53 protein-coding genes (1 of these 53 running past the window's edge) are annotated in these 57309 nt (G+C 65.5%); 34 read left to right on the top strand and 19 right to left on the bottom strand.

All coding sequences use genetic code 11. The features are described 5' to 3' along the window. Positions 1-18 carry the 5' end (the start) of a hypothetical protein gene (locus GT613_RS09880; RefSeq protein ID WP_035576727.1) on the bottom strand. 474 nt of this gene lie to the left of the window's left edge, so the window shows 18 of its 492 coding nt (coding positions 1-18); the start codon lies at positions 16-18; the stop codon falls past the left edge of the window. Between the two features lie 83 nt (positions 19-101). On the opposite strand from GT613_RS09880, the gene GT613_RS09875 reads away from it, so the two are divergent. Further along, positions 102-1421: an MFS transporter gene (locus tag GT613_RS09875; protein ID WP_226844242.1), complete on the top strand. Its 1320-nt coding sequence runs from the start codon at positions 102-104 to the stop codon at positions 1419-1421. On the opposite strand, the gene GT613_RS09870 is transcribed toward GT613_RS09875, so the two are convergent. After that, positions 1418-2587 carry an Mbeg1-like protein gene (locus GT613_RS09870; RefSeq protein ID WP_009608095.1) on the bottom strand — a complete coding sequence of 390 codons (1170 nt, stop codon included), beginning with the start codon at positions 2585-2587 and terminating at the stop codon, positions 1418-1420. The two genes, GT613_RS09875 and GT613_RS09870, sit on opposite strands and share 4 nt — an antisense overlap. An 88-nt stretch (positions 2588-2675) precedes the next feature. Next, positions 2676-4175 (bottom strand): helix-turn-helix transcriptional regulator, encoded by a 1500-nt coding sequence (locus GT613_RS09865; protein WP_009305849.1) that lies wholly within the window; start codon positions 4173-4175, stop codon positions 2676-2678. Positions 4176-4402: 227 nt separating this feature from the next. Here GT613_RS09865 and GT613_RS09860 point away from each other — a divergent pair, with 227 nt between their 5' ends. Continuing rightward, positions 4403-6346 carry an FAD-binding protein gene (locus tag GT613_RS09860; RefSeq protein WP_009305851.1) on the top strand — a complete coding sequence of 648 codons (1944 nt, stop codon included), beginning with the start codon at positions 4403-4405 and terminating at the stop codon, positions 6344-6346. A 133-nt stretch (positions 6347-6479) separates the two neighbouring features. Next, a complete protein-coding gene (locus GT613_RS09855; protein ID WP_009305853.1) occupies positions 6480-7373 on the top strand; it encodes a hypothetical protein in 894 nt (297 codons plus the stop codon). A gap of 1271 nt (positions 7374-8644) precedes the next feature. Here GT613_RS09855 and GT613_RS09845 read toward each other — a convergent pair. From GT613_RS09845 to GT613_RS09820, 6 genes are all read right to left on the bottom strand, one after another. Beyond that, positions 8645-9157: an Asp23/Gls24 family envelope stress response protein gene (locus tag GT613_RS09845; RefSeq protein ID WP_009608111.1), complete on the bottom strand. Its 513-nt coding sequence runs from the start codon at positions 9155-9157 to the stop codon at positions 8645-8647. Positions 9158-9253: 96 nt separating this feature from the next. Next, positions 9254-9700, bottom strand: coding sequence for a DUF2273 domain-containing protein (locus GT613_RS09840; protein WP_009305857.1), 447 nt, complete (start codon positions 9698-9700; stop codon positions 9254-9256). A gap of 11 nt (positions 9701-9711) precedes the next feature. Next, entirely contained in the window at positions 9712-10332 is a 621-nt protein-coding gene (gene amaP / locus GT613_RS09835) for an alkaline shock response membrane anchor protein AmaP (RefSeq protein WP_009305858.1), read from the bottom strand. Between the two features lie 185 nt (positions 10333-10517). Continuing rightward, positions 10518-11504, bottom strand: a complete 987-nt coding sequence (locus GT613_RS09830; RefSeq protein WP_009305859.1) for a hypothetical protein — start codon at positions 11502-11504, stop codon at positions 10518-10520. Next, positions 11501-12019, bottom strand: a complete 519-nt coding sequence (locus GT613_RS09825; protein WP_009305860.1) for an RNA polymerase sigma factor — start codon at positions 12017-12019, stop codon at positions 11501-11503. Before GT613_RS09825 ends, GT613_RS09830 begins: the two co-directional genes overlap by 4 nt. A gap of 210 nt (positions 12020-12229) precedes the next feature. Further along, entirely contained in the window at positions 12230-12625 is a 396-nt protein-coding gene (locus GT613_RS09820) for a molybdenum cofactor biosynthesis protein MoaE (protein WP_009305861.1), read from the bottom strand. Between the two features lie 665 nt (positions 12626-13290). Here GT613_RS09820 and lysA point away from each other — a divergent pair. The 9 genes from lysA to pyrE all read left to right on the top strand — a co-directional run bounded on the left by lysA (position 13291) and on the right by pyrE (position 23930). After that, positions 13291-14646, top strand: a complete 1356-nt coding sequence (gene lysA / locus GT613_RS09815) for a diaminopimelate decarboxylase (RefSeq protein ID WP_009305862.1) — start codon at positions 13291-13293, stop codon at positions 14644-14646. Between the two features lie 16 nt (positions 14647-14662). Next, positions 14663-15946, top strand: coding sequence for a homoserine dehydrogenase (locus GT613_RS09810; protein WP_009305863.1), 1284 nt, complete (start codon positions 14663-14665; stop codon positions 15944-15946). A 150-nt stretch (positions 15947-16096) separates the two neighbouring features. Then, a complete protein-coding gene (locus GT613_RS09805; RefSeq protein ID WP_009305864.1) occupies positions 16097-18199 on the top strand; it encodes a sensor domain-containing phosphodiesterase in 2103 nt (700 codons plus the stop codon). Positions 18200-18420: 221 nt separating this feature from the next. Continuing rightward, a complete protein-coding gene (locus GT613_RS09800; RefSeq protein ID WP_009305865.1) occupies positions 18421-18837 on the top strand; it encodes a hypothetical protein in 417 nt (138 codons plus the stop codon). A gap of 9 nt (positions 18838-18846) precedes the next feature. Then, positions 18847-19287 carry a MarR family winged helix-turn-helix transcriptional regulator gene (locus GT613_RS09795; protein ID WP_009305866.1) on the top strand — a complete coding sequence of 147 codons (441 nt, stop codon included), beginning with the start codon at positions 18847-18849 and terminating at the stop codon, positions 19285-19287. A 14-nt stretch (positions 19288-19301) separates the two neighbouring features. Next, positions 19302-20147, top strand: a complete 846-nt coding sequence (locus GT613_RS09790) for a DUF5685 family protein (RefSeq protein WP_231566061.1) — start codon at positions 19302-19304, stop codon at positions 20145-20147. After that, positions 20140-20928: a DnaJ domain-containing protein gene (locus GT613_RS09785; protein WP_114518276.1), complete on the top strand. Its 789-nt coding sequence runs from the start codon at positions 20140-20142 to the stop codon at positions 20926-20928. The genes GT613_RS09790 and GT613_RS09785 overlap by 8 nt, the downstream gene beginning before the upstream one ends. A gap of 220 nt (positions 20929-21148) precedes the next feature. Continuing rightward, positions 21149-22951, top strand: coding sequence for a molecular chaperone DnaK (gene dnaK, locus GT613_RS09775; RefSeq protein WP_009608198.1), 1803 nt, complete (start codon positions 21149-21151; stop codon positions 22949-22951). 298 nt (positions 22952-23249) lie between these two features. Next, positions 23250-23930 carry an orotate phosphoribosyltransferase gene (pyrE, locus tag GT613_RS09770; protein ID WP_009305870.1) on the top strand — a complete coding sequence of 227 codons (681 nt, stop codon included), beginning with the start codon at positions 23250-23252 and terminating at the stop codon, positions 23928-23930. Positions 23931-24050: 120 nt separating this feature from the next. Here pyrE and GT613_RS09765 read toward each other — a convergent pair whose 3' ends face one another. Further along, positions 24051-25724: an FAD-binding protein gene (locus GT613_RS09765; RefSeq protein WP_009305871.1), complete on the bottom strand. Its 1674-nt coding sequence runs from the start codon at positions 25722-25724 to the stop codon at positions 24051-24053. Positions 25725-25905: 181 nt separating this feature from the next. Here GT613_RS09765 and GT613_RS09760 point away from each other — a divergent pair, with 181 nt between their 5' ends. Both GT613_RS09760 and GT613_RS09755 read left to right on the top strand, forming a co-directional pair. Then, the gene (locus GT613_RS09760) at positions 25906-27375 is read left to right on the top strand and encodes a helix-turn-helix transcriptional regulator (RefSeq protein WP_226844248.1); all 1470 of its coding nucleotides are present in this window, start codon (positions 25906-25908) and stop codon (positions 27373-27375) included. Positions 27376-27525: 150 nt separating this feature from the next. Beyond that, positions 27526-28194 carry an HAD family phosphatase gene (locus tag GT613_RS09755; protein WP_009305873.1) on the top strand — a complete coding sequence of 223 codons (669 nt, stop codon included), beginning with the start codon at positions 27526-27528 and terminating at the stop codon, positions 28192-28194. A 48-nt stretch (positions 28195-28242) separates the two neighbouring features. On the opposite strand, the gene GT613_RS09750 is transcribed toward GT613_RS09755, so the two are convergent. The 4 genes from GT613_RS09750 to metA all read right to left on the bottom strand — a co-directional run bounded on the left by GT613_RS09750 (position 28243) and on the right by metA (position 30116). Further along, on the bottom strand, positions 28243-28632 hold the full coding sequence (locus GT613_RS09750) for a type II toxin-antitoxin system death-on-curing family toxin (RefSeq protein WP_015759906.1): 390 nt from the start codon (positions 28630-28632) through the stop codon (positions 28243-28245). Then, the gene (locus GT613_RS09745) at positions 28629-28859 is read right to left on the bottom strand and encodes a prevent-host-death protein (protein ID WP_009305875.1); all 231 of its coding nucleotides are present in this window, start codon (positions 28857-28859) and stop codon (positions 28629-28631) included. Before GT613_RS09745 ends, GT613_RS09750 begins: the two co-directional genes overlap by 4 nt. A 110-nt stretch (positions 28860-28969) precedes the next feature. Next, positions 28970-29182: a hypothetical protein gene (locus tag GT613_RS09740; RefSeq protein WP_009305876.1), complete on the bottom strand. Its 213-nt coding sequence runs from the start codon at positions 29180-29182 to the stop codon at positions 28970-28972. Beyond that, positions 29175-30116, bottom strand: coding sequence for a homoserine O-succinyltransferase (metA, locus tag GT613_RS09735; RefSeq protein ID WP_015759907.1), 942 nt, complete (start codon positions 30114-30116; stop codon positions 29175-29177). Before metA ends, GT613_RS09740 begins: the two co-directional genes overlap by 8 nt. Before the next feature lie 218 nt (positions 30117-30334). Between metA and GT613_RS09730 the strand changes: the two genes are divergently transcribed. From GT613_RS09730 to GT613_RS09705, 6 genes are all read left to right on the top strand, one after another. Next, positions 30335-31615, top strand: coding sequence for an O-acetylhomoserine aminocarboxypropyltransferase/cysteine synthase family protein (locus tag GT613_RS09730; RefSeq protein ID WP_009305878.1), 1281 nt, complete (start codon positions 30335-30337; stop codon positions 31613-31615). A 75-nt stretch (positions 31616-31690) separates the two neighbouring features. After that, positions 31691-32149 carry a hypothetical protein gene (locus GT613_RS09725; RefSeq protein ID WP_114518280.1) on the top strand — a complete coding sequence of 153 codons (459 nt, stop codon included), beginning with the start codon at positions 31691-31693 and terminating at the stop codon, positions 32147-32149. 191 nt (positions 32150-32340) lie between these two features. After that, positions 32341-33843, top strand: a complete 1503-nt coding sequence (locus tag GT613_RS09720; protein ID WP_114518281.1) for a Fic family protein — start codon at positions 32341-32343, stop codon at positions 33841-33843. A gap of 65 nt (positions 33844-33908) precedes the next feature. Beyond that, on the top strand, positions 33909-35567 hold the full coding sequence (locus GT613_RS09715; RefSeq protein WP_009608157.1) for a molybdopterin-dependent oxidoreductase: 1659 nt from the start codon (positions 33909-33911) through the stop codon (positions 35565-35567). Positions 35568-35578: 11 nt separating this feature from the next. Beyond that, the gene (locus GT613_RS09710) at positions 35579-36391 is read left to right on the top strand and encodes a molybdopterin-dependent oxidoreductase (protein WP_009305882.1); all 813 of its coding nucleotides are present in this window, start codon (positions 35579-35581) and stop codon (positions 36389-36391) included. Between the two features lie 10 nt (positions 36392-36401). Then, entirely contained in the window at positions 36402-36680 is a 279-nt protein-coding gene (locus tag GT613_RS09705) for a molybdopterin-binding oxidoreductase (protein ID WP_009305883.1), read from the top strand. Positions 36681-36720: 40 nt separating this feature from the next. On the opposite strand, the gene GT613_RS09700 is transcribed toward GT613_RS09705, so the two are convergent. Then, positions 36721-37635 (bottom strand): AraC family transcriptional regulator, encoded by a 915-nt coding sequence (locus tag GT613_RS09700; protein ID WP_015759910.1) that lies wholly within the window; start codon positions 37633-37635, stop codon positions 36721-36723. A gap of 210 nt (positions 37636-37845) precedes the next feature. Between GT613_RS09700 and GT613_RS09695 the strand changes: the two genes are divergently transcribed. Both GT613_RS09695 and feoB read left to right on the top strand, forming a co-directional pair. Beyond that, a complete protein-coding gene (locus tag GT613_RS09695) occupies positions 37846-38073 on the top strand; it encodes a FeoA family protein (protein WP_009305885.1) in 228 nt (75 codons plus the stop codon). Beyond that, positions 38070-40172, top strand: coding sequence for a ferrous iron transport protein B (gene feoB, locus GT613_RS09690; protein WP_009608168.1), 2103 nt, complete (start codon positions 38070-38072; stop codon positions 40170-40172). Before GT613_RS09695 ends, feoB begins: the two co-directional genes overlap by 4 nt. Positions 40173-40198: 26 nt before the next feature. Here feoB and GT613_RS09685 read toward each other — a convergent pair whose 3' ends face one another. Then, positions 40199-41209 carry a helix-turn-helix domain-containing protein gene (locus GT613_RS09685; RefSeq protein ID WP_009305887.1) on the bottom strand — a complete coding sequence of 337 codons (1011 nt, stop codon included), beginning with the start codon at positions 41207-41209 and terminating at the stop codon, positions 40199-40201. A gap of 105 nt (positions 41210-41314) precedes the next feature. Here GT613_RS09685 and GT613_RS09680 point away from each other — a divergent pair, with 105 nt between their 5' ends. Continuing rightward, entirely contained in the window at positions 41315-42718 is a 1404-nt protein-coding gene (locus GT613_RS09680; protein ID WP_114516574.1) for an MATE family efflux transporter, read from the top strand. A gap of 57 nt (positions 42719-42775) precedes the next feature. Here GT613_RS09680 and GT613_RS09675 read toward each other — a convergent pair whose 3' ends face one another. The 3 genes from GT613_RS09675 to GT613_RS09665 all read right to left on the bottom strand — a co-directional run bounded on the left by GT613_RS09675 (position 42776) and on the right by GT613_RS09665 (position 45294). Further along, positions 42776-43198, bottom strand: coding sequence for a flavodoxin (locus GT613_RS09675; RefSeq protein WP_009305889.1), 423 nt, complete (start codon positions 43196-43198; stop codon positions 42776-42778). Positions 43199-43326: 128 nt separating this feature from the next. Continuing rightward, entirely contained in the window at positions 43327-44031 is a 705-nt protein-coding gene (locus GT613_RS09670; RefSeq protein WP_009305890.1) for a DUF3793 family protein, read from the bottom strand. A gap of 288 nt (positions 44032-44319) precedes the next feature. After that, the gene (locus GT613_RS09665) at positions 44320-45294 is read right to left on the bottom strand and encodes a helix-turn-helix domain-containing protein (protein WP_009305891.1); all 975 of its coding nucleotides are present in this window, start codon (positions 45292-45294) and stop codon (positions 44320-44322) included. 203 nt (positions 45295-45497) lie between these two features. Here GT613_RS09665 and GT613_RS09660 point away from each other — a divergent pair, with 203 nt between their 5' ends. The 11 genes from GT613_RS09660 (at position 45498) to GT613_RS09610 (ending at position 57255) form a co-directional block, all read left to right on the top strand. Further along, positions 45498-46145, top strand: a complete 648-nt coding sequence (locus GT613_RS09660) for an MptD family putative ECF transporter S component (RefSeq protein ID WP_009305892.1) — start codon at positions 45498-45500, stop codon at positions 46143-46145. Positions 46146-46152: 7 nt separating this feature from the next. Continuing rightward, positions 46153-46878, top strand: a complete 726-nt coding sequence (locus GT613_RS09655) for an energy-coupling factor transporter transmembrane protein EcfT (protein WP_009305893.1) — start codon at positions 46153-46155, stop codon at positions 46876-46878. Further along, on the top strand, positions 46878-48350 hold the full coding sequence (locus GT613_RS09650; RefSeq protein WP_009305894.1) for an ABC transporter ATP-binding protein: 1473 nt from the start codon (positions 46878-46880) through the stop codon (positions 48348-48350). The genes GT613_RS09655 and GT613_RS09650 overlap by 1 nt, the downstream gene beginning before the upstream one ends. A gap of 157 nt (positions 48351-48507) precedes the next feature. Next, positions 48508-49119: a TetR/AcrR family transcriptional regulator gene (locus GT613_RS09645; protein ID WP_009305895.1), complete on the top strand. Its 612-nt coding sequence runs from the start codon at positions 48508-48510 to the stop codon at positions 49117-49119. Between the two features lie 91 nt (positions 49120-49210). Beyond that, positions 49211-49861: an MptD family putative ECF transporter S component gene (locus GT613_RS09640; RefSeq protein ID WP_009305896.1), complete on the top strand. Its 651-nt coding sequence runs from the start codon at positions 49211-49213 to the stop codon at positions 49859-49861. Between the two features lie 16 nt (positions 49862-49877). Next, positions 49878-50630, top strand: coding sequence for an energy-coupling factor transporter transmembrane component T (locus GT613_RS09635; RefSeq protein ID WP_015759913.1), 753 nt, complete (start codon positions 49878-49880; stop codon positions 50628-50630). Beyond that, complete coding sequence (locus GT613_RS09630; RefSeq protein WP_035578755.1) at positions 50627-52102, top strand: ABC transporter ATP-binding protein; 1476 nt, start codon at positions 50627-50629, stop codon at positions 52100-52102. Before GT613_RS09635 ends, GT613_RS09630 begins: the two co-directional genes overlap by 4 nt. A gap of 108 nt (positions 52103-52210) precedes the next feature. Beyond that, a complete protein-coding gene (locus tag GT613_RS09625) occupies positions 52211-54070 on the top strand; it encodes an ABC transporter ATP-binding protein (RefSeq protein ID WP_009305899.1) in 1860 nt (619 codons plus the stop codon). 1 nt (position 54071) lies between these two features. After that, positions 54072-55817 (top strand): ABC transporter ATP-binding protein, encoded by a 1746-nt coding sequence (locus tag GT613_RS09620; RefSeq protein ID WP_009305901.1) that lies wholly within the window; start codon positions 54072-54074, stop codon positions 55815-55817. 151 nt (positions 55818-55968) lie between these two features. Next, positions 55969-56340 (top strand): metal-dependent transcriptional regulator, encoded by a 372-nt coding sequence (locus GT613_RS09615; protein WP_009305903.1) that lies wholly within the window; start codon positions 55969-55971, stop codon positions 56338-56340. A 348-nt stretch (positions 56341-56688) separates the two neighbouring features. Further along, positions 56689-57255 (top strand): DUF1062 domain-containing protein, encoded by a 567-nt coding sequence (locus tag GT613_RS09610; protein ID WP_015759916.1) that lies wholly within the window; start codon positions 56689-56691, stop codon positions 57253-57255. Positions 57256-57309: the final 54 nt, after the last annotated feature.

Raw genomic sequence — 57309 nt, 5'->3', positions numbered from 1 at the left:
GGTCGGCTTCGGCGGCATCGGTTCCGTGATTGAATGGCGCATCTTTTAACCGAAAACGCTCGAAGGCCTGGCGGCCCCAGAGCGGAGAAGGGAGTATGCGCATGCGGCAGCACACGACGAACCAAACAGGCGGTGAACGGCGTTCGCGCCGATTGCATCCGGCATGGCTCATCCTCATCGCCTGTTGCTTCCTGCAAGCGGGAGGCATGGGCACCATCAACAACGCGGCGGGCATCATGGTTCCCGCCGTGCTGGGCGATCTGCAGTTCTCGCAGGGCAGCTTCATGCTGTACTTCACGATCCAGGGTTTGTGCATGACGGCGGCGCTTCCCGTGGCGGGGAAGCTGTTGCCGAAGGTGAGCATGCGCGTGCTGGTGAGCGTCGGCATGGTGGCGGCCGCGCTGGCGTTCGCGTCCATGGGGCAGTTCAACGCGGTGTGGCAGTGGTACGTGGCGGGGGCGGTGCTGGGCGTGGCGGCCGCGTTCGCGTTCCTGCTGCCGGCACCCGTCATGATAGGCAACTGGTTCAAGAAGAAGGCGGGCCTTGCGATGGGCATCGCCATGGCCTGCTCGGGCATCGGCGGGGCGGTGATGAACCCGTTGGGCGGCGCGCTCATCCAATCGTTGGGATGGCGGCCCACCTATGCGGTGCTCGCCCTGATCGCAGCCGTGCTGGTGCTGCCGTTCTCGCTGCTGGTGATGAAGTTCAAGCCGGCCGACCCGCGCGATGCCTATGGAGCCGACGAGGTGGAAGACACCCCGGCGAGCAGCGGAGCCGAAACGGCGTCCGGCGTCTCGGCGGCTCGCGCCGTGCGTTCGCTGGCGTTCGCGTGCGTGTTCCTGGTTGCGGGATTCCTGTCGCTCGAGAGCGCGTTTTTGCAGCTGATGCCCACGTACGCCGGCACCGTCGGGCTCGCCGCCGTCGCAGCGTTCCTTCCTTCCATCGCCATGATCAGCAACATCGTGGGCAAGCTGGTGCTGGGGTGGCTGGCCGACGCCGTGGGGCCGCGCAACGCGACGCTGTGCGGCTTCGGCGTGGGCGTGACCGCGTTCGCGCTGTTCCTAGCCTCGAACGGCAACGTGGGGATGGTCATGGTGGCGGCCGCCTTGTTCGGCGTGCTTACGGCGATGGTGACGGTGAACGTGCCGCTGCTGGTGCGCAGCGCGTTCGGATCGAAGGATTACGGCACGCTGTTCTCGTACGTGAGCATCGGCACATCGCTGGTAGGCTCGCTGGGCATTTCGGTGTATGGGTTCCTGTTCGACCGCTTCGGCTCGTACGATCCCGGCCTGATGCTGGGCATTGGCACGGGCGTTGCGAGCGCCGCGCTGCTGCTGGTGGGTATGGCTGCGGCAAAGCGCCTGATGGGCGCCGCGCACGTGCGAAGCGGCGCGGTGCAGGCGGAGGAGCCCGCGTTCTAAGAGCGCGCTTTTTTCTTCGGGACGATGCGTTCGACGATGCCCTGGGTGACGCGGTGGCCTGCCAGCTCGGCAAGCGAGCCGAGGGCGCCGACCAGGGTTTCGCGAGCGGTCCCGTCGATGTTCTTGGCCGCCTCGCTCAGCAGGGCCACCGTTTTCGCCCCGCCGAAGAAGACCTCGGTGGCGTTCTGGGCGCCCGAGGCCTCGACGGCTTTGAACAGCGCGTCGACGATGGCCGCCGCTTCCTCGTCGGAGTAGCGCGCCAGCCATTCGGTGAGCAGCGCGTCGGTGAACCGGGCGTTTTCGGTGAGGTTGTCGAGGTAGACGAAATCGTCGCCGTCGACCTCCCACGAGAACGGGCTGTGCTGCAAAAGGCCGCGCTCGGTGCTGTGCACCACGAGCGGCGGGGTGTGCGACTCCATGAGCATACCGATGACGGAGTCCTGCGGGACGGTGCGGTGGATGCGGCCGTCCAGCTTTCTCCAATCATCGGGCGAGAACGCGCCCGCTTTGAAACCGGGGCCGTCGTGCGTGTACACGCGCTCGATGCGGTCCTGCACAGCGGCGGACGCGTTCAGCGCGGCGTACAGCGCGAGGTTGGCGCCCTTCGAGTGGCCGCCCACGAACAGCCGGCGAGGCAGGTGCGGCGCTACGGCCTCCAGGTAGCGCGCGGCTTGCTCCTGGGCGGGCACGGGCGCGGTGTAGCACATGTTGAAGTTCTCGCGCCAGCCGGTGATGGACGTGTCGGTTCCGCGGAAGCCCACGTAGGCGAATTCCTTCTTGTAGACGAACGTCATGGCGGCGAACTGCGTCTGCCGCTCGGTATCGAACAGGCTGAGGTAATCGCGGATGACCATGTCGCGAAACCGCGGGCTGGCGGCGAGTGCCAGCATATTTTCCTTCACGCGGCCAGGGATGAGGCCCGAGAACATATGCTCATAGTGTTCGGCACGCAATGTATCGAGGAAGTGGGCGGGGCGTCCCGAAGGGGATAGCAGGTTCTTCACGATGGTGCCGAGCCTGCCGAACGCCTTGCGCTCGCGCAGCGGCGGCACGATCCCTTCGGCGCGCACCATGCAGAACTGGGAAAGCGCCGCCGAATCGACCGGGTTGAACGGCTTTTCCTCGAATGAGGCGAACTCCGTGCCGAGATAGTCGAGAATGTTCATGCAGCAGCGCTCCTAGCATCCGATACCGCCTGCGTCGCCTCTCATCATACCGCGTCTCGGGCGCTGCCGGCCTTCAATCTGCCGACCTTCAACCTCTCGGCGTTTCGTCGTCGATCATGGCGAGTAGCTCCTCGCGCGAGTTGATGGCGAGCTTCGCGTAGATGTGGCGCACGTGGGTGCGCACGGTGTTCTCGGAGATGTAGAGCTTCTCGGCCACATAGCCGTGATTGTAGCCTCGTCCCAGGTAGTACAGCACCTCGCGCTCGCGCGGCGACAGCCCCCGTTCGGCTGCCAGCGTGTCGCAGCGGCGGTGGATGTACGTGCGCGAGTCGTCCGCGCCGTGAGGCTCGGTGCGCCGGCCTTCGCGCTGCCGCGAGCCTTGCGCGAACGATATGGCGATGAGCGCCAGGTACACGGTGAGCATGATGAGACAGATCGTGCGGCCGTCGGTGCCGATGACGGCGATGCCGCACAGGCCGGCCACGAACGCGAGCGCTAGCAGCGCGAGACAGGCCGGGAATACGAACGTGGCGGCAAAGGGCACGCTGCGGACGGCGCTGGCCATGCTGCACCAGATGGCCAGCGCGATCACCGCGAAGCTGGCCTGGGTGAGCACGTCGATGATACCCGCTGCGACATCGCTGTCGGAGCTGATGACGGGCAGCGCGAGCAGAAGCGCCACGGCGATGGGATACACGGCCTGGTTGAGCAATCTGAGCGGCGACGAGTTTGCCTTGCGCAGCACGAACAGCGCGACGACGATGGCCAGCAGCGACGGCCCGATGAGCGATTTCCACGCTCCCAGCGGATCGGGCAGGCGCATCTGCTCGCTCGAGATGACGGGATCCCAGGTGAGCCCGAAGATGAAGCAGGTGATGCACGCCCCTACGAGGGGCATCCACAATATGGCGGCTGCCTTGCGCAGCCGGATGCGATGGTCATCCTCGCTTGCGCTTTCGGCGCCGGCGGGGTGCGGTGCCGCAGTCTCGTCGTTGAACGTGCGGGCGACGAACAGCAGCGCCACCGATGTGACAAGCGAGCATGCGATCAGCGCCAACCCGATGGGAGAGGGGGAAAGCGGCTCGGCCGCGAAATGGACGACTGCTGCCGCCACGATGCCCCATGCGCTGTTGAACAGCAAATTCTCCGGTTCGAGCCGCGCGAACACCGAGCCCCACGCCGTGGCGAGCATGGCAAGTCCCGCTCCGAACGCCAGGCCGAACATGGCGGGCTCGGCGAACGGCAGCGTCAGCTGCGTGTACAGCGGCAGCATGAACTGCACTCCGATGGCGACCAGGCAGGCGCCTGTCACCAGAGGCGCCGTGCGGGTGAGGTCGGGCGTGCGTCGATCTGCGCGCTTGGCCAACATGGCCAGCGCGGCGAGCACGATGCCCGCGCCCGTCAGCCCCCAGCCGGCGTACACCGCGAAGGGGTGCAGCGAGGGCGTCGCGCCCGTTCCGTGCTCAGAAAAGAAGCGGATCGCATTGAGGAAGACGGAGAACAGCAGTCCCGCGCCCAGCAGCGCGGGCTTGAACGAGACGGGCGCCGGAGACGCCTGCTTCGAGTCGTGTTGTTGCGCGCTTTCCATGCCCTCCCTGCAACGCCTCGGCGTTTTCCCTCGTAGATAGCGCAAATCACCAAATTCAGCTATAGGGTGGGCGCGTGCGGCGCACCCTGCGGATTCCGAAATCATCGCTTTCAGTGATGGCGAAACCCCGGCCTGCACCGTAGTGTAGCCGAACGTCCGGCGCCGCACAACAGAAGCGGGCGACGCCGGGATCGGAACATGGGCACATGATTGAAGGGAGCGGGAACATGGGAACCACCTCGAAGCACAGCTGGTCGCGTCGCGACTTCTTGAAGGGGGCGGCCGCCGGCACGATGAGCGTCGCCGCGCTGGGAGCGCTGGGCGGATGCTCGCCGCAGCAGTCGGCCTCCACCGCCTCGGCGGCGGCCGCCGATTCCGGCGAAGCGGGCACGTACGACGTGATGCAGGAGCTGTCGACGTTCAACCGCGGCCAGAATGCCAGCGCGAAGGCGCCTACCACGCCCGAAGAGTACATCGCCCTCAAGGGCGACGGCGTGCTGTCCGCGGGCGGCGGCTGCGAGCAGCTGGGCATCAAGCCGGCCGACTTCATGCTGAACAAGCCGGCGTGGTTGGGCGACGCGCCCGTGGTCAGCGACATCGCCGATACCGAGGACTGCGACGTGCTGGTCATCGGCGCGGGCAACGCGGGCACCGTGGCGGCGCTGCGCTGCCAGGAGGAAGGCGCGAACGTCTTCTTGGCCGATATGCAGACCTACGACGAGTACGACGAATACGCCTGCGACATGGCCTGCTACAACTCGAAGCTGTTCCTGGACAAAGGCACGCCCGAGATCGACACCACCGAGGTGTTCAACGAGTACATGCGCCTCTCGCGCGGCCATGCGCACCAGAAGATCGTGCGCGACTACGCCATGCGCTCGGGCGAGATGCTCGACTGGATGGTGGGGCACATTCCCGCCGAGTACGTGGAGAAGTATGCGAAGACCTCGAACTACAAGGGCAACGACAACTTCAACGGCGAGTGCTGCGGGCAGAGGTCGTGGCCGGCCATGACTCAGTGGCGCGACGAGGAATCCAACATCAACATGTGGCCGTTCGTCATCCGCTCGGTGCACGCGGCGTTCGAGGAAGCCGGCGGCACCATCAAGTGGGGTTACCAGGGCGTGGTGCTGGTGCAGGACGGCGACGCGGTGACCGGGGCCGTCTTCCAGGATGTCGACGGCGCGTACCACCAGATCAACGCGAAGGCCGTGGTCGTGGCGGCGGGCGACTTCGGCGGCAACCCCGACATGCGCCTCGACCTGTCCGACCAGATGCGCAACCTGGCCTGGTCGTACGGCAACGACCGCACCGACGCCACCAGCATCGGGGGCATGGGCCGCGACGGCTCGGGCATCCGCATGTGCATGTGGGCCGGCGGCACGATGGAGGGCGGCCCCCGCGCCGGCCAGGCCGCGGGCATCAACGGTGTGCCGGGCTTCGCGTTCGGCGGCGCATGGCCGTGCTTCGGCAACGACGGCAAGCGCTTCATGAACGAGACCATGGTGAAGCACGGCTCCAACGGCTACCTGGACATGCTTCCCGAGGGCCAGCTGCTGGTGAACGTGACCGACGCGAACTGGGAAGAGTACCTGTCGCACCAAGGGTACGGCCACGAGACGATGGACCGCAGCTCGGACTACATGGTGGAAGAAGTGCGCGAGAACATGGCGAACTACAAAACCGGCAAGGACGGCTTCGACGTGCGCGCCTTCTCCCGCTTCGGCAAAGAGTACTCCACGGTGTACGCTGCCGACACGCTTGAGGAGCTGGCCGAGATCGTGGGCTACACCGGCGAGGCCAAGACGAACTTTCTGGCCGAGGTGGAGCGCTACAACGAGCTGTGCGCGAAGGGCCACGACGACGACTGGGGCTGCGACCCGCAGAACCTGCTGCCCATCAAGGACGCTCCCTTCTTCGCCTCGTTCGGCACCACGGGCGGCAATCCTTCCGGCGGCCTGTGCCAGCATGCGGCCATCTGCACCGACGGCCGCTACCAGGTGCTCACCGGCGAGAAGCAGCCCATTGCGGGCCTGTACGCCGCCGGCAACACCTGTGGCCAGCGCTACGGCATCCAGTACGCCACGCCCACGGCTGGCAATAGCTGCGGTTCGGCGCTGACCTCCGGCTACTGCGCTGCCGAAAGCGTCATCGAGGACCTGAAGGCGTAAAGCGGCCCGCAACCGATTCGGGGCCGGTTGGCGTATCCCTCCTCTCCCTCCCCGATGCCAGTCGGCCCATAGCGCGCGGCGGCTGCTTTCAAGTGGCCGCCGCTCCGCGCGAGCAGAAGAAGGAGCAACGATCATGACAGAGAAACGCGATGCGATCGTTCAGGTGTCCGTCCCGTTTTGCGTGGACGATCGCGCGCTTCGCCGCGAGGGCATGATCCTCGGGTGGGATAGCGCGCGCATGGCGCGCTACGCCGACGCGCTGGTGGCCGAGATCGAGGCGAACGCGGGGCAGTTCGACGATTGCCTGGTGCGCGCCGTGCAGCTGGGCGGCGGCGTGGCATCGAACGCGGGCGCGGACATCGCGCGCATCGTGCGCGCCGTGCGGCAGGTTTGCGACGTGGCCGAGGACGCGCCCGTCGCCATGCGTTCGTCCATTGCGAACGTGAGCGGGGCGACCATGCCGTTTTTCCGACGCGCCGGGGTGACGCGCTTCGACTTCGAGATGCTGTCGCTCAACCCCGTCGACTTCGTGCGGCTCAATCGGGTGGACAACCTGAACGATCTGCCCATTATCTGCGACCATTTCCTGCATTCGTACGCGAACGACACGTTGGGGCTGGTGCTGGCGTTCGGCCATGATGCTTCCGAGGGCGGGGACGGTGCGCTCAACGTGCGGCGCACGGCGCTGGCGGCCGCGCGCTCGCATGCGACCCACGCGGAGCTTGTGCGGGTGGCCGATGAGCTGGCGGCGGGTTGCGACGAGGTCGCGCGCCAGCTGGACGAGATGCGCGGCGCGTTGACCGAGCATGGCTTCATGGAGTACCTGCCTCTTCGCTTTGCGCGCGCAGGCAAGGAGGACCGTTTCGCGCAGATGGCGGCCGCTGGCGTGCCGCAGATCGGTTTCGGCTTGGGTGCGATTACGCGTATCGACGGAGCCGAGAGCGTGAACACGCGCGACTTGGCGCGCTACTGCGCCGCGGAAGGCGACTTCGCGAAGATCACCGAAGAAGTGCGGAAAACGCGTTAGGCACCGTTGCGGAGGAGCGGTTGCTTCCTTATAATAGCAGGCGAGCCGCAGGGAGCGGCTAACTCCCCACGGCTCTCGAACTCGCTACGGCGGTTCGGATGTTATTGTGCGCCCGGTTCGTCCCTCTGGGACGACCGGGGTTCGTCTTTCGACCACGCTTGAAGCGCGAGCGAGGCCGCCCCGACCGCCAAGCTGCCGAAAGCAGCTACGAGGCCGAGAACCTGCAAGATAACTCCGGTAAGGCTGAGTACAATACCATCCATGGAGGACACCCCCTTCCGTATATCTAGAATTCGGAAATGGATGTAAAGAGGGTGTGTCATCCTCCCCGCCTGGCGGGTTCGTGCTTCTTAGTATAACAACCCCATCTCACGTTTTCATGGCGCACATCCAGCGCAGATCTTCCTCGATCTTACTGAAATCCCACGCGTTTACAGTGCGGATTCCACGTTTCTTGCCGCTGTTTCTCGCGCGGATTGCACGCGCTTTGCCCTTCGTTCCCGCGTGGATCTTGTCGAAGCCGTCGCGGCGTTGCTCGGCTTCGAATATTTCACGTGAAACATTCGCTCTGGCTGTCCGTTTGACGCGCAAGCTCCGGCCGCGCGGCGTGTCGCCTAGGCGCCGCGTCTCTCAAAGCGCCGTGCCTCGTGCATCCGGCGAGGCCACCGATGGCGAAAAAGCATTGAATTCGGAAATTGCGTAGCGAACCGCAGACGTGCTGGTAATCCCAATCTATCATAGTCCCAGGTCATGAGATCGCTTGCTTCCGGCGCTGCTCGGCGGACCCATCCCGGATGACGCGATCGCTTCCGAATTCGATGTCTTTTTGCCATTCGCTGCCCTATCGGCTGCTAAACCAGGATCGACATGCACCGCCGCGCGCCGCTTCCCCTGTCGGGCGGCTGGCGATCGGGCGGGACGGGCTCCTGGCCGATGGCCGAAGAGGGCTTCCGAGCCGCCGGCGAGCTTTCGCGGGGCGGGCCGACCCGGGCTATGTCAATTCTGGTTTGACAGCGGAGGGCAGGTGGGCTGACCGAAATGGCCCGCAGAAGGGCACGCACGCCGCGCGCTGCGCGGGGAGCGGGATGTCGGACGCGGTAGGATGTCGGATAGGGGAAGCGAAAGGGTCAGGATGATATTTGAGGGCAGGCGAGCAATCCGGCCCCGCTCGTTAAAAAGCCCGCCGCGCGGGAGGCGCGACGGGCTTGCAACACGGGGTGCGGAGCGCGGACGGGACGGCTCCGCAACACGACGCTGAGGGCGAACCCGGTCTAGTTGGCCGAGTCGTCCTGCTGCCCGTCGTCGCTGTTGGACCCGTTTTTCTGGGCGTACTCTTCCGGAGTCATGACGTCCACCACGTTCACGGTCATCTCGACCACGTTGAGGCCGGTCATGTCCTTGAGGTCGCCGCCGACAACCTTTTTGATGTCGTCGAAGATCTCAGGGGCGGACTTGCCGTACTCCATGATCACGTCGAGGTTGATCTTCGCGTTCGTGTCGTCGACGATATCGGCGTCCACGCCCTTTGTCTTGTCTGCGCCGCCCAGGCCTTCCTGGATGCGGGAGAGAACGTTGCCCTTCATGTCGATGATGCCGTCGATCTTCTGAGCGGCCATGGAGGAGATCTTCTCCACGACGTTCTCGTCGATGACCAGTTTGTACACCGGCTCGGCGGAGACGGAGTCGGCCGTGGCGGCATCGCTCTTTTTCTTATCGGCGTCCATATCGGAGTAGGGGTTGTAGGTGGAAGAGGTTGCTGGCTTGGTCATAGTGCTCTGGGTCATGGTAGTTCCTTTCTGTAGCATGATGGATCGGGGGGGCGAACGCCTCGTGCTGCGCGAATCTCGCAGGGGGATGGGCGCGGCACGCGAGGCGTTTCGCTAGTTGAAACGTTCGAGGACCTGTTTCATCTGCTGGCGCGTCTTGCGGTCGCCGTCGCGGTACTTGCCGATGACCACGCCGATGGCGGCGAACACGGCCAGCAGCACGGTGGGCCAGAATCCCACGATGAGGATGAGGGCTGCCGCGACGAAGCCGATGATGCCGTACAGCACCGCATGGCTGTGGTTCTCCACGTACGGCGAGAACGCGCGCTTCATGCTGGCGTACACGCCCTTGTCGCGCTTCGTCTCGGCCGCTGCATTCGCCAGCACGTCGGACGGTGTGTCGGCCGTACGCTGCGGAGCCTTCTGCTCGTCGTGCTTCTGGTTCGAAGACGCGTAAGCGTTCGTCGTTTTCGGCTTCTGCTTCGCCGCCTGCGACTGCTTGGGCGCCGACTTCGGAGCCGGGGTGGCCGCAGGGTGGATGCGCATGGTGGACTGAGTCATCGTCGCATCACCTACTCGACCACGTGGGCGGGCACCGGTTTGGTCTGGTGCTGACGGCGCGTGTCGTCGGTATACTTCGTGGCCTGCTGCGTGAACGCGGGTGTAACCACGTCGGCGTCGCCTGCGAACGTGATGCGCACGGAGTCGACGGGGTAGCCGGTGAAGGCTTCAAGCGTCGCGGCGATCTCGTCCTGCAGCTTCGCGCCCAGCTGTCCCAGCTCGGCGTTTCGACCCGGATCGATCTTCGCGTGGATGCTCATGCGCGGGTCGTGCTTGTTCGTGATGTGAACCTTGACGTTGTCCGTGGACAGGCCGTGATGGCTCTCGACGACGTGCTTGACCGTGGACTGGATGGCGTTCTGCGTGATGGCGATGCTGCCGTTGTCGCGCTCAAGCTCCAGCTGCGAGTTCTTGCCCGGAGCAGTGATGGCGCGAATCAACACGACCAGCAGGCCCAGCGCCGTGATGCCTAGCAGAACGGCCTCGACGACGAAGAACCACGGCATGCTCATGAGCCAGGCGATTGCCGGGAACAGCGGTTCCCAGGCGAACCAAAGGGCTGCGAGCACGCCGATGCCCAGCACGGCAGCAACGACGAACACGATCATGCAAAAGCGTTTGAACTTTCCCATAGATGCCGCCTTTCTTCTAGAATGCGCACGCCCGATGGCGGTGCGCTGCCGGATAGAGTGGGACTACTCTAGAAGAAAGCCGCAACGGGCGCGCCTGGCCGCGCAAAAGTGCCGCCAGCCGTTTGCCGTGTTGTTGAGCACCCGTACCCCTTTGCATGTCCGACGGCTCGGTAAAGGGGTTCGGGTCAGTCTATTTGCGTGAACCTGAACAGCTGCGGACGGGCTATGGGCTCGGTCGGGCCGGGGTTCGCCTCCTCTTCCGCGGCTTGCGCGCGCAGGGCTTCGCCGTAGGCGCGCAGCGTTTCCTCGAGGTTGTCGACCGGGGTTATGACGTAGGTTTTCGTTTCGGTCGTTCCATCGTCGTACGTGGCCGTCACCTTGAGACGCGCCTGCGCGATCATGTCGGCGTATTTGCGGATGAGCAGCGCATTGAGGTTTTCGTGCATATTGACGTCCCATTTTCGACGATCGCCGTAGAACTCTCCCGTCGTGGCATCGTACAGCTCCGCCACCTCTCCCTCCAACGGGAACGAAACGCGCAGGGCGTGCCATATCTCGGTCTTGTTCGCGTTCTGCTCGTCGTAGTTCACGGTGAAGCTCGTGGTGCGATCTTCCGTATAGGGGTCGTCGCCCTCCTGGTAGGAGAATTCGGGCATGCGGGCGTTCGTGTAGAACAGCACGCGGTCGCCTTCCACCGTGTAGGTGAGCGAAGCGACGTTCGTTCCCGTGCAGGAGAGGTCGAACAGATGGGCCACTGAGAGGTAGCGCTGCCCCGAGTCGGGCGCGTTGTCGGCGTTGTTCGGATCTATCTCCGGGTCGCTGCGCCACACTTTCGTGAAGCCGCCGTATCCGAAGTCGTCTGTGCCCGCATCGAGGGCGAAGGAGTTTTTCGCCGTCGCATTGTCGAGTTGCTGCGAGATGGCGAACGCGACGCCGCTCGCAAGGGCAAGCACGCAAGCGGCTGCGATGACGGCCGTGACGAAGCGGCGCGTACGATAGCCGCTTTGGTTGCAGGTGCGCGGTCGGCGGGTAGGCTTCGCGTGCACCGCCTCCGCTGTGCGCAGGCGGTGCGCCTCGCGCATCACGCGATCGTGCACGCGGCCTGGCATCTCTATGTCGTCCATCAGCGCGCGGTACTGGTCCTGCTCGGGTGATTGTCCTGTCCGTTTCAAAGGATGCCCCCTTTCCCCAGCATCTTCCCGAGTTGCGTTCGAGCCCGGCTCAGGCGCGAGCGAACCGTAGCGGGCGCGCAGTGCACGAGGCGGGCGATTTCCTCGGTCGAGAATCCCTCGTAGTAGTGCAGATGCACGATCAGGCGCATCTTGTCGGGCAGGCGTCCTAGCGCTCGTCCGAGCTCGCTGTCCTGCAGGGCGCGTGCCGCATCGTCGCTGCGAGGATCTTCGCGGCCCGCATCGGGAACCGCGTCGGTGAGTTCGGCGCGTCGTTTCCAGGCCGAACGGTGCAGGTCGCGGCAGCGGTTGATGGCGACGCAGAGCAACCATGCCTTGAGATGCTCGTCGTCTTTGAAAGCGGTTGCGTCTTTCAGCAGGCGCAGGAACACGTCTTGGCAGATGTCTTCCGCGTCGTGCGGGGACTGCGTTTGGTTGAGGGCCAGGCGGTAGACGGTGCTTCCCCAGGTGCGCATGGCGCGCTCCATGAAGTCGTCCTGCCTGAGCGTTGGTTGCATACGGGGTATCGCCTCCTTGCCACCAACACGAAACCGGCTTCGGAAATGTGCCCGGAATGAGAAAAAAGCGGCGAAGCGGGATTTCTCGCCGCTTCGCCGCCTGTGAGCGCCGCCGAAGGGCGGCCTTATGTCGCGGGATCGCCTTTTCTGGCGGTTCCGCGCGACGAGACCTTTTCGCCGAGCTGCCCTGTTGCGTCCGCCGCCTTCGCTTTACGCGTAGATCTCTTTCTCCTCCACGAGGTCGTTCTTGATCTTGCCCACCAGCTTCTGCAGCGCGTCGATGCAGTTCGGTCGGATGTCGGCGCCGATGAGCACGTACATGATGGAGTCGCCCACGTTGAGCACGCCCTCGTTCAGCCACGTGCGCACGTAGTATACGCCCGGCCAGGTGAGGGCCTCTTGCACCGCTGCCTCCACGCCGGCCGCGTCGTAGGAGAATTCCACCTGGGCGACCTCGCCCAGGCCCTCGACGCCTTCGCGCACCTGCTTCTTCGGCGTGATGCGCACGATGCCGTTGTGGGTGAGGTACATGCCGCACTGCGCGGCGTTCGGATCCTGCTTCGCTTCCGCGAGCCATTGATCGATGGACGGTTCCTGCTGAGCCATGCCGCTCCCTTCCTCGAGGATGATCGCCCCATTATACGCCATTGAGAATCGTGGGAGACGTTGCCATGAAGGGGCCTTGCCGCCGTCGGCCATCGCGTACGGCTCGTGCGGGCTCGCTTCGTCATCGACCTGACGGCGGATTGGGAAGCGAGGCGGCAGAGATCGCGCGCTATGCACGATTATCGGGGCTCGTCTTCGAAGGCGAAGAAGGAAAGCCCAGGTCGGAAGAAACGACGATGGCGGAGAATCGTACATAGCGCGCGATCTCTGCCATGCGGAGACGATCCATCGCGGGACCCTGCCGGCACGGGCACCATCCTGCATCCCGCTTCGACGCGCACAGATGTTTCACGTGAAACATCTGTGCGCGGGCGGGAGCGGGACGCGAGGCGCGGGGAGCATAGACGCGCACATGGGGCGCGAAACGCGGGGAGCGGGCGGATCCGAAGATGTTTCACGTGAAACATCTGTGCGCGTTGGTTAGAAAGCAACCGTCGACCTTCCATAACGTTCCCCCTGCATGGAGCGGCGCTTCGGCCGGCTTCCAAAAGCCGTTTAGCGCCTGCCGCAGGGTGGATGATTGCGACATTTTCGATCAGGGTGTCGCCGTGCGCGAGCGGGGATGATAGACTAGGCGAATCCCCAGGACGCACGAAAGGAATCGCATGTCTCTTCCCGCAGCCGACTTGAGCAAACAACCGGACAACCGCACCACCATGGAGCTGGGCGCGGTGCTTCCCTTGACCGCCGAGGTGAAGGACGACCACCTGTATGTGGGCGGCGTCGATATGGTGGAGCTGGCGCGCGAGCAGGGCACGGCGCTGTACGTCATGGACGAGGCGGACATGCGCACGCGCATGGAAACCTACCTCGCGGCGTTCCGCAGCCGCTATCAGAACTCCGATGTCGTGTACGCCAGCAAGGCGTTCCTCAACAAGGAGGCCGCGCGCATCGTAGCCGACGAGGGGCTGTGCCTCGACGTGTCAGGCGGCGGCGAGCTGGCCATCGCGTTGGCCGCGGGCTTCCCGACCGAGCGCATCTTCATGCACGGCAACAATAAAACGCCGCGCGAGCTGCGCGAAGCCATCCAGGCGGGCGTTGGCCGCATCATCATCGACAGCCGCATCGAGCTCAAGCGCATCTCCGAGATCGCGGGCGAGCTGGGCGTCGTGCAGCCTATTTACATGCGCATCACGCCGGGTGTCGAGGCCGACACCCATCAGTACATCCGCACGGGTTGCGAGGACTCGAAGTTCGGCTTCACCATGCGCGACGACTTCGCCTACGGGTGCGTGAAGGACGTGCTGGCGGCCCCGAACGTGAGGCTGGCGGGTCTGCACTGCCACATCGGCTCGCAGATATTCGCGCTGCATTCCTACCCTGAGGCCGTCGAGGTCATGGTGGAGCTTATGGCGCGCATCGAGGAAGGGTACGGCTATCGTATAGAGGAGCTGGACGTGGGCGGCGGCCTGGGCATCGCCTACACGGCCGACGACAAGCCGGCTTCCATCGACGAGTTCGCCGAAACGGTCACGTCGGCGGTGCACGCGGCGTGCGAGAAGTTCGGCGTGCCCGAGCCGCGCCTGCTCACCGAGCCGGGCCGCAGCCTGGTGGCCACGGCGGGCGTGACGCTGTACACGGTGGGCATTCTGAAAACGCTGCCGGGCATCCGCAAGTACGTGGCGGTGGACGGCGGCATGTCCGACAACATCCGCACGGCGCTGTACCACGCCGATTACGAGCCGGTCATCGCGAACAAGGCGGGTCAGCCGCGCACCGAGATCGTCACCATCGCGGGCAAGCACTGCGAAAGCGGCGACGCCGTGGTCATCGACATGCCGATGCAGCACCCCGACCTGGGCGACATCGTCGCCGTCTTCGGCACGGGCGCGTACTGCTACACTATGGCCAGCAACTACAACGGCCAGCCGCGGCCGGCCATCGTGTTCGTGAAGGACGGCCAGGCCCGCGTGACCACGCGACGCGAAACGTACGAAGACCTGATGAGCCGAGACATTTAGGAAAAGGGAGCGCAGCATGACGGTAAAACTGGGACTGGTGGGCACGGGCACGGTCGGCGGCGGGTGCATCGACATCCTGAAGAACCACCGCGAGGATTTCAAGCGCCACTACGGCATCGACGTGGAGCTCGTGCGCGTGTGCTCGCGCAACCCCGAGCAGGCTATCGCGCACGGCGTGGAGGACATCTTCACGCAGGATTACCAGGACATCCTGAACGATCCGGACATCGACATCGTGGTGGAGCTGATCGGCGGCACCACCGTGGCGCGCGACATCGTGGTGGGCGCTCTCAAGGCGGGCAAGAACGTGGTCACGGCCAACAAGGCGCTCATGGCAACGTACGGCGAAGAGGTCATGGGCGCGGCCGACGAGGCCGGCAAGGAGATCGCGTTCGAAGCCAGCGTGGGCGGCGGCATCCCCATCATCGACCCGATGAAGCACTCGCTCATCGCCAACGAGATCAGCTCGGTCATGGGTATCGTGAACGGCACGACGAACTACATGCTCACGCGTATGGTGGAGGACGGGCTCAGCTACGACGCCGCGCTCAAGGAGGCACAGGAGAAGGGCTTCGCGGAGGCCGACCCCACCGCCGACGTGGACGGGTTCGACGCCGCCGCGAAAATCGCCATCCTCGCGTCCATCGCGTTCAACTCGCGCGTGACCATCGACGACGTGCACACCGAGGGCATCCGCAACGTCACCACGATGGACTTGGACGCAGCGCGCGACATGGGCTACTGCGTGAAGCTGCTGGCGCTGGCGCACCGCACCGACGAGGGCGTGGACGTGCGCGTGCATCCCACGATGCTGCCGCTGTCGCACCAGCTGGCCACCGTTGACGGCGTGTACAACGCCATCTACGTCACAGGCGACGCCGTGGGCGAGACGATGTTCTTCGGCGAGGGCGCGGGCGCGGGCCCGGCCGCCAGCGCCGTGATGGGCGACGTGGTGGAAGTGGCGCGCCATGTCACGCTGGGCGTGGGGCCGCTGGTGGGCTGCACCTGCACCGACGAGCTTCCCATCGTGCCGATGGACGACCTCAAGACGAAGTACTACATCCGCTTCAAGGTGGCCGACCGCTCAGGCGTGCTGGCCGCGATGGCCGGCGTGTTCGCCAAGCACAACGTCAGCGTGTACTCGGTGGTGCAGCGCGGCAAGAAGGAAAGCGGCCAGGTGGATCTCGTGTACGTCACCCACACCGCGCGCGAGAAGAGCGTGCGCGACGTGCTGGCCGAGATCGCCGAGCTCGACGACGTGCTGCGCGATGAGCCCAGCGTCATCCGCGTGGAGGAGTGATCCTGCGCGCACATCGACGCCCCTCGAACGGCCTCGCCTCGTGCGGGGCCGTTCGTTTTACACTACCCCCTTAGCAGCGACCTGGGCTTCCTCTATAATCATGCCTTATCAGAGGGCATATTGGCACATCGGGGACAGAGAGGGGCGCTCGTGCAATTCGCAGTAGATTCGCTCCTCGACGGACTGTCCGAGCTCGTGTACATCAGCGACCCCGACACCTATCAGCTGCTGTTCGTCAACAAGGCCGGCAAAGAGGCTTACGGCCAGGACATCGCCGACGGAACGCACCTGTGCTACGCCGCGCTGCAGAACCGCACGTCCCCCTGCCCGTTCTGCACGAACAACCGCCCGAGCGGCGGCGCGTTCCTCGAATGGGAGCACACGAGCCCCATCACGAAGCATCACTACCTGTTGCGCGACAAGCTGATCGACTGGAACGGCAAGCAAGCGCGCCTCGAGATCGCGTTCGACATAACCGATCACGACCGCGAGAAGGAATCGTTCAAGTTCCTCGCAAGCGCGAACGGTTTGAACGTCGAATGCATCCGGGTTCTGGAGAACGACGATCTCGATGCGGCGCTCAACGCGGTGTTGGGCATGGTGGGCGAGTTCTTGCAGGCCGATCGCACCTACATCTTCAACATCGTGAGCCATCGCATGTGGAACGCCTACGAGTGGTGCGCGCAGGGCGTGTCTCCCGAGATCCAGAACCTGTCCGATTTGCCGTTGTCGCTGATCGATCACTGGATCGAGCGGTTCACCCGCGGGGAAGCGGTCATCATCAACTCGGTGGACGACCTGCAGGACGGCGAGCGCGCCGACGAGTACGAGGCGCTGTCCGTCCAGGGCATCCAGTCGCTCGTGGTCGTTCCGCTCGAAGTGGACGGCAGGCTCGTAGGCTATATGGGAGCAGACGATCCGAAGAAAGGCCGCCTGGAAATCATTGAGAAGCCGCTGGTCAGCCTGGCGTCGTTCATCTCCGCCAGCATGAAGCGCGCGATGGCGGAGCGCCAGGTTGACGAGCTGACCTGGAAAGACGGATTGACCGGTGCGTACTCGCGCAGCGCGTTCCATCGCGATTACGACTGCGGGACGTTCGAGAGCATCGGGTTCGTGCTGGTGGATGCCGACCGTCTTGCGGTGGTGAACCGGGAGCGCAGCCGCGACGAGGGCGACGAGGTCCTGCGGCGCATCTGCTCTTCCATGCGCGAGGTGTTCGGCGAGGGCGTGTACCGCATCGGCGACGACGAGTTCTGCGCGGTGGCCCTGCCGCTTGAATACGAGGAGTTCGACCGCATGACGCGCAGCCTGACGGCCCGCTTCGCCGAGGCCGGGCTGCCCGCTTCGGTGGGGCTTGCCTGGAGCGAGCGCTGCGAAGACGCGACCGTGCTGCTGAACACGGCGGGCGACCGCATGCGCCGCGTCAAGATCGGGCGGCATCGGGCAACCGATCTGGGCATCGACTTGGCGCAGGACGGAGCGGTGAACGACCTCATCCGCCCCGGCGGCGCGCGGGACGCGGTGGAGGCCGGGCTGCTCGACATCTTCCTCATGCCTCAGGTGGCAACGCAAACCGGTGCGCTGGTAGGGGCCGAAGCGCTCATCCGCTACCTCGACCCCGAGCGGGGGATCGAGGTGCAGCCGGCATCCTTCGTTCCCGCGTTGGAGGACATGGGCGAGATCGCCGATGTGGACTTCTTCGCCCTGACGCGCGCGTGCGAGACGGTTGCGCGCTGGCAGCGCGAAGGCCGTGCGGCAGTGCCCATCGCGGTGAACTTCTCGCGCATGACGGTGGGGGAAGAGGGATTTGTCGATCGGGTGGCGGAAACGGTCGCGCGCTTCGGCGTGGACCCGTCGCTCATCGAGATCGAAGTGACCGAGTCGGCGCGCGGGCGCGGAGGCGACCTGCTGCGCTGCGTGGCGGACGATCTGCGGGGCCGCGGTTTCAGCGTGGCCGTCGACGACTTCGGGGTGGACAACGCGAACGTGTCGCTGTTCGTGCAGCTGGAATTCGACGTGCTGAAGATGGACCGGTCGTTGATCTGGGGCATCGATGCCACGGATCGCACCATGCGCGTGGTGAGCGGCCTCGCGTCTTTGTGCGACGACCTGAGCATCGAGTCGGTGGCCGAAGGCATCGAGACCGAGCAGCAACTGGAGGCGCTGAAGACGACGGGATGCACGAGGGCGCAGGGGTATCTCATCGGGAGGCCGTCCGCTATCGACGAGTTCGAGCGGCGGTTCATGGCGTAAGGACGCGATGCGCCGCGAATGCGGAGCGCCTTTTCCTGTGGGCGCTTTATGGCAGCAACATGTCAGTTCGATGACATCGGCTCGTCTTGGTCGAAAAATAATCTTACTTTAATACTATATTTCTTCAGAGATCGAAAGCGGCCGTGCGACGGTCGGCGTCGTGCGCGGAAGCGCGTTTGCGCTGCGTGCGGCCAGGCAGGCATGAAGGAGAAGAGGTTCGCGTGAAGGGTTTTCTGGAGCGGTTGCAGTGGAAGCTGTCGGGCATGATGCAGGGGCGCCGCGGCGCCGACACATTCTCCAACTTCTTGGTGGTTGCGGGTATCGTGCTACTGTTCGCCTCGCTGATTCCTGGGCTTGACCTGCTGTCTTGGGTGGCGCTGATCGTGCTGGCGTATTCGCTGTTCCGCAGCTACTCGAAGAACATCGCCGCCCGCGACCGCGAGAACGCGACGTTCGAGCGCATCGTGGAGAAGCCGCGCAAGCAGCTGTCGCTGATGCGCAAGAAGTGGACGAACCGCAAGACCACGCGCTACTTCAAGTGCAAGGGTTGCGGCCAGGTGCTGTCGGTGCCGCGCGGCAAGGGCACGCTGCGCGTGGTGTGCCCGAAGTGCAAGACCGAGACGAAGCAGAAGTCGTAAAGGTCCGCCGTGGATATCGCAGCTTTCAAGCGCGAGCTGTTCGCCATCACCTACGACTTGCAGAAGATACTGCACGATACGATGACGCCGATCTGCCAGGAGCACGGCCTGACGTTGCAGCAGATGCACGTGCTGGTGGAGCTGATGCGCACGCCGGGTTTGACCGCGGGCCAGCTGAGCGACCGCGCCGGCATCCTGCGCACGAACTTCTCGCCCGTGTGCCGCAAGCTGGAGAATCGAGGGCTCATCGAGCGCCAGCGCAGCCAGACCGACCGCCGGTCGCTGCGGCTGCATGTCACCGACGAAGGCCGCGCGCTGTTGGCCAGCGTCGACGGCGAGGTGCAGCGTCGTTACGGCAGGGCGTTCTCGGCCGAGCCGCAAGAGACGTTCGATGCGATCCTCGAAGGTTTCCAGGCGCTCAGCGCCTTTTCGGGAAAGCTGGTGCGCTGAGGATGTTCGGATACGTGGTGCCCCGTTTGGAGGGCTTGGACGAAGCCGAGCGCGAACGCTACCATCGAGCGTACTGCGGGTTGTGTCGCGCGATCGGCGAGCGATGCGGGCAGCACTGTCGCTTGGCGCTGACGTACGACCTGGTGTTTTTGGCGCTGTTGCTGGGCTCGCTGTACGAGCCGGAGGAGCGCGAGGGCGAGGGACGCTGCGCGCCCCATCCGGTGAAGGCGCACGGGTTCGTGCGTTCGGCATGTATCGACTATGCGGCCGACGTGACGGTGGCGCTTGCGTACTACAAGGGCCTCGACGACTGGAACGACGATCGCAGCGTGCGGGCTCGGGCGTTTGCGGGCATGCTGGCCGGATCCTACCGTGCCATCCGCGAAAGGAACCCTCGCATCTGCGAGGCCGTCGAGACGGGCATGGCCGACATCGGAGCCATCGAGGCCGCTGCGCGCGAAGCGGGCGCCGCTCCGGGCGGCGAGGTGCCCGCTCCCGATGCGGCGGCCAACCGCTTCGGCGTGCTGATGGGCGAGCTGTTCGTGTACCGTCCCGACGATTACTGGGCGGACGACCTGCGGACGGTGGGCGCCCGTCTGGGCAAGTTCGTGTACGTGATGGACGCCGTGATGGACTACGAGGACGACCGGGCATCGGGCAGCTATAACCCGCTGGTTGCTATGGATATGAGCGCGGAGGATATGCGCGAGGATCTGCACCTGCTGGCGGCGGGCGTGGCCGAGGCGTTCGAGCGCTTGCCGCTGGAGCGCGACCTGCGCCTGCTGCGCAGCGTGGTGTACGCGGGCGTGTGGCAGAAGTACTACGCGTTGGAAAACGATAAGGAGAAGCGCCGTGGTTGAGAATCCCTACGACGTGCTGGGCGTGAGCCGTGATGCGTCCGCCGACGAGGTGAAGAAGGCGTACCGCAAGAAGGCTCGCGAGAACCATCCCGATCTGAACCCGAACGATCCTGCGGCGGCGGATCGCATGAACAAGATCAACGAGGCGTACGACCGCATCGTCAACCCCGAGAAGTACGCGGCGCGCGACCGTCGCGCCGGGGCGGCATCCGGGCCGCAGGGTAGCGCGGGCTACGGAGGCGGCGCGGGATACGGCGGAGCAGGCCAGGGGCAGGGCGCGGGCGGTTCGGGTTACGGGACCGAGGGGCCGTACGGCTGGTCGGGCGGCTTCGGGTTCGACTTCGACGACCTGTTCGGCTTTGGCGGCGCAGGTTACGGCAGCCGCGAGCCCATCCATCCCGAGGCGGCCGCGGGCGACAACGTACAGATGCGCAACGCCATCGACGCCATCAACGCCGGGCGCGGTCAGCAGGCGGTGGACATCCTGAACACGGTGACCAGCGACGGCCGCTCGGCCCGCTGGTACTACCTCAGCGCGCTGGCCAACGACGCGGCGGGCAACACGCTGATGGCGCTCGAGCAGATCAGGCGCGCGGTGCGCATGGATCCGAACAACCCGGACTACCAGCGCGCGCAGCGGCAGTTCCAGCAGACTGGCCAAACCTACCAGCAGGAAAGCCAATCGCAAGGCTTCAGCATGGGCATCGACCCCAGCATCCTCTGCTGCGGCATCTGGTGCCTGGGCCCCTCGTTGTGCCGGCTGTGCGGGATGCCGTTTTAGGTTCCGGCGGCCTGCCGGCCGTCGGAACCGCTCGACGCTGCGGCTTCCCATGGTGCCCGATCTCGCGGCGAGTCCGAGGGCTTGCGTACCGAAGTACGCCACGCCCTCGCCCTCCCCACGATCTCGGGCACCACGGAAACCCTCGCTGACGCTACGAACTACCGGTGATTCGAGTTTTCGCACTTGCACCTATGCAATCTCAACCCGAAAGGACGCACTCATGGCAACGATCGGCATCGACTTAGGAACGACGAACAGCTGCGCGGCTACGGTGGAGGGCGGCCGGCCCGTTATCGTGCCGAACGCGGAAGGGGAGCGCACCACGCCCAGCGTGATCGCGTTTTCGAAGGAAGGCGAGCGCCTGGTGGGAACCATCGCGTGCCGCCAGGCGGCGGTGAACCCCGACCGCACCATCGAGTCGGTCAAGCGCCGCATGGGCAGCGATTGGCGCGCCAACATCGACGGCAAGCCCTACTCGCCGCAGGAGCTGTCGGCCATGATCCTGCGCAAACTGCGCCGCGATGCCGAGGCGTTTCTTGGCCAGGATGTCACGCAGGCGGTTATCACGGTGCCCGCGTACTTCGACGATGCGCAGCGCCAGGCCACGAAGGACGCCGGGCGCATTGCAGGCCTCGACGTGCTGCGCATCATCAACGAGCCCACGGCTGCAGCTCTCGCCTACGGCTTGGACAACGGCACGCCGCAGAAGGTGATGGTGTACGACCTGGGCGGCGGCACGTTCGACGTGTCGGTCATCGAGATCGGCGACGACGTCATTGAGGTGCTGGCCACGTCGGGCGACAACCATCTGGGCGGCGACGACTTCGACGAGCGCGTGGCTGCGCACCTGCTGGACGCCTTCAAGCGCGAGCATGGGGTTGACCTGCGGGGCAACCAGGCGGCCATGCAGCGCGTCACCGAGGCGGCCCGCGAGGCGAAGAAGGAGCTTTCGTCGCTCGATACCGCGCATGTCAACCTCCCGTTCTTGGCGCAGGGCCCGTCGGGCCCGCTGCACCTCGAGGCCACGCTCACGCGCGCCGCGTTCAACGACATGACGCGCGATCTGGTGGAGCGCACGTCGGGTCCCGTGCAGACCGCGCTCAACGACGCCGGCATCGCCGCGTCCGAGCTGGGCTGCGTGCTGCTGGTGGGCGGCTCCACGCGCATTCCGGCCGTTCAGGACCATGTGCGCAAGCTCACGGGCAAGGAGCCGTCCGCGTCCATCAACCCCGACGAGTGCGTAGCCATGGGCGCCGCTATCCAGGGTGCCACGCTGTCCGGCACGTCGACGGGCCTGGTGAAGGCCGATAACAGCATCCTGCTTTTAGACGTGACGCCGCTCAGCCTGTCCATCGAGACGGTGGGCGGCGTGGCGACGCGCCTCGTGGAGCGCAACACCACGCTGCCGGTGCACTACTCGCAGGTGTTCAGCACCGCCGCCGCGTTCCAGACCAGCGTGGAGATCCACGTGCTGCAGGGCGAGCGCCCCATGGCGAAGGACAACAAGTCCATCGGCACGTTCAAGCTGAAGGGCATCAAGCGCGCGCCGGCCGGCGTGCCGCAGATCGAGGTGACGTTCGACATCGACGCGAACGGCATCCTCACCGTGTCGGCGAAGGATCTGGACACGGGCAAGGCGCAGTCCATCACCATCGACGACTCCGGCCGCATGTCCGACGACGACATCGAGCGCGCCATTCGCGATGCCGAGCAGTACGCCGCGCAGGACAGCGAGCGACGCGAGGCCATGCTGGCGCGCGAGGAGGCGCAGGGTCTGCTGAACGAGGTGGACCGGGCGCTCGGCCAGGTTGGAAAGCAGTTGGAGAAAGACGAGAAGAAGCAGGTCAAGGCCGACGCCGAAACGCTGCGCAAGGCGCTGTCGAAGCGCCCCGCCGGTTTCGGCAAGAAGGCGCGCGAGGCCGAGGCGGCGTCGGTTGACAACGTGTCCGACATCAAGGCGGCCGCCGAGCGCTTGAGGACATCGAGCGCCCATGTGCGCGAGCTGCTGGGGAAGCAAGGGTAGGGGGCGCGGGATCTGACATGTCGACGGCGGCGGGCGAGATGCTCGCCGCCTTGGGCGCAAAACGGCGCCCATGACAATGTTTCCCATGGAGAACTCGGAGTCAGGGCGCCTCGAGAAGCTTGCGAGCTGGGCATATGCCGATCCGCTTCTCGACGATCCGGCGCAAGGGGGCTGAAAGGCCGCCCAAAATTGTCATGGGTTGCATTTTGCGCCCACGTCCCGGCGGTCGGCGCTTTCTAGTATCATGGTTCGCAGCGGGCGCGCGGCTGCGCGGTGAAAGAGAAGGAAGGGACCCCTCATGGAGCAGTACAAGCAAGAGTTCATCGAGTTCATGGTTGAAAGCGAAGTGCTCAAGTTCGGCGAGTTCACGCTGAAAAGCGGCAGGAAGTCCCCCTTCTTCATGAATGCGGGCGCCTACGTGACGGGCGAGCAGCTGCACCGCTTGGGCTTGTATTACGCGCGCGCCATCCATGATACTTTTGGGCTGGACTTCGACGTGGTGTTCGGGCCGGCGTACAAGGGCATTCCGCTGTCGGTGATCACGGTCATCGGCTTGCAGGAGCTGTACGGCAAGGAAGCGCGCTACTGCTCCAACCGCAAGGAAGTCAAAGACCACGGCGCCGATGCGGGCAACCTGCTGGGAAGCGAGCTGCACGACGGCGACCGCGTGATCATGGTGGAGGACGTCACCACGTCCGGCAAGTCCATAGATGAGACGTATCCCGTGCTCAAGGGCGCGGCCGATGTGGACGTCAAGGGCCTCATTGTGTCGCTCAACCGCATGGAAGTGGGCAAAGGCGGCGTAGTGACTGCGCAGCAGGAAGTGCAGGAGAAGTACGGTTTCCCCGTCGCGTCCATCGTGAGCATGGCCGAGGTGACCGAATGCCTGTACAACCGCGAAGTGCAGGGGCGCGTGGTCATTGACGACGACGTGAAGGCGGCGCTGGATGCCTACTACGAGCAGTACGGCGTGAAGTAAGGCTGAGCCGACCCCCTGGTTTCTTCAGCTGTTCCCGTCCAAGCGAATGCGAAGGCCCGATCGACGCCATCATGCGCGTCGATCGGGCCTTTCAGGAGGGGAGGGGATTTTGGGGGTCGGCTACTTCGCCAGGTTCTTCGCGATCATGCGGCCGAACGTGACGGTGCGGCCGCAGGCGTTGCCGGTCGAGAGGTTCGGATACGTCATGGAGTAGTATCCGCCCGAGTCGTTGCCGGTCACGTACAGACCCTCGATCACGCTGCCGTCTGCGCGCAGCGCCTGGCCTTGGGTGTTGATGTTGATCCCGTCCATGGTGCACAACAGCATGCCGGTGTTGCGGATGCCGTAGAACGGCGGGTTTCGCACGGGTGAGAGACGGAACGGCTCTTTCCCGAAATCGGGGTCGACCTGATTATCGTAGTTCTCGTTATTGCGCTCCACCGTGGCGATGAGCGCGTCGGCGGGCAACCCGAGCTTCCCGGCCAGCTCTTCCAAGGTGTCGGCTTTTTGGATGTAGCCCTTGGCCGCCAGCTCTTCGTTCATGCCCATAACCGCCTGGATGGGGATGTTCGGCGCGGCGCCGTTGTCGAAGGGGAAGAGGCGCGAGCATCCGTGCATGTCGAATTGCTCGGCGTAGGTGGCGAAATCGGCATCCCAGAGCGTGACGTGGATGGAACCCGGCTGCTGGGCGTCGGAGTGCAGCACGAAGTCGTACGTGCCGGATTCGTTGCAGAAGCGCTCGCCGTTCAGGTTCACCTTGAGCCAGGGCTGGCTTCCCATCCAGAAGAGCGTGCCTACGCCGCAATCGGCTCCGCCAAGCGAGTCGGCCGGCAGGCCGCCGCGATCGAACAGCATGCTGGAATGCGTATCGTCCATCTTCGCACCCGCCCACAGGCAGGCCTTGATGCCGTCGCCTTCGCAACCCGGCTGCGCGGAGTTGAACCCATACAGGCTGGTGGTATGCGGCTGCAGCGCCTTCTGCATGTCGACGTTGATGCCGTAGCCGCCGGTGGATACCAGCACGCCCTTGCTGGCGTTGACCTGGATGTATCCGTTCTCGCCTTTGCCGATGGCGCCGACCACCTTGTCGCCTTCCACAACCAACTTGACCATGGGCGTGTTGTAGCGGAACGTCACATGGCCGGTCTTCTCGGCGTAATCGGACAGCACGGTGAATCCGTTAAGCGAGCCATCTTCCGGCCAGGCGGGCGAATGACCGGTTGCCCAGTGCTTGTAGTTCGTCTCGTGCTTTTCTTCGGCGGCTTCATGCCAGAGCTTCACGCCGTACTGGTCGAGCACGGTCTCGTACCAGTCGATGGTTTCGCCCGATTTTTCGTACCACGTCTTATGAAGGTTGAGATTGCATTGGCCTGCGGCGTAGTGGTTCATGTCGAGCAGGTACTCCTGCAGATCCATCGTGTATCCGCTTTCCTGCTGAAGGCGAGAGTTCACGCCTCCGACGTCGTCGCGCACGACGCCGCCGTTGTACTTCTCCAGAACGAACGTCTCGATGCCCTCTTCTCCGGCTGCGCATGCGGCGAACAGGCCGCCTGTGCCAGCGCCGACGATCAGGAATTCGGTGTCGATGGTTTCGACGATGTCGCTTTCCTGAACGGTCGGCTCCGAGCCCAGCCAATCGGACGATGTGCTGCCCGTTTCAGCGTTCGCTTCTTCGGCGCCCTTGTTCTCCTTCGGCGCGCATCCGGCCAGTCCCAAAACGGCTCCGGTGCTTGCCAAGGCTGTTCCTGCGAGGAAGCTTCGACGAGATATGCCCTGTGCATGTTTGGTGCTCATAGGTCCCTCCCTTGTTCGCGAGTTGTGCAGGCGGTGCTCCGCGCTGCGGCGGTTCGAGGGTGCATCCTAGGGTCGCCGTGGGCAAACTTCATCACCCTCAGTGGGTAATTTTTGGGTAACCCCAGGTAGAAAGCTTCTTACGCCGGTTAACCAGATGGAGTGTTTCGGCTACAATACGGGCATGTTGAGATCACGGGAGCAGAACGGCGAGGGGGTCGCGCCGCCGAAGGCGGGCTTGTTCTCGTTTGCGCAGGGCCTTGCGTTGGCGTTGCTGACGTTGAGCAGTTGGTCGCTGAACGTGCATCTGTTTCCTCTGTACGACACGCAGCTTTCCTTCATTCGAGAGCTGTGTACGTTAGCGAACGGCGCCGCGCTGGTGGCTGTCGCCGTCGTGTCGGTGCGTCGTCCGCGTGCGTTGCGCAGGCAGGTGCTCATGGGCATTGCGATCTTCGGAGCTGCGGGAGGGTCGCTGCTCGTGTGGGCGGGTGATCGGCTGGGATCGATGGGCGTCATGCTGGCAGGCGCCTGCCTGGTATCCGTTGCCGAGGGTGCGTGCGCGATCCTGGTGGGCATAGCCCTGTGCTCTGTTCCGACGAAGCTCGCGTCCATCTGCATCGTGACGGGATTGCTGGCATGCGCCGGCGCGAAACAGGCGATTGCGGTGGGCTATTCGGAGTTTGCGCTTGCCGTCCATGCAGCCCTCTTGCTAGGAGCTGCGTTGTTGGCGAATCCGACTGCTTCGGAAACAATGGCACGGCTTTCTCGCGACGAATCGCCGCACGATATGGCCATCACGCAGCCTTCGTCGTTCTTGCCGTTCGGCCATCAACTATTCGTCTGCCTCCTTCTGTTCAGCGCGGTCCAGGGCTTCATGCTCACGTTCGGAGAAACCGGGGGCATTCCTGCCACGTCGATCTGGAGCCTCGCGATTTTGGCGGTGGTCCTTGTTGTCGCATGCCTTGCTCCCCGCCGGTTGACGACCGATGCGCTTTTGAAGCTGGCCGCGCTGCTTGCGATCGCGGGGCTTCTGCTCGTTCCCGCTTCGGACTTGATTCGGTTCTCCATCTCGAACGGTTTGATCAGCTGCGGGATCGCTGCGTTCGACGTGTTCCAGTGGATCGTGCTCACGGCGTTGGCCCGGCGCAACATGCATGGTGCCGTTTCGGTTTTCGCTTGGGGCTCCGCGATGCATGCCATTGGCGTCATCCTAGGAGCCAATGCCGGCCGTTTCGTGAACCACTATTGGACGAGCGATGTGCAGGTGGTGGTTCTGGCGGTGGCTGGTATCGTGTTTTGCCTTGTCGTTGCCATGTCGGTTTTTCTGCAGCACTTCAGTTTCGAGAAAACCATCAACGGCGTGCGCGAGAGCGTTCCGCCTGTTTTGGTCGACAGCGCAGATGAAGACGATGCTTCCGAGGAGAGGGCTCTGACCGTTGACGAGCGGTGCGAGGTCCTCTCGCAGCAGAAGGGGCTCACGAAGCGAGAGACCGAGGTGCTGCACTTGCTGGCGCGCGGTAGGACGGGCGTGTTCATCCAGCACGAGCTATGCGTGTCGTACAACACCATCAAAGCGCACGTGAAGCATATCTACCAGAAGCTGGACGTCCATACCCATCAGGAGCTGATCGATCTGGTGGAGGATCTTGGGTAGCTGTCTCGCACTCGGATGCGTTAACTCTGGGCAAAATCAAGACCCTGGTCAAACTCGGATGCGAAGTTTCTGATACTCTTTCGTGGAACAAGAAGACGATTCGCCGGGCGCCGGTTTAGCGGCGTTCGGCATGCCTTGAGGGGGTATCGTATGGACGCATTCCGCATCGGCGTGATCTTCGATTGCGACGGGACGCTGATCGACTCGATGATGGTGTGGCGCGAGACGGAAGCCGGTTTGGCGCGGCGTGCGAACGTGACGTTGACGGCGGCCGAAATCGATGCGCTCACCGCGATGACCATTCCCGAGTGCGGCGCGTTCTTCCACGAGCGCTTCGGCTTGGGTTCGTCGGGTGACGAGGTGGTCGCCATGATGGACGAGCTCATGTTGGAGTTCTACCGCGAGCGCGCTCTGGCGCGGCCGGGAGCGCTCGAGTTCGTGCAGGCGTTGGCCGAGCGCGGGGTGCGCATGAGTGTGGCGTCGTCCAGCCCGCAGCCGTACTTGCAGGCCGGGCTTGAGCGCTGCGGGTTCGCGCCGTACCTCGACGCCATCGTGTCGGTTGACGACGTGGGCGCCTCGAAGCGCGAGCCCGCTGTGTACGATCACGCTCGCGAGGCGATGGGCACGCCGCTTGCCGCCACCTGGGGCGTCGAGGACTCGGTGTACGCCGTGCGCACGCTGAAAGCCGCGAACTACCGCACGCTCGGCATCTACGACTGCGATATCTCGGGCACGTGCGAGCAGCTGGCAGCCGAGGCCGAGCGGTTCATCACGACCTTCGAGGATTTGGACGTCGACACGTTCCTCGGTTGGAACTAAAAGAGGCGAGGGGTGCTTCGACTTGAAGCGCCCCCCGTTTTGTTCCCGCTAGATCTGCTTCTCGATCCAGGCGACAAGCTCGTCGTAACTCATAGTACCGTTCGCGACGGCGATGACGGTGTCGAAGAAGTCCTGCGTACGAGGCTTGAACTTTACTCCGTTACCGTGTAGGAAGGCGATGATGAGAGCCGTTCCCGTTCGCTTGTTTCCGTCGTCGAAGGGGTGGTTCTTGATGACCCCGTAGCCGTATCGAGCCGCTTTCTCATGCACGGAAGGATAAAGATCTTGTCCTCCGAAAGAGGCGAAAGGCTGAGCTAGAGCCGAATTAAGAAGCCCTTCGTCGCGAACTCCTGGCATTCCCCCGTTACGTTTCAGTTGGTCTTCATGAATGGCGAGCACGATATGCTTGGGTATGGGAGAAGGATCGCGCCCGCTCATTTCGACAGAGCCTCAAACAAATCGCGGTACTCGTCCGCAGCTTCCAAGTATGCATCTAAATACATGGTTCCATTCTCGCCGTCCGAGGCATTGTCGTCGATGGGAACGATTTTTACATAGGGTTTGCTTCCCTTGATGACCGTTACCTCGATATTGTCCTCATACACGCGCTTTGCAATGGTCGGAAATTGCGCGCGGGCTTCCGATGCTTTGACTGTGAGGGGCATGGCGATTCCTCCTTTCGGTTTTCTCCGGTTGCTATCTATGCCGATATTATAGCATAAAAAACAGCTGAAAAAAGAGCATAATCGAGGATCAAATGAAAGAGGAAGTTCTCTTATCGCCAAGGGTCTTCCTGGAAGGTCGGCTCGGGGGTTGGCGGGCGGTCGCTGAACGGGTCGTAGCCGTCGTCGTCTTCCTGGGCGGGGCGCAGGAACGGGTCGGATGACGCTTCGGACTTCGAAGCCGCGCTCTTAGTCGGCTGCGCGCCTGCGACCGGCGTCACCACCGGTCGCAGGATGTAGCGCGGTTTGCGCTGGGAGTCACTCATGGACGCTGTCCTCTTCGGTGCCTACTTTCGCCAAATCGTAGGGCGTGGTCTGGTACACATAATAGTTCAACCAGTTCGTATACAACAGCTGCGCGTGCGCGCGCCAGGTGACGCGAGGGGCTTGCGTCGGATCGTCGTTCGGGAAGTAGTGGCGAGGCAGCGGCATGTCCAGGCCTTTCGCGATATCGCGCTCGTACTCGGCCATGAGCGTGTCGGCGTCGTACTCGGGGTGGCCGAACACGAAGAAATGCCGGCTGTCGGTGCTCTTCGCGATGTAGACGCCGGCCTCGTCGGAGACGGCGATCAGCTCGAGGTCGGGGTGCGCCTCGATGTCGGCAGCGTGCACCTCGGTGTAACGCGAGTGCGGCGCTCGGAACGAGTCGTTGAACCCGCGCACCAGCGGCGACGACGGCTTCACCACTTCGTGGTCGAACACGCCGAACAGCTTGTTCTCCAGCTCGTACTTGGGGATGCCGTAATGGTGGTAGATGCCGGCCTGCGCGCCCCAGCAGATGTGGAAGGTGGAGTGCACGTTCGTGGCGGACCAGTCCATGATGCGCGCGAGCTCGTCCCAATAATCCACGTCCTCAAAGTCGAGCAGCTCAACCGGCGCTCCGGTGATGATCATGCCGTCGAAGCGCTGGTCCTTGATCTCGTCGAAGGTGGTGTAGAACGTGTCGAGGTGCTGCTCGGACACGTTCTTCGCCTCGTGGCTGGCCGTTTGCAGCAGGCTCACCTCGATTTGCAGCGGGGTGTTCGACAGTTTGCGCATGATCTGCGTCTCGGTGACGATCTTCGTGGGCATGAGGTTGAGCAGCAGCACCTTCAGCGGGCGAATGTCCTGGTGCATGGCGCGGTACTCGGTCATCACGAAGATATTCTCGCCCTCGAGCACCTCGGTCGCGGGCAGGGAGTCGGGGATTCTGATGGGCATGGGAAACCTCGCATTTCGTAGATCGTCGCGGTATCGCGCGGGCACGCTGGTGCCGGTCGTAACGGTCTGTATCATGATACCTTCTAATCAGATGACCGGTTTATCTGAATTATCGATAACATGCTATCGGAAGATAGAACTACCGTCGCGTAAACCATGATGGCATAATGAGCCGGATCGCAAGAGCGCAATCCGCAATCCCGCAACAAGGAGCATCCATGAGCGAATCCATCAGCACCACCTGCGTACAGGGCGGCTACCGTCCCGGCGACGGCGAGCCGCGCCAGATTCCCATCTACCAGTCCACCACCTGGAAGTACGACACGAGCGAGCACATGGGCCGCCTGTTCGACCTCGAGGAGGCCGGGTACTTCTACACGCGTCTGGCGAACCCCACGAACGACTTCGTGGCGGCCAAAATCGCCGAGCTCGAGGGCGGCACGGCGGCCATGCTCACGTCGTCGGGCCAGGCTGCGAACTTCTTCGCCGTGTTCAACATCGCCGGCGCGGGCGATCATGTCGTAGCCAGCTCGGCCATCTACGGCGGCACGTACAACCTGCTGGCCGTGACCATGAAGCGCATGGGCCTGGAATGCACGTTCGTTTCGCCCGACTGCACCGACGAGGAGCTGGAGGCCGCGTTCCGGCCGAACACGAAGGCCGTGTTCGGCGAGGCCATCGCGAATCCGGCGCTGGCGGTGCTCGACATCGAGCGCTTCGCCGCCGCCGCGCACGCGCACGGGGTGCCGCTGATCGTGGACAACACGTTCCCCACGCCGGTGAACTGCCGTCCCATCGAGTGGGGCGCCGACATCGTGACGCACTCCACCACGAAGTACATGGACGGCCATGGCGCCAGCGTGGGCGGGGCCATCGTGGACTCCGGGAAGTTCGATTGGACGGCGCATGCCGACAAGTTCCCCGGCCTGTGCGAGCCCGACGAGAGCTACCACGGAGTGACGTACACCGAGCGCTTCGGCTTGGGCGGCGCGTTCATCACGAAGGCGACGGCCCAGCTCATGCGCGACTTCGGCGCCATCCAGTCGCCGCAGAACGCCTACCTCGTCAACCTGGGGCTGGAAAGCCTGCACCTGCGCATGGCGCAGCACAGCAAGAACGGCCTGGCGTTGGCGCAGCATCTGGCCGCGCATCCGAAGATCGCCTGGGTGCGCTACCCCGGCTTGCCGGGCGACGACCAATACGAGCTGGCGCAGAAGTACCTGCCGAACGGCGCCAGCGGCGTGGTGAGCTTCGGCGTGGCCGGCGGGCGCGCCGCGGCCGAGACGTTCATGGCGAACCTCAAGCTGGCGCAGATAGCCACGCACGTGGCCGATGCGCGCACCTGCGTGCTGCATCCGGCCAACGCGACGCATCGCCAGATGAACGACGAGGAGCTGGCGGCTGCCGGCATCACGCCGGATCTCATCCGCCTGTCGTGCGGCATCGAAGCCACCGAGGACCTCATCGCCGACATAGACCAGGCGCTGGCGGCCGTGTAGCGAAGCATGGTAAACTGACCCGCAGAGAAGCCCCAGCGGAAAAGCCGGTTTGGAATTCGGTCGCGGAGGTGCCCCATGGAACGCAAGAAGCTTTTCGTGCGCGTTGGCATAGGCGTGGCGGGAGCGTTGCTGCTGGTCGGCATCTTCGCGGTTGCGAATGCCGTGGGCGATTCAAACGCCATGCGACGAGGCATCGACGAAGGGTTCGAGCTGAGAGGCGCCTATCAGGGGGATCCCGGCCGGGACGGCATCGGCACCATCGCATTTCAGACGCTCGACGGCGAGCCCTCGTGGGAAGCGTCGAAGGCTCCGGGCGCGCATGTCAAAGGCGCGTTCAAGGAAGCCGTCGATCCGAACGTCTACGTGCTGGAAGACGAGAGCGGCAACGAGGTCGGCTGGGTCCATCTTGCGTACTCCGATGCCCAGGGGGCGGGAGCGCTGTACGTCCGCTACGGCGCGGGCGACCTGGTGGAGATGCGCAAGGTGGATAGGGTGCCCGGTTATATGCGCTACGATAACGAACGAAATACCTGACCAAATGCGGTTCGCTCTCGCGGCCGCGGATATTCGAGCCCGCTCGCTTCCCAGCGCGCGGGCTTTTCGCTTTTCCACGAAACGCAAGCCCTTTCACGTCCGGTGGTAAATAGTTTCTAGTCGCGTCTCGATGCCTTGAAGTGCATGCGCCGCATCTGCGAACATGCACGTGAGGGTCGGGAGGGGTGCTCATGATGAAGAAGCTCATAATGGACGATTTCTCGCTGTTGGGCAACGCTTTGGCGCTGGCTGCGAAGAAGGCGCCGACGCTCGAGTCGTTGGCGGCCGAGCTCAACGTGCGTCAGGAGGACCTGTCGCTGTGTTGGTTCGCGCTCAACAACCTGCGCCGATGCCAAGGCCGCGTGCTGCCCGTCCCCTTCGAGGCGGTTGCGGAGGGGCCGGCCGACGTTCGATCCGTTTCGGGCAACTGGTACGCCCCCACTTGGCGTTTGAACAAGCTGCTTGAAGAGTTCCAAGTTAACGAGGGATTGGCCGTGCATTACGGGAGCATTTTGAGCCATCCCGAGGGTGGTCACTTCGAGTTGAACCTTGCGGCCGACGAAGTGGTGCGCGCGGTTCGTCTGGAGAACGCCGAGCTCGACGCGGTGAGGCTCAGGCGCGTGTGCGTGCAGGCGCGCGAGCCCGCCAACGGCATCGAGCTGCTGGTATCGAATGCCGGCAAGATACTGATAAGCATCGAGGACTACCGGGAGGGGCCGTTCACCGTAGCGTTCATCGAGCGTCTGCACGAACGGCTCGTCGAAGGCATTTCCATCAAGGAGGTGCGCGAGATCGAGGGCTGTGGCGAGAGCGCGGCGGATGAGCTGCGCGCGAAGGCGCTGGAGTCGTTCTGCGCTCACGTGTGCGCGCCCGACGGTGGCCATACTTTAGTGGATGCTTTGATAGCGCTTTGCTATTTCAAGGCGTTCCACCTGTTCTCTGCCGGGAACGGTGTTCTTGCCTATTTGCTGTACTTCATCGTGCTGCATCGTGCCGGCTATCATTTCTCGGCGCATGTTCCCGTCGTCAAGCTATTGTTCCCGCTTGATGACGACGATCGCGTCTGCGATTCGCCCCTTGTGCCCGAAGAGCTGGTGGTGCCGTGCGATGGCTTCTGCGATTGGACGCTCTTCTTCGAGCGGGCGGTGCAGATGCTCGTCGAGGGGCAGCGATGGTTCATGACCAAACTGGACGGCATGGCGCGCCGTCGAGAACGTTTTCGCATCATCATCGATTCCGACGAGAGCATGAACTTCCGTCAGAAGGAGGTGCTGCTGGAGGCCGTGTTACACAGCAATGCGGAATTCACCTACGGCATCCACGCGCAGCGTTACGACGTGTCGTATCCGTGTGCGCGCAGCGATTTCGCCCGTCTGCTCGATCAGGGTTTCCTTCGCCAGCACGATGACGGGATCCGCCATTTCTTCGTGGCCTCGGACGAGTTCGAGGATGTGTTCGCAACCTATGTGAGGGAGCGCTGCGCCGAAGCCCTTCACCGATACTACCGTGAGGACGGGGCGCTGCGCGACGAATGCAAAAGCCCGGACGACATTGCTGCTGAGTATAACCGGGGCGTGGGATTCTATGAAAAGTCCCTGCTGGACAAGACCTATATCGAGCATTACGACTTCCGGCGCACGCCTATCGCCGACTGTGACGGTCCGCGGAGGCGTCGCCGCTCGAACGACGAGTGACGGAGGGCGAAGGGGAAGGAGGATTTCGGAAGGGCACGGCCGATTCCATTGTCAAAGGAGGGTCAATGAAACGCATCATGAGCGGGCAATCGTGCTCGCACGGTCCAAGCAAGACGAAAGTACTGGTTGTGCTGCTGGCGATTGCGCTAGTGGCTTCGTTCGCAGCATGGGGCTGCAGCCCGAAGGCCGCGAACGACGACGCGAAAGCGCCTGAGAAAAAGGCGGAAAGCGCCGCAAGCGAGAAGGCCGGCGACGGCGTGGACGAGTTGGCGGCGTACAGCGGGTTCCCCACGGAAGGCCGCTTCATCGACAACGTGGCCGCGCTCCCCGGCTTCTACAAGAACACCGAGAAGAACGAGGCCAACGCGAAGGCGAAGGCGCCGCGTCGCTATACCGACCGCAACGGCAACCTCGTGCAACCGGTCCCTGCCGATGAGCTGGGATGGAACAATACGTACCTCGATGCCGACAAACGCGGGTGCACATCGTGCCACACGTTGGAGAACGCGCTGATGAGCCTGCCTACGTACCATCGCCTGATCTTCTTCGGGTATCCCACCGAGCAGGGCTATCAGAACTGCATCGCGTGCCACTCCGACTCGTATTCGGGGCATAAGCTGGCCGATGCCATTCACACGCTGCATATGAACAGCACGATGTTCCTGAACGACGACGACGGCAACTGCCAGTCGTGCCACTACATCAACCCCGACACCGGCGTGTTCGATCGCTGGGACGAGGTCAAGTACGACCTGTACAAGGGCATCACCGACGTGAAGGCCGACGAGCTGAAGGCTTCGGTCTCCTACGATCAGACCACGGTCACGCCGGCTGAAAACCGCATCTTCAAGACCGTGAAAGACGAGCCCAGCCAGTGGTTGACCGACGATTCCAAGCAGGATAAGTCCATCTACGAGAACTGGGTCATCTCCATCGACGGCGATTGCGAGAACCCCGTCGAGATGACGCTTCCCGAGATGGAGCAGCAGTTCGGCACCGTGAAGCAGGTCATGAAGATGGACTGCACCATCAACGGCGTGGGCCAGGCCACCATCATGCAGAGCGAGGTGGAGGGCATTCCGCTGAAGGCCATCATCGACTACGCGAAGCCGAAATCGGGCGCCAACGTGGTGAGCCCCATCGGCAGCGACGGGTACGACTACGCGAAGATGGGCATCGACTGGCTGCTTGAGAACGACGCGGTCATCGTCACGAAGATGGACGGCGAGCTGCTGCCCAACTCGCAGGGCTATCCCTGCATGATCTGGGTGAACAAGACGTCCGGCGGCAACTTCACGAAGCGCATCTCCAACCTCACGTTCATGACGGTGCCCGACGACAAGATCGACGCCGAGCTGTACGTGGGCCAGTTCACCGACGACCGCACGGGCGAGATCTACTCCAAGCCCAACAGCGGCGTGCTGAACTATCCCACCGGCATCGTGCTGTCCGGCGAGGAGGCGAAGACCGTGCATCTGGAGGGTTTCGCCGACGCATGGGACGAGCCCATCAAGAAGATGGAATTCTCCTTCGATCACGGCGAGACGTGGACCGTGGTGGACACGCCCGACAACAACGCCGACAACTGGACGTACTGGCGCATGGACTTCACGCCGCCCGCGGCCGGCGCCTACCTGTTGGACATCCGCACGACCAGCATCACGCCCGACGGCGCCGATCGCGTCTGCCAGTACGACACCCAGTTCATGTTCACGGTAGAGTAGGGGGTACGATAATGAAAACAACGACGCAACGCGGTCGTGCCACGATCTCTGCCCTCGCGGGGTTCACCATGGTCGCCTCCATGGCGGCCGCGCCGGCGGTGGCGCTGGCCGGCGAACCCGCTACCGACGAGCCCGTGGCCGCCGGCGGCACCGAGGCCGCGACGAACGGCACGGCTGTCGAGAGCGCACAGGTCACGCCCGCCCAGGTGGAGGGCGAGTTCTCGTTCGACCAGACCACCATCACGTCCAACGAGGTGATCAAGACCTTCTTCCAGCGCGTGTCGCAGGCCATCTGCGGCGCGACGGTGCCCCTCGTGGCGGACAACCCGCTGGGCTGGAAGCTGTCCGTGTCGGGCGACGTGGAAACGGCGTTCACCGCTTCGGTGGGCGACCTCGCCAACGAGGAGTCGACCAGCAACGTGATGACCTGCACCTGCGGCGGCAACCCCGCCGGCGGGCGCGCCATCGTCACCGCGGACGTGACGGGCATCCCGGTGGAGCATCTGCTGGCGAAGGCCGGCGCGGCTCCGGGTGCGAACGCCGTGACGTTCGTGTCGGCCGACGGCACGCAGCAGACGTTCCCGCTGGGCTACGTGGTGGGGCGCCATGCGGTGCTGTCCTACGAGATCAACGACGAGGACCTGTCGGCCTCCGTGGGCGGCAGCAACCAGCTGTGGATGACGAAGACGCCGGCGAACTACTTCGTGCGCGACGTCGTGGAAATCGTGGTGTCCACCGAGGACGTCGCGCCCGCGACTCCGGGTGCGGCCGACGAGCATCCCAACAGCCCCAACGCGGGCGTGCTCGCGGGAACGCAGGGCTAGGGGGCGCACGATGATCGCTCCGATGCAGGTATCCGTGGGCAAGCCGGTGACGTTCAGCGGGTACGCCGAGGACTACGGCAAGCAGATCGTGTCGGTGCAGTTCTCGCTCGACAACGGCGCGAACTGGACCACGTACGACGTGTCGGATTCCACCGACGATCTGTGGGTGCACTGGACGTTCTCGTACACGCCCGAGCGGCCCGGGTTCTACCGGCTGCTCGTGCGCTCGGTGAACGACGCCGGCGCGGCCAGCCCGCTCGCGGACGTGGCCGAGTTCACGGCCGCCTAAGGTGGGGGAGGGGCCGGGTGCAGAGCGCCCCGGCTCCTCCTCAGCGCCGTTCCGTCCGATACTCGCGGGGAGTGGCGTTGTAGCGCCGTTTGAACGCGGCGCTGAATTTACTGGGGTTCGCGTAGCCCACCCGTGCGGCGATGGTGGCGACGCTTTCGTCGGTGACCTCGAGCAGCTTCGCGGCCTCCTGCAAGCGCCTTTCGCGCAGGTACGTGGGAACGGGCACGCCGTACACTCCCTGAAAGTAGTTGTTGAGGCTGGTCACGCTGATGCCGAACGAGTCGGCGATGTCGCGCAGCCGGTAGTCGCACCCCAGATCGGCGCACAGCCGATCATGCGTCGTCCGCGCGATGCGCATGTGCGATTTCGTGTAATACGAATGTCGGCGCCCCGTCGGCAACCCCCGCGCCTTGACGTGCAGCAGCACCTCCATGAACCGCAGCTTGCTGCGCGGCGCATCGAACGGGTCCACCAGCGCCTCGAACGACGCCATGAGCGCGTTCAGCTGGTCGTCTCCCTCGAACAGCACCGCAGGGTCGAGCTGTTCGATCCAGGAGCCGAAAGAGAAACCCGCCTCGCGCATCACTCCGTACGCCGGCTCGTTCGTCACCCCGTCGCTGAAGCACAGTTTGATGCCGCGGTATCGGCCGAGCGGGTACCGGTATTCGCTCGGCAGGCGCCGCGACGCGCTCAGGCAGCAGTCGCCCGGTTTCACGATGATCGCGCTTTCGCCCGGCATGGCCACCTCGCACCGTCCCTCCTGGCAGTAGTCCAGGGTGATCCAGCACCCGCGAACCTCTTGGGCGTTCACGAGGATGGGGCATATCTCCAAGTTGAAATCGACCGTTGCGATGAAGAGACGCGGCGAGGCGAAGAGCGTTGTCATGCGGCCGCGCCCCTGCTCGTTCTCGACGAGCAGCGTGTGGGCGCCGCCGGGCTCGACAACCACGCGCATGCCGCGGTCGAGCTGCAAGGTGCCGAATGGTTCGAGTACGTTCGTGGTGGCCTCCTGTCGGTCGGTCCTTCGTTCCTATTGTATCCCGCCGGTAGTTAGAAATGGCTAACTCGTTTGCGTTTGGAGCAGAAGAAGACGCATGGAGTTGAGTGGAGCGATCGCAAACCCTTACCCTTGTCGCGCGACCTCTAGGTACGACAAGGAGAAATCATGAGCAAATTGAGCGATGCGGCCACGGGAGACGTGGCTGTGATATCCGGAGTGGAAGGGGATGCGCGGTTCGTCGGACGCGTCACGTCCATCGGGCTGACCGTGGGCTGCGAAGTGCAGGTGCTGCAGAACGTGCGCAAGCGACCGGTGCTGGTGTACGGGCGCGACAGCGTGATAGCCGTCGATGCCGAAGACTGCGCCCGCATCGACGTGCAGGTGCGCTCGTGAGCGCGCGGGAGGCGGTGCTCGAAGAGCTGGACGCCGCGGTGTCCGCGCCATCGGGCGCAGCGGTGGTCTCCGGGGCGCCCACCTGCTCCGTCGCCTTGCTCGGTCAGCCCAACTCGGGCAAATCAACCCTGTTCAACGCGCTGACCGGTTCGCGGCAGCGCGTGGGGAACTGGCCGGGCAAGACGGTGGAGAAGAAGGAGGGCGGTTTTTCGCGCGGCGGCGTCGATTACGCGGTGTGCGATCTTCCCGGCACCTACAGCCTCTCGGCGAATTCGGAGGAGGAAGTGGTCACGCGCGACTACATCGCCTCGGGCAGGGCCGACGTCGTATGCGTGCTCGCGGACGCCTCGCAGCTGGAACGAAGCCTGTACATGCTCGCCGACTTCGCGGGCGTCGATTGCGCCTGCATGCTCGTGCTGAACCTCATGGACGTCGCCGAGGCCCAGGGCAAGCGCATCGACGCGAAGGTGCTGGAGCGCAGGCTCGGGATACCGGTCGTGCCGTTCGTCGCGGCCGATCGCGCGCACTGCGACCTGTTCTATCAGGCGCTCGATCGTGCCATCGCCGACCCTCATGCGCTTGATGCGACCGCGCTGGCCGAGGCGTGCCGCGTCGAGTTCGGAGCCGTCTACGACGACGTGCGCGCCCTCGTGCCGGAGCGGAGCGTCGGCGCGCTGACGCCGGCTTGGCTGACGGGCAAGCTGCTCGAGGGCGACGTTCCGGTCCGCGCGCTGGTCGACGAAGCGCTCGACGAACGCGATCGAGCGCGCTTGGCGGCCGCGCTCGAGCCGATCGAGCACGGCGTGCAGCGTGGAGGGACGTGCAAGTTCTCATGGATCGACGGGGTGCTCGACGGCGCCGTTCGGGGTTCCCGCACCCGCTCGACGCTCTCGAGATTCGACCGCATCGCCACGGGATCGCGCTGGGGCAAGCCCCTCGCCATCGGCATCATCCTGGTGGGGCTCCTGGCGACGTTCGTCCCCGCCATGCCCATCATGGCGGTGGGCGGCCTGTTCTCGCTCATCGGCGAGTACGCGGCCGCAGGGCTCGTCGCCCTGGGAGCGCCCGCTGTGCTGGGCAGCTTCGTGAGCGGCGTCCTGTTCGACAGCCTGCGATTCGCCACGATGATGGTGGGCTTCGTGTTCGGCATCAACCTCGTGTTCGGCGCGCTCGAGGAAGTGGGCTACATGGCCCGTATCTCGTACGTGTTCGACTCCACGATGGCGCGCTTCGGCCTGCAAGGCAAGTCCATCATGCCGTTCGTCGTGTGCCTGGGGTGCACCATCGGCGGCGCGTCGGGCACCCGCGTCATCGACTCATGGGGTCAGCGCGTGCTGACCGTCGCCATGGCATGGGCGGTGCCCTGCGCTTCCACCTGGGGCGTCGTGCCGGTGCTGGCGGTGGCGTTCTTCGGGCCGTGGTCGCCTGTCGTTGTGGTGGCCATCTTCCTGACCTCGTTGCTGCTCATGTACCTCGTGGGAAAGCTGTTCGGGCCGCACCTCGTGAGCGGCGACGAGCGCGCCGGTTTGGTCATGGAGCTGCCCCCGTACCATGCACCGCGCTGGAAGAACGTGTTCTCGACGGCGATCGCCCGCTCGAAGCACGTGTTCAAGCGAGCGGTGCGCGTGGTGTTCATCGTGACCGCGGTGGTGTGGCTGCTCGTCTACAGCCCGGACGGCAACCCGCAGAACACGGCCCTGTACGCGATCGGCGAGGCTATCGAGCCGGTGACCAGCTTCTTCGGCCTGGGGTGGCAGACGTTCATGGCGTACCTATGCGCGATGGCCATCAAGGAGTCGGCGTTGGGCGTGCTGTCGGGGCTGTTTCTGGGCACGGGGACGCTCACCACGGCCGTTGGCGGCATGGGGCCGGTGGCCGCCGACATCGGCCAGGTGATGGCGTCGGCCATCTCGCAGCCCGAGGCGCTCGCGTTCATGTTCGCGTTCACCTTCAATGTGCCATGCATGGCCTCGGTGGCGGCTACCTACGGCGAGACGCATTCGGGGAAGTGGACGGCGCTCATGATCGCGTTCTACTTCTGCGCATCGCTCGCGCTCGCGTTCGTCGTGTTCCACGTATCGTCGCTGTTCCTGGGGTAACGTCCTCCCGCGCCTCCCCGGAGCGCCTAGCGCATGGCGGCGCGGTAGGCGCTGGGGGTGGTGTGGTGGGTGCGGGCGAACAGCTCGGCCAGGCGCTCGGGGCGGTAGCCGACGGCTGCGGCAACCTGCGCCACGGGCGCGTCGCCGGCGGCCAGCAGCTCGGCGGCCTTCGCGCAGCGCAAGCGCTGGCGGTACTCCACGATGGTGCAGCCGCACGCCTGCTTGAAGGTGCGCCGCAGCTTGGTCTGGCCCATGCAGGCGATGCGGGCCAGCTCGTCGGCGTCCACGGGCGCGGCCAGCTGCTGCTCCAGGCGCCGCCGCACGCGCTCGATGGCGTGCATGTCCTCGCTGGCCAGTTCGCTGGCGCGCTCGCCGGCCATCGCGCGCGACTTGTCCACGACGAGCGCCACCGCTTCCTCAACCTTGCTGCGGTAGAACAGCCGCGCCGACGCGCCGCGTCCGCGGTAGGCTTCCACCTGCTTGAGCAGCACCACCATCTCGGGGAAGTCGGAAAGCCCGTCGATGCTGGCGAACGCCTCCTCGGCGCTGAAGGCCTCATCCCGGTACACCTCGCGCAAATACTGCTCGTAAAACGGCGGGGCGAGCATGATCTCGACGTTGCGGATGGGCGTGCCGGCCCGGCACAGGCAGTCCCAATGCGGCGTGTCCAGAACGTGCCCCTCCAGGTAAGGTGCCTCCACCGTGCGGTTCGTGACGCTCTCGACGCAGCTTCCCGACAGGTAGTAGCGCACCGAGACGAAGCGCGGATGCCGGCATTGCTCGCGGAAGTCGCGGGGGAACAGCATGTCGGTCGCCGAGATGGCGAAATCGCGCTCGGCGTACAGCCAGAAGTATCCCGAGGCCACGTCGCGCGGCATGCGGAACATGCGCCCCTCGCGTTCGGGCGCGCCCACGTCCGCCGCGCACGTTTCCTCCATCTGCATGTCGGCGAGGCAGGGGAGGAACACCTCGCGCATGATGTCGTAGTCGGCGCATGCGGCAGCCGTGCCGTCCCGATTTCCGTCTGCGCGAATCAACGCGCCCTCCTTCCGTTCCAACGCGTTTGCGCGCCCGCCCTTGCGCCCGGACGCGCTCGTCTCTAAGTTAGACCAGGATAACATGATAGAGCGATAGGAGCATATATGGCATCATCAGAAAACAAACGCGAGCTCATACTCACCCGATCGCCCGGCAGGCTCATGGTGTCGTTGAGCCTGCCGGCTATCGTGGGCATGGTGGTCATCGGCCTGTACACGTTCGTCGACGCGATCTACGCAGGTCAGCTGATCGGCGTTGACGCGATGGGTGCGGTGTCCATCGCATACCCGTTCACGTTCATCAACTCGGGGCTGGCGGCCATGATCGGCATGGGCTCGGCCTCCGTGCTGTCGCGGGCCATCGGCGCGCGCGATCAAAAGAGCATCGACCAGGTGATGGGCAACCTCGTCGTCATGAACCTCGTGCTGTCCCTCGCCGTGACGGTGGTGGGCGTCGCGTTCGCCCGCCCGCTGCTCGCGCTCACGGGCGCGGAAGGCGCCATGCTCGACCTGGGGGAGTGCTACCTGCGCATCATATTCCTCGGCAGCCTGTTCGTGAACTTCGCCCAAAGCTCGAACATGATCATGCGCGGCGAGGGGGAGCTGGCCCGCGCCATGGGCATCATGGCCGGCGGCGCCATCCTCAACATGGTCCTCGCGCCGGTGTTCATCCTCGCGCTGCGCGATCAGGGGCTGGGCCTGGAAGGAGCCGCGTGCGCCACCGTGCTGTCGCAGGCTGTGCTGGCGGGCGTGATGCTATGGTGGTTCGTCAAGCGCGAGAAGACGGCGCGCATCGTGCGCGTGGCGGCGTCGCGCGCGGTGCTGGCCGAGGTGGCGAAGGTGGGCGTGTCGGCCATGCTCATGCAGATGCTCACGCTCGTCCAGCAGGCGATCATCTACCGCGCGGCGGCCGAGTGGGGCGGCGCGGAGTGGCAGGTGCTGTTCGGCGCGGCGCTGCGCATCCAGTCGTTCGCGTTCATCCCGCTGTGGGGCATGAGCAACGGCTTCCAGCCCGCGGCGGGCACGAACTACGGCGCCGGGCTGTACGACCGCGTGAGAAGGTGCACAGTGGCGTTCTCGCTGGGGGCGACGGGGCTTGCGCTGCTGTTCTGGATACCCGCCATGCTGTTCCCCGAGGCCGCGTTGTCGCTGTTCATCACCGATCCGGCGCTCGTGGCGCAAGGCGTTGACGACTTCCGCGTGTTCTTCGTCGCCTATCTGGCGATGGGCGTCATGGTGATGGGCATCACGCTGTTCCAGTCGTTGGGGAAGGGCGGTTTGGCGGCGCTGCTCGCGCTTGCGCGGCCGTTGCTGCTGTTCGTGCCGCTCGTGCTGATCGTGCCGAACCTGGGCGGCCTCGGCATCCACGGCGTGTGGCTGGCCTGCGCGATCACCGACGGCTTGCTGGCGCTGATCGCCGTCGCCCTCATGGTGCGCACGTGCCGCGGGATGGGGAAGGGCCGCGCGCGGACGGCCGCGATCGAGGAGGGGGAAGCCGCGCGGGCGTAACGCGCAGGCGGCCCGGGTCGCGCGGCAGGCGCGCGTCCCGGGCCGTTCGCGTGTCTGCTAGCCGGCCAGCAGGTTTCCGACGCGCAGGCATTCGGCGCTGGCCTCGTCGTCGGGGTAGTCGTAGGCGATCACGGAATCGGCCACGTCGACGCCGGCTTCTTCGGCGCGCTTCTCCCACAGCTCCATCCACTCGCCGTCGTTCCACTCGTACGAGCCGAACAGCACCACCTTGTGACCGGCTAAATGGGGCTCTACCTGGTCGTACATCGGGAGGAACTCCATATCCTCCAGCTCTTCGTCGCCCATGGCGGGGCAGCCGAAGGCGAGGGCGTCGTAGTCCTCCACGCGCTCGGCGGTGAAGTCCGCGGCATGCACGAGGTCGGCCGTGCCGCCGGCCGCGCGCACGCCTTGCGCGATGAGGTCGGCCATGGCCTCGGTGTTGCCCGTGCCGCTCCAGTAGACGATTGCAACCTTGCTCATAGGGTATCTCCTTCGTGTCGAGGGATGTCGCATGCGCTCTCTGTTGAGCGAGGTGCGCGACGAAGCCGCGCCGCGCACCTCGCTCAACAGAGCCGCGTCCCGCGTCTCACGTGCCGTCCGCTCGCGCGCTAGCCGGCCGCGCGGAACGCCTCGGCGGCGGGGAAGTCCTCGTCCACCGCGGCGAGGCATTCGATGGAAACGCCCTCGTCGAACAGCTGCTGGTACATGGTGGTGCAGTTTTTGTAGCAGCAGAAGCACGTTTGGGCGTCGCGCTCTTTCGCGTATACCTTCCAGCATCCGCTGCACAGGAAGTTCTCGCCTTCGTTGTCGATGAAGCCGATGACGTCCTCGTAGGGATAGCCCAGGAAGAAGCCGATCTCGTGCGGGAACGAGCAGCGTCCCGTCATCTGGCTTTGCAGGTCGGTGCCGCAGATGCGCTTGTGCAGCTTCTCGATGCAGGCCGACAGCGACGAGGGGTCGTAGCCCTCGGCGGTCAGGAACGCGGCCACCTGCTCCTGCTGGATGGCGCGCGTGAGCAGCCGGGGCCGGTACACGTACACGAGCGCCCCGCTCGTGCGGCGGGCCAGCACCTCGATGCGCACGCCGTGCGGCGCCAGCTTGGCGCGGCAGGCGCGCAGCGCGTCGGACAGCTGGTCGTCGCGCAGGGCCGCCGCGGTCGGGCGCCGTCCGTGCTGGACGGCCGTGGGGGAGAGGGTGCTGCGGCAGGTGAACAGGTTCGCGGGTTTGAGCGCCGCGAGCGTGGGGGTGCAGTGGTGCACCAGCTTGCGTTCGAACGCTTCGCAAGGCGATAATTCCTGCTCGATTGCTTCCATGCGGCCTCCCTCGGGCAGCGCCTCCGCGGGTGTCGGATGCGCCTATAAGTTAGCTTTGGATAACATATACCCGAGTGTCGGAGGTTCGTCAAGCACGGATCCGAAAAAGCGCCAGACGCGCAACGTATGCGGCAGCGCAGGACCCGCGGACGTTGCGCTCCTCGCCTTGCGTCGTTCTCCCCGAGCTGCGCAAGGGGTCGGCATCCGGGCGTCCGAATGTTTCACGTGAAACATTCGTTCTGGTTTCATTCGAGGCGCGACCCTCGACGATCCCTCGATCGCCTCCGCTCAGGCGCTGCGGCGGCGGTAGGCGCTGGGGGGCACGCCGGTGCGGCGGCGGAAGGCTTCGGCGAACGCGCCGGGCTTGCGGTAGCCCACGGCGCGCGCGATGTGGGCGATGGGCTCGTCGGTGGAGTTGAGCAGCTCGATGGCGCGCTCGATGCGCGCGTCCGCGACGAACGCCGCGGGCGAGGTGCCGTACGCCGCCTTGAACGCGGCCTTCAGCTTCGTCCGCCCCATGCAGGCGCGGCGCGCGAGCTCCTCGCAGGACAGGGCGCCCGCAAGATTTCCGCTGATGTAGGCGCTCAGGTCGTCGAGGGCTGCACGGTCCTCCTTTGAAAGCGTCAACACGCTGCCCTCGGCGCGCTCCGCCTCGATGATCGCCGCGCGCTCGATGACCAGCGCAAGCGCCTCGGCCACCGCCCCTTCGTAGAACAGGGTGGCCGCCATGCCCGTGCCCTGGTAGGCGCGCACCTGCTTGAACAGGGCTACCAGCTCGGGGAAGTCGGTGCGCCCGTCTACCAGCGCGAAGGCGCGGCGCACGTCGGGGATGTTCCCGAAGCGGGCCTGCAGATAGTCGCGATAGTAGTCGGGCGAGATGGTGATGGAGGTCGCTCGGGTGGCCGATCCTGGCTGGTAGAGCGCCACGTACTCGGCGCCCTCCTCGGCGAGGTAGGTGGATATGGCCCCGGCGCGCAGCGTGCTGCCGCCGCTCTGCACGATGAGGTCGGCGGCTTCGTAGTATCCGATGGACAGGTGCTCGGCGTGGCGGTAGCGCATGACGCCGGCGTGCTCGAACGTCATGTCGAAGGCGTTGACGGCGAAGAGGTTGTCGTGGAAGTAGGCCCAGTATTCGCCGTGCCCGCAGCCGTTCGCGAACCGGTAGACGCTGCCCGCCGAACCGTATCCCGGCACCGTGCCGGCGGGCACCATGTCCCAGAGGCGGAACGCCTCGTCGTACATGTCGTCTTTGATGCTGCGCATTCGCTTCCTCCTCCGTCTGCCCCCGGGCTGCCGATCGCGTGCGTTCCGCACTGCCCGAAACGGTCGTTTCGCTGCCGTGAATCGTCGCGCGCGCCCGTCGTCGCTGCTGCCGTCCGGCTGATTCGCTCATTATACCAAAAAGTTACCGAGGGTTAACAACGCGCTGCCGGTTGGCGGCGTTCGACGGGAAAGGAGCGTGCGCAATGGCATCGAACGTGGCAAACACGCAGGGGGAGAGGGCGGCTTCCGCGACGGCGAACCGGTGGACGACGCGGGATGTGCTCACGTTCGTCATCTTCAACATCGTCATCATCGTGGCGACGATGGTCGTGAAGCTGGCGGAGGACGCGGTGCTCTCGCCGCAGAACACCTTCTTCGTGGGATCGTGGCTGTTCCCGCTGGTATCCACTCCGTTCTACCTGGTCATGGCCGATCGCATCGGCAAACGCGGCGTGCTGGGCGGCTCCATCCTGCTGTTCGGCGTCCTGTACACGTTCATGGGCGGCCTGTACTGCGCGCCCGTGGCCGTGGTGGGCGCCGTGATCGGCGAGCTGGTGATGTGGGGGAAGGGGTCGTACCGCAGCATCGTGCGTTCGGCCGTGGGCTTCTTCGTGTACTGGGCGACGTTCGCCTGTTACGGCATTATCCCGTATCTCCTGTTCAAGGATGCGTACATGGAGCAGCTGGGCGCGTATTACAGCGCGAGCGACGTGGCCGCCATGGTGTCGCAGTACACGGAGCTGCCGTGGATCCTGCTCATGCTGGCGATGTTCGCCGCCGGTACGGCGCTCGGCGCGGTCATCGGCGCGAAGTTCCTGAAGAAGCACGTCCGCAAAGCGAAGATCGCGTAAGCGCCCGATGGAGACGAGCTCGCAAGCGCGCCCCTTCGCGCGCCCCGACCTGCGCGCGGGCCTGTTCGGCCTCGACCCGCGCACGCATCTGCTGGCCGTCGTGGCGTTCGGCGTTGCGTCCATCGTGCTCACCGGCTTGCTGGAGACGGCGTTGTTGCAGGTGGCTGCCGCGTTGTACCTGGCGGGCAACGGGCGCGCTCGCTTGGCGCTGCGCTCGTGCGCAAGCTTCGCCGTCGTCGCGGGCCTCAGCTTCCTGCCGCTGCCGGGGCTGTACGGGGTGCTGTTCGTGAGCCTGCTGCACATGGTGCCGCCGTTCACGGCGGGCTGCGCGTTGTTCTCGCTGTCTCCTTCGGCTATCATGTGCGCGCTCGCGCGGTGGCGCGTGCCGCAGCGCGTGCTCGTGGGCGTGTGCATGCTGTTCCGCTTCGCGTCGGTGCTCTCGTTCGAGGCGCGCTCCATCGTGCGCGGCATCCGGCTGCGCGGGGTGTTCCCGCGCGCGATCGACGTGGCGCTGCATCCCGCCCTCGCCTACGAGTGCTGCTACACGCCGCTTGTCATGCGCTGTTTGCGCCTGTCGGCCGAGCTGGCCGCGTCGGCGGAGCTGCGGGGCATCGAGGCCGACGGCGTGCGCACGTCGGTGCATCATGTGGGATTCGAGGCGCGCGACGCCCTTGCCGCCGTGGCGGTGCTGGCCGTGTGCGCGGGGCTGTGCGTGTGGGGGAAGGTGGCGTGATGGCGCAAGCGCAGGACAGCGAGCGGGCGGCGGCCGTGCTGCTCGACCGGGCTTCGTTTCGCTACGTGGACGAATCCGAGCGGGGGTTGGAAGCGGAAGCGGGTTCTGCCGCGCCCGCATCGGGCAGCCGCGTGGACGACGTGTCGCTGTCGGTGGCTCCCGGCCGCTGCCTCGTGCTGTGCGGGCGCTCGGGCGACGGCAAGTCCACCGTGTTGCGCCTGGTGGACGGGTTGGCGGGCACGTTCTTTCCCGGCGATCTGACGGGCGTCGTGGAGGTGTGCGGCGCCGACGTGCGCCGGCTCGCACCGCGGGAGCGCACCGAGCGCCTCGGCGTGGTGATGCAGGACCCGCGCAGCCAGTTCTTCATGGGGACGGTGGGTGACGAGATCGCGTTTTCGGCCGAGAACCTGGGGGTGGACCCCGCCGAAACCGTGCGCCGCGTGCATGCCGCCGCCGAGACGTGCGGCGTGGAAGGGCTTCTGGGCGAGAAGCTGTCCGAGCTGTCGAGCGGCCAGAAGCAGCGGGTGGCCCTCGCCGCCGCCATCGCGTGCGGTCCGGCCGTGCTCGTGCTGGACGAACCCACGTCCAACCTGGACGCGCAGGGCTCCGAGGCGCTCGTGCGCATCCTGGCCGAGCTCAAGCGCCGCGGCACCGCGGTGGTGGTATCCGAGCATCGGCTCCACCAGCTGCTGCCGGTGGCCGACGCCTACGTGTGCCTGCGCGCCGGCCGCGTCGTTGAGCGGTGGAGCGCCGACGCGTTCGCACGGCTCGGGCTGGAGGACGCGGCGGCATACGGCTTGCGGCATCCGGACATGGCCGCGCCCGCGCCGGGCGTCGGCGGCGTTGCGCCTGCAGCGAGCGGTTGGCGGGTCGAGGGGCTGACGTACCGCTACCCGTCCACGAAGCGGGGCATCCGCGACTTCGATGCCGCGTTCGCCTGCGGGGCGGTGACGGTGATCGAGGGCCCGAACGGGGCGGGCAAGACCACGCTCGCGAAGGTGCTGTGCGGCGCGACGCGCGAGCAGGCGGGGCGCGTGACGTTCGACGGCCGCCCCGTGCCGCGCCGCGAGCGACGGCGGCGCAGCTACTTCGTCATGCAGGACGCCGACTACCAGCTGTACGCCGGCAGCGTGGCCGACGAGGTGGTGCTGGGGCGGCGCGTGGACGAGGCGCTGAAGGCGCGCGCATGGGAGGCGCTCGAGGCGTTCGACCTGGTCGATCTGGCCGATCGACATCCTGCGAGCCTGTCGGGCGGTCAGAAGCAGCGCGTGACGCTGGCGGCGGCGTACTGCTCGGACGCCGACCTCATCGTGCTGGACGAGCCCACGAGCGGCCTCGACGGCCGCGGCGTGCGCGAGGTGTCCGCGTGGTGCCGCACCCTGGCCGCCGGCGGCAAGGCCGTGGCGATCATCACCCACGACAACCTGCTGGCCGCTCTCGCCGGCGATGCCGTCGTGGAGCTGAAAGGCTAGGCACCCGACGGGGAAGGCGGGCGAGCCGATTGCCCGTGCGCTGTCGATCGCGAACCGCGCCGCAAGTTCGGGCTTGCAATCCGCCCGGAGCGCCTCTATACTGATAATCACATTATCGATAATGAAATTATCAGTAGAGGGAAAGGCGGTTGGAAGCTTGTCGAAATCCGACGCGAGCATCGACCCTCGCATCCTCGACAGCGCACGGCGGGAGTTCCTCGCCCGCGGCTTCGAGGGAGCGTCCTTGCAGAGCATCTGCGCGGACGCCGGCGTGACGACGGGTGCGCTCTACAAACGCTACAAGGGGAAGGCCGATCTGTTCGAAGCCGTGGTAGCTCCCACGCTCGCCGACATCCGCGCGCTTGAGGAAGAGGCGAAGCGCCGCGATTACGCGCTCATGGACGATAAGAACCTTCGCGAGCTGTGGGCTCTGTCCGAAGATATCCATCGCCAGTGGATGATCTACTTCTACGAGCGCTACGAAGGGATGCGGCTCCTGTTGTGCTGTGCAGAGGGCACGGCCTATGCGAACTTCCTTCACGACTTCGTGGCGCGCAACACGGCGTTGTGCATGGAGTTCGTGAACGAGGCGCGTCGGCGCGATTTGCCGGTGAGCGACATCGACGCCGACGAGTTGCACATCCTGCTCACGGCGTACTGGTCCACCGTGTTCGAGCCCCTCGTCCACGGGTTCCCCCTGGAAAAGGCGCTCGGATACTGCAAGCGCATCGCCGGGTTCTTCAATTGGCAGGTGGTGTTCGGCTTCTAACATGCGGTGAGGAAACGGAAGACGAGGCGGACGGGATCCGCCTTTTCTCGAACCAAAGGTTACCCTAATCTAACATTTGAAAGGAAACGCCATGCAACAGAACGCAGGGCAGGCGCAAGCCATGCCCGAAACCGAGGCCGTGCCCGCGGGAAAGCGGCCGGGAGCGCGCAACGAGCGCCTGAACGTGCGCGACTTCGTGACCATCGCGGTGCTCACCGTGCTGGAACTGGTGGTGTATTTCAGCATCGGCATGATTGCGGGCTCGACGCCCATCGGCTGGTGTTTCACGCTGGGCATCCAGGCCATCCCGTTGGGCATCATCTTCATGCTGATGTACGCGAAGGTGAACAAGCGCGGCGTCGTGCTCATCTCGGGCGTGCTCGTGGGGCTGCTCGTGGGTATGAGTTTTTGGCTTACCGGCCTCGTCATCGCATTGGGCGCGCTGGCTGGCGAGGTTATCTGGAACGTCGCCAACCGCAAGCGCTTCGCCACCATGGCCGCCAGCTTCACGTCCATCATGGTGGGCTGGTATCTGGGCGCGTTCGCCCCGCTCGTGCTCATGAAGGACTTCTTTTTGAACTCGGTGCCCACGATGGCTGAGTTCTACGGCAGCGTGTTCGATATCGTGGCGGGCCCTCTGTTCTTCGTCTGCCTGGGCGTTACCGCGCTTGGCGGCGTTCTGGGCTCGCTGCTGGGACGCGCTGTGCTGAAGAAGCACTTCGAACGCGCGGGGATCGCCTGATATGGAGGCCGCGCGCATGCAGAACGCGACCGCCGTGCCTCGCGACGGGGGATCGGGCGTGCCGGCGGTGAGAAACCTCGACCCGCGGATGAAGCTGCTTATCGTCCTCGTGGTGGGGTCGGCCGCGCTGTTCAGCCCGCATCGTGCCCTGTTGCTGTGGTGCTATGCGATTATCGCGGCGCTGTGGCTGCTGTCGGGCGAGGCGCGTCGCGCGCTGGGATTCGTGGCCGTGCTCGCGGCGGTGGCGCTTGCCGAGTGGGGCGCGGGGTTCATCCCCAACGCCACGGTGGCGGGCATGGTGGGTTTTCTCTTCTTCATTTTCGCGCGCTCGCTGTCTACGTTTGCGCTGATCATGTGGATGTCGGTGGGGTTGCGCATCGATGATCTCATCGCGTCGCTGCAGCGCTTGCGCCTGCCGCGCGGCCTCGTCATCACCATCGCCGTGGTGTTTCGCTACCTTCCCACGGCTGCCGACGAGTTCCGGAAGATCAGCGCCACCATGCGGCTGCGCGGTGTGGAGCTCTCGGCGCGCAACCTGGTGCTGCATCCCGGCCGCTCGCTCGAGTACGTGCTGGTGCCGCTCATCATCCGCACCATCAAAATCGCCGACGATCTGGCCGCTTCCGCCATGACGCGCGGCCTCGACCTCGTGGGTGCGCGCACGACGTACCGCGACGTGCGCATCGGAGCGTCGGGGGCGCTCGTGACGGCGGCGGTGCTCGTCTGTACGGCGGCCGGTTATGTCGCGTGGGCGGTGAACGTGCTATGACGGCCAACGAGGTGGTGGTGGCAGGTGCGACGGTTCGTTACGCCCACGATGGCCAGCCTGCGCTGCGCGGCCTCGACCTGCGCGCGGGCGGCGGGAAGCTCGTGCTGCTGCTGGGCGCGAGCGGGTGCGGTAAAACCACTGCGACGCGCCTGCTGAACGGGCTGGTCCCCCATTTCTTCGAGGGAGGCGCGCTCGACGGCTCGGTGGACGTGTGCGGCATGGAGCCGGCTTCCGTCAGCGTGCAGCGGCTGGCCGGCGCGGTGGGGTCGGTGTTCCAGGATCCGCGCAGCCAGTTCTTCGCCACCGACGTGTCGTCCGAAATCGCGTTCTCGTGCGAGAACCTCGGCGTTCCCGCGCTCGAGATGCGCCGACGCGTGGCCGAAGCGGCCGGAGCGTGCGGCGTCGCGCACCTGATGGACCGCAGCATCTTCGACCTGTCGAGCGGCGAGAAGCAAGCGGTGGCGGTTGCGTCGGTGCTGGCGATGCGCCCGCGCGTGGTGGTGATGGACGAGCCGTCGGCGAACCTCGACGAGGTGGCCACCGCTCGGCTGCGCACCATCGTCGAGACGCTGCTGCACCGCGGCGTGACCGTGGTGGTGTCCGAGCATCGGGTTCACTATCTGGCCGACCTTGCCGACGAGGCGCTGCTGCTGCGTGCAGGGCGCGTGGAGCGGCGTTTCGCCGCGGGAGAATTGGCGCGTCTTACGCCCGAGGCATCGCACGAGCTGGGCTTGCGCGCGTCGAGCCTCGACGAGGTGCGCGCCGTGCCGCGCGCGGAGGCCCGGGGGCCTGCGGTCCTTGAAGTGCGCGACGTGAGCTTCGGCTATCGGGGCGCGCCGCCCGTGCTGAAGGGAACGTCGTTCTCGGTGCGGGAGGGCGAGGTCGTGGGCATCGTCGGACGCAACGGCGTGGGCAAAAGCACGCTGATCGACCTCGTGTGCGGTCTCAAGACGGAGTGTGCGGGCACGGTGTCCATCGGCGGCGTCGCGTTGCGGCCGAAGGAGCGCGTGCGGGCAAGCTACCTGGTCATGCAGGATTCGGATTGCCAGCTGTTCGCGGAAAGCGTCGAAGCCGAGCTGCTTCTGGGCGAGCGTGCCGACGAGGCGCGCACGGCGCGAGCGCGCGCAGCGCTTGCGCGCATGGGGCTTGCGGGGCTGGAGGACCGTCACCCGGCATCGCTGTCGGGAGGCCAGAAGCAGCGGCTGTCCATCGCGGTGGCCTACATGAAGGATGCGAAGGTCGTGTGCCTCGACGAGCCCACGAGCGGCTTGGACTGGGCGTCGATGATGGGCGTGGCGCAGCTGTTGCGGGACCTGGCCGAAGAAGGGCGCGGCATCGTGGTGATCACCCACGACTACGAGTTCTTGCTGGCGGCGTGCGACCGGGTGCTGCGCATCGGCGAGGGCGGGTCGGCGGTCGAGGTCGGCTTCGACGGCCCTGGCGATGCGAGTGCGCTCCGCAACCCCGAATAGTCGTTTCGGTGCCGCGATGCGGCGGGAGTCCCTCGATCCTGTGCCGGCGGGCGCGCGTTTCGGGCATTCTGAGCGAAGTTTGATAAAGCTAACTTGAGGAGTTGACCAATGGAAGTTTCTCCGGCGAACCGCGACGTGCGGCCAAGCGCGTTCGCGAAGCTGTACTACTTCATGCGGCCGGATCGCGGGCGCATGGTGTGCTCGCTCGTGCTGGCCTGTATCGGCGAGGCCGTGGGCATGGTGCCTTACGTGGTGATCGCGCTGTTGGCGGCGGGGCTCATCGAGGGCACGCTGACGTTCGAGCGCGCGGCCCTCCTGGCGGCCGTCGCCGCGCTCGCGCACGTCGCGCGCTTCTTCTGCACGTGGCGCTCGTCCATGATGAGCCACCGCATCGCGTTCAAGGCGCTGGCCACCATGCGCGACCAGATGGCGGAGAAGATGGAGCGCGTTCCCATGGGCACGATCATCGACACGCCCACCGGCACGTTCAAGAACCGCTTCGTCGACAACGTGAACCAGCTGGAAGACGCCATCGCCCACTTCATGCCCGAGCTGCCGTCGAACGTGTTCGGGCCGTTGCTGGCCATGGTCATCGTGTTCGCGCTCGACTGGCGCATGGGGCTGGCCGGGCTGGCCACCATCCCTCTGGGCGTGCTGTTCTATGCGGCCATGATGCGCGATTACAAGCCGAAGATGGCCCGCTACATCGGCAGCGAGCAGCGGATGAACTCGTCGCTCGTGGAGTACGTGAACGGCATCCAGGTGATCAAGGCGTTCGGGCGTACGGCCAGCTCGTACGGCGGATTCTCCACCGCGGTCGCCGAGTACCACGACTCGACGCTCGCGTGGTTCAAGCAGAGCTGGGTGTGGATGGCGGCCGTCAAGTCGGTGGTGCCGTGCACGCTGCTCGTGTCGCTGCCGCTGGGCGTGTGGCTCATGTCCGCAGGCCAGCTGACGCTGCCGATATTCCTGACGTGCATCGTCATCCCGCTGGGCTTCATCGCGCCGCTGCTGAAGTTCGCGCAGGCGGGCGGCCAGATCTCGCGCATGGACGTGTGCCTCAACGTCATCTGGGACTTCCTGGGCACGCCCGAGCTCGTGCGCCCCGCCGAGCGCGTGCGGCTGGACGGCGAGTCGTTCGCGTTCGAGAACGTGTCGTTCTCCTACCACGAGGGGGCCGAGGTGCTGCACGGCGTCAGCTTCGAGACGCATCCCGGGCAGATCACGGCCATCGTGGGGCCCAGCGGTTCGGGCAAATCGACCGTGGCGAAGCTCATGGCCGGGTTCTGGGATGCAACGGACGGGCGCGTCGCGTTCGACGGGGTCGATGTGCGGAACATCCCGTACCAGCAGCTCATGGAGCATATCTCCTACGTGGCGCAGGACACGTTCCTGTTCGACCGCACGCTTGCCGACAACATTCGCATGGGGCGTCCTGCCGCTTCGCAGGTCGACGTGGAGGCCGCCGCCCGCGCGGCGGGTTGCCACGAGTTCATCAGCCGCTTGCCGCAGGGCTACGACACGCGCGCCGGCGAGGCGGGCGAGAGGCTGAGCGGCGGCGAGAAGCAGCGCATCGCCATCGCACGCGCCATTTTGAAGAACGCGCCCATCGTCATCCTCGACGAGGCGACGGCCTACGCCGATCCCGAGAACGAGGCGCTCGTCGAGCGCGCCATCAGCAAGCTCGTGGTCGGGAAGACGCTCGTCACCATCGCGCACCGCCTGTCCACCGTGACGGGCGCCGACCAGATCCTCGTCATGGACACCGGCCGCATCGTCGCCCGCGGCACGCACGACAAGCTGCTGGAATGCTGCCCGCTGTACCGTCGCATGTGGGAGCAGCACAGAAGTTCCGCTGTTCTACGAACAGCGGAACCGGCCGACGCTGCGGCTTCCCCCGGTGGCACCGGGGAAACCCTCGCTGACGTTTCGACGACGGGCGACAACGATATCAAGGAGGCGATGTAGCATGTTCGCGCTCATCAAACGCGTGCTCGACCTGGCTGGCAGCTTCTCTCCGGCGGCGCGGCGCAGCCTGACGTGGGGCATGGTGTGCAACATCCTGAAAGCGTTCTTCATGGCCGGTATGCTGGGCGCGGTGTTCTGGGCGCTCGAGAACCGCGACCACCTCGACGCCGTCGTGGCGCTGCAATGCCTGGGCATCTTGGCTGTCAGCGTGATCGGGCAGTACGTGTTCCAGTACCTCGTGGACATCACGATGGACGCGCAGGGCTTCCACATCTTCCGCGACCTGCGCCTGCGCGTGGGCGACCGGCTGAAGGCCGCGCCCATGGGCTACTTCTCCGAGCAGCGCCTGTCGGCCGTCACCACGACGCTGACCACGACGGTGCACCAGCTGGAGGAGTTCATGACCATCTGCCTGACGGGTCTGACGGGCGGCGTGGCCATGGCGGTGATCATGAGCCTGTTCTTCCTCGCCGTGGCCTGGCCCATCGCGGCCATCACGTTCGCGGGCATCGCCGCGGGCCTGTGCGTGCTGAACGTGCTGCGCCGCCGCGCCACCAGCGTGACGCGCGAGGTGACCGCCGCGCAGGAGGCCATGGCTGACAAGGTGATCGAGTACGCTCGCGGCATGGCCGTGCTGCGCACGTTCGCCACGCCCGACGAATCGCTGGCCGCCGCGAAGGCGTCGTTCCAGCAGAAGCGCGCGGCCGATTACCATCAGGAGGCCGCCGCGCAGGGCATCCTCAAGCTGTACGCGCTCGTGTTCAACCTGGCCAGCTGCGCGGTGCTGTTCACCGCGTGCGCGCTGTACCTGAACGGCGCGCTGCCGCTGTCGTGGGCGCTCACGCTGCTCGTGGCCGCGTTCATGATCTACGGCGAGCTCATCCACGCGAACGATGCGGCGTTCCTCACGAAGAAGATCGAAGGCGAGCTCGACCGCGTCGACGAGGTGTGCGACATCCCGAAGCAGAACGCGACGGACGCGCCGCTCGCGCCCGCCGATTTCGGCATCGAGATGAACGGCGTCTCGTTCGGTTACGACGCCGACCGGCGCGTCATCGACGACGTGTCGCTGCGCATCCCGCAGGGCACGAGCTGCGCCATCGTGGGGCCCAGCGGCTCGGGCAAGACGACGCTCGTGAACCTCATGGCCCGATTCTGGGACGTGGACGCCGGCGCGGTGCTGCTCGGGGGCCAGGACGTGCGCAAGGGCACGGCCGAGAGCCTGCTCGCGCACGTGTCGATGGTGTTCCAGAACGTGTATCTGTTCAACGACACCGTGGAGAACAACATCAAGTTCGGCATGCCGAACGCCACCCATGCCGACGTGGAGGCCGCCGCCAGGCGCGCCCGCTGCCACGAGTTCATCATGCAGCTGCCGCAGGGCTACGACACGGTGCTCGAGGAGGGCGGCGCCAGCCTCTCGGGCGGGGAGCGCCAGCGCATCTCCATCGCGCGCGCCATCATGAAGGATGCGCCCATCGTCATCTTGGACGAGGCCACGAGCTCGGTCGATCCTGAGAACGAGCACGAGCTGATCGCCGCCATCGGCGAGCTCACGCGCGGCAAGACCCTCGTGTCCATCGCGCACCGCCTGAACACGGTGGCCGGCGCCGATCAGATCCTCGTGGTGGACGAGGGCCGCATCGTGCAGCGGGGCACGCACGACCAGCTCATGGGCGAGCAGGGGCTCTACCGCGACTTCGTGAACCTGCGACGCGAAGCCGCCGGCTGGCGCCTGGCGGGGTAGGGCGCGCGCCGTCGCGCGCCGCCTGCGAAATGTCCGATCGGAGTAGGCGCGCGGCTGTTTGGAGCGGAACGGGCGGCCCGTTTCTGCTATACCGGAGGGAAGGGAAACGCACTGCGCGCGCGGCGGCCGCCCGCGCGGAGAGGAGGTGCAGGTGAAGCAGCCTGTTCATGAGTCTGCCGAAGACTATCTGAAAGCCGTGTTGGCGCTGGAGCGCGAGCACGGCTACGTCCGCGCCGTGGACGTAGCCGGCCGGCTGGGCGTGTCGAAGGCGAGCGTGTCGAAGGCGCTGTCCAAGCTGGAGCGCCAGAAGCTCGTGCACGTGGTGGCCCACGACGTGCGGCTCACCGCCGAGGGGCGCGCCGTGGCCGAGCGCGTCAGCGAACGCCATGCGTTCTTCCGCGCTCTGCTGCGCGCTGCGGGCGTGGAGGCCGTCGTCGCCGACGAGGAGGCGTGCCGCCTCGAGCACTGCCTGTGCGAGGACTCGTTCCGGAAGCTGGTAACCGCGCTCGACGCGCGCGGCTGAGAGCGCTCGGTTGACGCGCGGCGGGTCGCCCGGTATGATGGCGGCCCGGGCCTCATGGCCCGCAACCCAACGAAAGGCTCTCCTCTCATGACTGTTCCTCCCAACCGCTAAACCACGCGACACATCCGTCCCATCCGCTGCCGCGCCGCGCGCGGCCGCTTCGTGATGGGCGCTGCCCGTCCGCCTGCCGCCGCTGCGAGCGGCCGTTTTGCGATGGGCCGTCCGGTTGAGATGCACAGACAATCAGAGAGGTTCCCTGTATGAAAAAGCTGAATAACGGCGTGGTGCCGCCCGTGCCCACCTTCCATTTCGAACGTATTCGGATTGCGAAGGAAGGCAACAACCATCATGAAAACGAGTATATGGCGCGTGGAGGCGACCGCCGCGCCGGTCGCGCTGCGCCCTTGTGGGACCTGCGGTGCTGACGCGGAGTTCGCGTCCACGGGCCTGTTTCGCGTGAACGCCCAGAAGAAACGTCTGGACGTGTGGCTCATCTACCGGTGCGCCACGTGCGGAAGCGTGTGGAACAGCGCCGTGATCAGCCGTGGGCGTCCGGGAAGCATCGACCGCGAAGAGCTCGAGCGGTTCACGGGCAACGATCCCGTGATGGCGCTGTGGTGCGCGCTCGACGTCGGCTTGCTCAGGCGCAACGGCGCGCGCCGGGGCAAGGTCGCCTTCGTCGTCGAAGGCGACCGGCCCGCCGGCGGCGAGGACTGTCGGGTTGAAATCGACGGCGGCGACCTTGCGGGCCTGCGCCTGGCCGAGGTGCTGCGGGCCAAGTTGGGCGTTTCGCGCAGCGGCTTGGAGCGCCTCGTGGAGGCGGGCGACGTGAGCGCCGCCGACGGAGCCGACGTCCTCGCCGCGAAGCTCCGTCCGCACCAGACGATCCTCGTGCGCGGGCGGCGCGAGCAGTAGGCGGGCAGGCGGCCCGGGACCACGCTCCCGGGCCGCTGCCGGGGCCCCGGCCCC

Origin of the sequence: Eggerthella sp. BIOML-A4 (assembly GCF_009875575.1) — a bacterium.
Taxonomy (GTDB): Bacteria; Actinomycetota; Coriobacteriia; order Coriobacteriales; family Eggerthellaceae; genus Eggerthella; species Eggerthella lenta.
Note: the sequence above shows the minus strand (reverse complement) of the source record. Positions and strands in the feature narration are given on the sequence as shown.

Coding starts and splice junctions, on each gene's coding strand:
- GT613_RS09875 (WP_226844242.1), top strand. CDS start 102: ATGCGGCAGCACACGACGAACCAAACAGGCGGTGAACGGCGTTCGCGC.
- GT613_RS09870 (WP_009608095.1), bottom strand. CDS start 2,587: ATGAACATTCTCGACTATCTCGGCACGGAGTTCGCCTCATTCGAGGAA.
- GT613_RS09865 (WP_009305849.1), bottom strand. CDS start 4,175: ATGGAAAGCGCGCAACAACACGACTCGAAGCAGGCGTCTCCGGCGCCC.
- GT613_RS09860 (WP_009305851.1), top strand. CDS start 4,403: ATGGGAACCACCTCGAAGCACAGCTGGTCGCGTCGCGACTTCTTGAAG.
- GT613_RS09855 (WP_009305853.1), top strand. CDS start 6,480: ATGACAGAGAAACGCGATGCGATCGTTCAGGTGTCCGTCCCGTTTTGC.
- GT613_RS09845 (WP_009608111.1), bottom strand. CDS start 9,157: ATGACCCAGAGCACTATGACCAAGCCAGCAACCTCTTCCACCTACAAC.
- GT613_RS09840 (WP_009305857.1), bottom strand. CDS start 9,700: ATGACTCAGTCCACCATGCGCATCCACCCTGCGGCCACCCCGGCTCCG.
- amaP (WP_009305858.1), bottom strand. CDS start 10,332: ATGGGAAAGTTCAAACGCTTTTGCATGATCGTGTTCGTCGTTGCTGCC.
- GT613_RS09825 (WP_009305860.1), bottom strand. CDS start 12,019: ATGCAACCAACGCTCAGGCAGGACGACTTCATGGAGCGCGCCATGCGC.
- GT613_RS09820 (WP_009305861.1), bottom strand. CDS start 12,625: ATGGCTCAGCAGGAACCGTCCATCGATCAATGGCTCGCGGAAGCGAAG.
- lysA (WP_009305862.1), top strand. CDS start 13,291: ATGTCTCTTCCCGCAGCCGACTTGAGCAAACAACCGGACAACCGCACC.
- GT613_RS09810 (WP_009305863.1), top strand. CDS start 14,663: ATGACGGTAAAACTGGGACTGGTGGGCACGGGCACGGTCGGCGGCGGG.
- dnaK (WP_009608198.1), top strand. CDS start 21,149: ATGGCAACGATCGGCATCGACTTAGGAACGACGAACAGCTGCGCGGCT.
- pyrE (WP_009305870.1), top strand. CDS start 23,250: ATGGAGCAGTACAAGCAAGAGTTCATCGAGTTCATGGTTGAAAGCGAA.
- GT613_RS09765 (WP_009305871.1), bottom strand. CDS start 25,724: ATGAGCACCAAACATGCACAGGGCATATCTCGTCGAAGCTTCCTCGCA.
- GT613_RS09760 (WP_226844248.1), top strand. CDS start 25,906: ATGTTGAGATCACGGGAGCAGAACGGCGAGGGGGTCGCGCCGCCGAAG.
- GT613_RS09755 (WP_009305873.1), top strand. CDS start 27,526: ATGGACGCATTCCGCATCGGCGTGATCTTCGATTGCGACGGGACGCTG.
- GT613_RS09750 (WP_015759906.1), bottom strand. CDS start 28,632: ATGAGCGGGCGCGATCCTTCTCCCATACCCAAGCATATCGTGCTCGCC.
- GT613_RS09745 (WP_009305875.1), bottom strand. CDS start 28,859: ATGCCCCTCACAGTCAAAGCATCGGAAGCCCGCGCGCAATTTCCGACC.
- GT613_RS09740 (WP_009305876.1), bottom strand. CDS start 29,182: ATGAGTGACTCCCAGCGCAAACCGCGCTACATCCTGCGACCGGTGGTG.
- metA (WP_015759907.1), bottom strand. CDS start 30,116: ATGCCCATCAGAATCCCCGACTCCCTGCCCGCGACCGAGGTGCTCGAG.
- GT613_RS09730 (WP_009305878.1), top strand. CDS start 30,335: ATGAGCGAATCCATCAGCACCACCTGCGTACAGGGCGGCTACCGTCCC.
- GT613_RS09725 (WP_114518280.1), top strand. CDS start 31,691: ATGGAACGCAAGAAGCTTTTCGTGCGCGTTGGCATAGGCGTGGCGGGA.
- GT613_RS09720 (WP_114518281.1), top strand. CDS start 32,341: ATGATGAAGAAGCTCATAATGGACGATTTCTCGCTGTTGGGCAACGCT.
- GT613_RS09715 (WP_009608157.1), top strand. CDS start 33,909: ATGAAACGCATCATGAGCGGGCAATCGTGCTCGCACGGTCCAAGCAAG.
- GT613_RS09710 (WP_009305882.1), top strand. CDS start 35,579: ATGAAAACAACGACGCAACGCGGTCGTGCCACGATCTCTGCCCTCGCG.
- GT613_RS09705 (WP_009305883.1), top strand. CDS start 36,402: ATGATCGCTCCGATGCAGGTATCCGTGGGCAAGCCGGTGACGTTCAGC.
- GT613_RS09700 (WP_015759910.1), bottom strand. CDS start 37,635: ATGCGCGTGGTTGTCGAGCCCGGCGGCGCCCACACGCTGCTCGTCGAG.
- GT613_RS09695 (WP_009305885.1), top strand. CDS start 37,846: ATGAGCAAATTGAGCGATGCGGCCACGGGAGACGTGGCTGTGATATCC.
- GT613_RS09680 (WP_114516574.1), top strand. CDS start 41,315: ATGGCATCATCAGAAAACAAACGCGAGCTCATACTCACCCGATCGCCC.
- GT613_RS09675 (WP_009305889.1), bottom strand. CDS start 43,198: ATGAGCAAGGTTGCAATCGTCTACTGGAGCGGCACGGGCAACACCGAG.
- GT613_RS09670 (WP_009305890.1), bottom strand. CDS start 44,031: ATGGAAGCAATCGAGCAGGAATTATCGCCTTGCGAAGCGTTCGAACGC.
- GT613_RS09665 (WP_009305891.1), bottom strand. CDS start 45,294: ATGCGCAGCATCAAAGACGACATGTACGACGAGGCGTTCCGCCTCTGG.
- GT613_RS09660 (WP_009305892.1), top strand. CDS start 45,498: ATGGCATCGAACGTGGCAAACACGCAGGGGGAGAGGGCGGCTTCCGCG.
- GT613_RS09655 (WP_009305893.1), top strand. CDS start 46,153: ATGGAGACGAGCTCGCAAGCGCGCCCCTTCGCGCGCCCCGACCTGCGC.
- GT613_RS09650 (WP_009305894.1), top strand. CDS start 46,878: ATGGCGCAAGCGCAGGACAGCGAGCGGGCGGCGGCCGTGCTGCTCGAC.
- GT613_RS09640 (WP_009305896.1), top strand. CDS start 49,211: ATGCAACAGAACGCAGGGCAGGCGCAAGCCATGCCCGAAACCGAGGCC.
- GT613_RS09635 (WP_015759913.1), top strand. CDS start 49,878: ATGCAGAACGCGACCGCCGTGCCTCGCGACGGGGGATCGGGCGTGCCG.
- GT613_RS09630 (WP_035578755.1), top strand. CDS start 50,627: ATGACGGCCAACGAGGTGGTGGTGGCAGGTGCGACGGTTCGTTACGCC.
- GT613_RS09625 (WP_009305899.1), top strand. CDS start 52,211: ATGGAAGTTTCTCCGGCGAACCGCGACGTGCGGCCAAGCGCGTTCGCG.
- GT613_RS09620 (WP_009305901.1), top strand. CDS start 54,072: ATGTTCGCGCTCATCAAACGCGTGCTCGACCTGGCTGGCAGCTTCTCT.
- GT613_RS09610 (WP_015759916.1), top strand. CDS start 56,689: ATGAAAACGAGTATATGGCGCGTGGAGGCGACCGCCGCGCCGGTCGCG.